Source organism: Vibrio aerogenes (assembly GCF_024346755.1).
Lineage (GTDB): Bacteria > Pseudomonadota > Gammaproteobacteria > Enterobacterales > Vibrionaceae > Vibrio > Vibrio aerogenes.
Map to the genome: position 1 here is coordinate 519,044 of NZ_AP024861.1, position 57,671 is coordinate 576,714.

General features: G+C 43.5%; 49 protein-coding genes and 1 riboswitch (2 of these 50 running past the window's edge). Of the genes, 34 read left to right on the forward strand and 15 right to left on the reverse strand.

From position 1 onward, the window contains the following. Positions 1 to 708: the 3' portion of an IS110 family RNA-guided transposase gene (locus OCV29_RS02350; RefSeq protein WP_073606176.1), read on the forward strand. It extends 321 nt beyond the left edge of the window; the window shows 708 of its 1,029 coding nt (coding positions 322–1,029); its start codon lies beyond the left edge, outside the window; it ends in the stop codon at positions 706 to 708. 335 nt (positions 709 to 1,043) lie between these two features. Here OCV29_RS02350 and OCV29_RS02355 read toward each other — a convergent pair whose 3' ends face one another. Beyond that, on the reverse strand, positions 1,044 to 2,330 hold the full coding sequence (locus OCV29_RS02355) for a cation:proton antiporter (protein ID WP_073603572.1): 1,287 nt from the start codon (positions 2,328 to 2,330) through the stop codon (positions 1,044 to 1,046). A 183-nt stretch (positions 2,331 to 2,513) separates the two neighbouring features. Here OCV29_RS02355 and metH point away from each other — a divergent pair, with 183 nt between their 5' ends. Continuing rightward, positions 2,514 to 6,194, forward strand: a complete 3,681-nt coding sequence (gene metH, locus OCV29_RS02360; protein WP_073603571.1) for a methionine synthase — start codon at positions 2,514 to 2,516, stop codon at positions 6,192 to 6,194. Positions 6,195 to 6,272: 78 nt separating this feature from the next. Here metH and lysC read toward each other — a convergent pair whose 3' ends face one another. The 5 genes from lysC to OCV29_RS02385 form a co-directional block, all read right to left on the reverse strand. Next, the gene (gene lysC, locus OCV29_RS02365) at positions 6,273 to 7,625 is read right to left on the reverse strand and encodes a lysine-sensitive aspartokinase 3 (protein WP_073603570.1); all 1,353 of its coding nucleotides are present in this window, start codon (positions 7,623 to 7,625) and stop codon (positions 6,273 to 6,275) included. Between the two features lie 111 nt (positions 7,626 to 7,736). After that, positions 7,737 to 7,914: riboswitch (Lysine riboswitch) on the reverse strand. A 68-nt stretch (positions 7,915 to 7,982) separates the two neighbouring features. Continuing rightward, positions 7,983 to 9,023 carry a PglL family O-oligosaccharyltransferase gene (locus OCV29_RS02370; protein ID WP_175561532.1) on the reverse strand — a complete coding sequence of 347 codons (1,041 nt, stop codon included), beginning with the start codon at positions 9,021 to 9,023 and terminating at the stop codon, positions 7,983 to 7,985. 717 nt (positions 9,024 to 9,740) lie between these two features. Then, a complete protein-coding gene (uvrA, locus tag OCV29_RS02375; protein WP_073603568.1) occupies positions 9,741 to 12,563 on the reverse strand; it encodes an excinuclease ABC subunit UvrA in 2,823 nt (940 codons plus the stop codon). Positions 12,564 to 12,705: 142 nt separating this feature from the next. Then, positions 12,706 to 13,578 carry a UTP--glucose-1-phosphate uridylyltransferase GalU gene (gene galU / locus OCV29_RS02380; RefSeq protein WP_073603567.1) on the reverse strand — a complete coding sequence of 291 codons (873 nt, stop codon included), beginning with the start codon at positions 13,576 to 13,578 and terminating at the stop codon, positions 12,706 to 12,708. A gap of 119 nt (positions 13,579 to 13,697) precedes the next feature. Continuing rightward, positions 13,698 to 14,345, reverse strand: a complete 648-nt coding sequence (locus tag OCV29_RS02385) for a LuxR C-terminal-related transcriptional regulator (protein WP_073603566.1) — start codon at positions 14,343 to 14,345, stop codon at positions 13,698 to 13,700. 262 nt (positions 14,346 to 14,607) lie between these two features. Between OCV29_RS02385 and OCV29_RS02390 the strand changes: the two genes are divergently transcribed. The 25 genes from OCV29_RS02390 (at position 14,608) to OCV29_RS02510 (ending at position 43,034) form a co-directional block, all read left to right on the forward strand. Further along, entirely contained in the window at positions 14,608 to 15,141 is a 534-nt protein-coding gene (locus tag OCV29_RS02390) for a single-stranded DNA-binding protein (RefSeq protein ID WP_073603565.1), read from the forward strand. 481 nt (positions 15,142 to 15,622) lie between these two features. Then, positions 15,623 to 16,171 (forward strand): 4Fe-4S dicluster domain-containing protein, encoded by a 549-nt coding sequence (locus tag OCV29_RS02395; RefSeq protein ID WP_073603563.1) that lies wholly within the window; start codon positions 15,623 to 15,625, stop codon positions 16,169 to 16,171. A 26-nt stretch (positions 16,172 to 16,197) separates the two neighbouring features. Then, positions 16,198 to 18,342, forward strand: coding sequence for a formate dehydrogenase subunit alpha (gene fdhF, locus OCV29_RS02400; RefSeq protein WP_073603562.1), 2,145 nt, complete (start codon positions 16,198 to 16,200; stop codon positions 18,340 to 18,342). A 103-nt stretch (positions 18,343 to 18,445) separates the two neighbouring features. Further along, positions 18,446 to 20,101, forward strand: coding sequence for a sigma 54-interacting transcriptional regulator (locus tag OCV29_RS02405; RefSeq protein WP_261887360.1), 1,656 nt, complete (start codon positions 18,446 to 18,448; stop codon positions 20,099 to 20,101). Beyond that, positions 20,074 to 20,481, forward strand: coding sequence for a hypothetical protein (locus OCV29_RS02410; protein ID WP_449364084.1), 408 nt, complete (start codon positions 20,074 to 20,076; stop codon positions 20,479 to 20,481). Before OCV29_RS02405 ends, OCV29_RS02410 begins: the two co-directional genes overlap by 28 nt. Positions 20,482 to 20,504: 23 nt before the next feature. Then, complete coding sequence (gene fdhD, locus OCV29_RS02415) at positions 20,505 to 21,341, forward strand: formate dehydrogenase accessory sulfurtransferase FdhD (protein ID WP_073603560.1); 837 nt, start codon at positions 20,505 to 20,507, stop codon at positions 21,339 to 21,341. 201 nt (positions 21,342 to 21,542) lie between these two features. Then, positions 21,543 to 22,124 carry a HupE/UreJ family protein gene (locus OCV29_RS02420; RefSeq protein WP_245796817.1) on the forward strand — a complete coding sequence of 194 codons (582 nt, stop codon included), beginning with the start codon at positions 21,543 to 21,545 and terminating at the stop codon, positions 22,122 to 22,124. Between the two features lie 19 nt (positions 22,125 to 22,143). Next, positions 22,144 to 24,426 carry a carbamoyltransferase HypF gene (hypF, locus tag OCV29_RS02425; RefSeq protein ID WP_073603559.1) on the forward strand — a complete coding sequence of 761 codons (2,283 nt, stop codon included), beginning with the start codon at positions 22,144 to 22,146 and terminating at the stop codon, positions 24,424 to 24,426. A 129-nt stretch (positions 24,427 to 24,555) separates the two neighbouring features. Next, positions 24,556 to 24,807: a HypC/HybG/HupF family hydrogenase formation chaperone gene (locus tag OCV29_RS02430; RefSeq protein ID WP_073603558.1), complete on the forward strand. Its 252-nt coding sequence runs from the start codon at positions 24,556 to 24,558 to the stop codon at positions 24,805 to 24,807. 6 nt (positions 24,808 to 24,813) lie between these two features. Beyond that, entirely contained in the window at positions 24,814 to 25,953 is a 1,140-nt protein-coding gene (gene hypD, locus OCV29_RS02435) for a hydrogenase formation protein HypD (RefSeq protein ID WP_073603557.1), read from the forward strand. After that, on the forward strand, positions 25,946 to 26,947 hold the full coding sequence (hypE, locus tag OCV29_RS02440) for a hydrogenase expression/formation protein HypE (RefSeq protein WP_073603556.1): 1,002 nt from the start codon (positions 25,946 to 25,948) through the stop codon (positions 26,945 to 26,947). The genes hypD and hypE overlap by 8 nt, the downstream gene beginning before the upstream one ends. Positions 26,948 to 26,959: 12 nt before the next feature. Further along, positions 26,960 to 27,301, forward strand: coding sequence for a hydrogenase maturation nickel metallochaperone HypA (gene hypA / locus OCV29_RS02445; protein WP_073603555.1), 342 nt, complete (start codon positions 26,960 to 26,962; stop codon positions 27,299 to 27,301). A gap of 2 nt (positions 27,302 to 27,303) precedes the next feature. Beyond that, the gene (hypB, locus tag OCV29_RS02450) at positions 27,304 to 28,284 is read left to right on the forward strand and encodes a hydrogenase nickel incorporation protein HypB (protein ID WP_073603554.1); all 981 of its coding nucleotides are present in this window, start codon (positions 27,304 to 27,306) and stop codon (positions 28,282 to 28,284) included. Positions 28,285 to 28,470: 186 nt separating this feature from the next. Beyond that, on the forward strand, positions 28,471 to 30,480 hold the full coding sequence (gene csrD, locus OCV29_RS02455) for an RNase E specificity factor CsrD (protein WP_073603553.1): 2,010 nt from the start codon (positions 28,471 to 28,473) through the stop codon (positions 30,478 to 30,480). Between the two features lie 189 nt (positions 30,481 to 30,669). Continuing rightward, entirely contained in the window at positions 30,670 to 31,713 is a 1,044-nt protein-coding gene (locus OCV29_RS02460) for a rod shape-determining protein (protein ID WP_038185732.1), read from the forward strand. A gap of 48 nt (positions 31,714 to 31,761) precedes the next feature. Continuing rightward, the gene (mreC, locus tag OCV29_RS02465; RefSeq protein ID WP_073603552.1) at positions 31,762 to 32,649 is read left to right on the forward strand and encodes a rod shape-determining protein MreC; all 888 of its coding nucleotides are present in this window, start codon (positions 31,762 to 31,764) and stop codon (positions 32,647 to 32,649) included. Further along, positions 32,639 to 33,127 carry a rod shape-determining protein MreD gene (gene mreD / locus OCV29_RS02470; RefSeq protein ID WP_073603551.1) on the forward strand — a complete coding sequence of 163 codons (489 nt, stop codon included), beginning with the start codon at positions 32,639 to 32,641 and terminating at the stop codon, positions 33,125 to 33,127. The genes mreC and mreD overlap by 11 nt, the downstream gene beginning before the upstream one ends. Continuing rightward, a complete protein-coding gene (locus OCV29_RS02475; protein ID WP_073603550.1) occupies positions 33,124 to 33,702 on the forward strand; it encodes a Maf family protein in 579 nt (192 codons plus the stop codon). The genes mreD and OCV29_RS02475 overlap by 4 nt, the downstream gene beginning before the upstream one ends. An 18-nt stretch (positions 33,703 to 33,720) precedes the next feature. Beyond that, on the forward strand, positions 33,721 to 35,190 hold the full coding sequence (rng, locus tag OCV29_RS02480) for a ribonuclease G (RefSeq protein WP_073603549.1): 1,470 nt from the start codon (positions 33,721 to 33,723) through the stop codon (positions 35,188 to 35,190). A gap of 20 nt (positions 35,191 to 35,210) precedes the next feature. After that, positions 35,211 to 39,140, forward strand: coding sequence for a YhdP family protein (locus OCV29_RS02485; protein WP_139281564.1), 3,930 nt, complete (start codon positions 35,211 to 35,213; stop codon positions 39,138 to 39,140). Continuing rightward, complete coding sequence (locus OCV29_RS02490) at positions 39,137 to 39,970, forward strand: carbon-nitrogen hydrolase family protein (protein WP_073603548.1); 834 nt, start codon at positions 39,137 to 39,139, stop codon at positions 39,968 to 39,970. Before OCV29_RS02485 ends, OCV29_RS02490 begins: the two co-directional genes overlap by 4 nt. Next, a complete protein-coding gene (tldD, locus tag OCV29_RS02495; RefSeq protein ID WP_073603547.1) occupies positions 39,967 to 41,412 on the forward strand; it encodes a metalloprotease TldD in 1,446 nt (481 codons plus the stop codon). The genes OCV29_RS02490 and tldD overlap by 4 nt, the downstream gene beginning before the upstream one ends. 118 nt (positions 41,413 to 41,530) lie before the next feature. Next, positions 41,531 to 41,947, forward strand: a complete 417-nt coding sequence (rraB, locus tag OCV29_RS02500; protein ID WP_073603546.1) for a ribonuclease E inhibitor RraB — start codon at positions 41,531 to 41,533, stop codon at positions 41,945 to 41,947. Positions 41,948 to 42,071: 124 nt separating this feature from the next. Beyond that, positions 42,072 to 42,878, forward strand: a complete 807-nt coding sequence (locus OCV29_RS02505; protein ID WP_073603545.1) for a glycosyl hydrolase 2 galactose-binding domain-containing protein — start codon at positions 42,072 to 42,074, stop codon at positions 42,876 to 42,878. A gap of 3 nt (positions 42,879 to 42,881) precedes the next feature. Continuing rightward, positions 42,882 to 43,034, forward strand: coding sequence for a hypothetical protein (locus tag OCV29_RS02510; RefSeq protein ID WP_261887362.1), 153 nt, complete (start codon positions 42,882 to 42,884; stop codon positions 43,032 to 43,034). On the opposite strand, the gene OCV29_RS02515 is transcribed toward OCV29_RS02510, so the two are convergent. The 4 genes from OCV29_RS02515 to argR all read right to left on the reverse strand — a co-directional run bounded on the left by OCV29_RS02515 (position 43,025) and on the right by argR (position 48,039). Then, on the reverse strand, positions 43,025 to 43,462 hold the full coding sequence (locus OCV29_RS02515; protein WP_073603544.1) for a universal stress protein: 438 nt from the start codon (positions 43,460 to 43,462) through the stop codon (positions 43,025 to 43,027). The genes OCV29_RS02510 and OCV29_RS02515 overlap by 10 nt on opposite strands. A 74-nt stretch (positions 43,463 to 43,536) precedes the next feature. Next, positions 43,537 to 46,104 (reverse strand): TRAP transporter permease, encoded by a 2,568-nt coding sequence (locus OCV29_RS02520; RefSeq protein ID WP_073603543.1) that lies wholly within the window; start codon positions 46,102 to 46,104, stop codon positions 43,537 to 43,539. A gap of 155 nt (positions 46,105 to 46,259) precedes the next feature. Next, complete coding sequence (locus OCV29_RS02525) at positions 46,260 to 47,231, reverse strand: TAXI family TRAP transporter solute-binding subunit (protein WP_073603542.1); 972 nt, start codon at positions 47,229 to 47,231, stop codon at positions 46,260 to 46,262. A gap of 337 nt (positions 47,232 to 47,568) precedes the next feature. Continuing rightward, entirely contained in the window at positions 47,569 to 48,039 is a 471-nt protein-coding gene (argR, locus tag OCV29_RS02530; RefSeq protein WP_073603540.1) for a transcriptional regulator ArgR, read from the reverse strand. Between the two features lie 414 nt (positions 48,040 to 48,453). Here argR and mdh point away from each other — a divergent pair, with 414 nt between their 5' ends. Continuing rightward, a complete protein-coding gene (gene mdh, locus OCV29_RS02535) occupies positions 48,454 to 49,386 on the forward strand; it encodes a malate dehydrogenase (protein WP_073603539.1) in 933 nt (310 codons plus the stop codon). 133 nt (positions 49,387 to 49,519) lie between these two features. Here the strand turns inward: mdh and ispB are convergent, their stop codons facing one another. Further along, positions 49,520 to 50,491: an octaprenyl diphosphate synthase gene (gene ispB / locus OCV29_RS02540; protein WP_073603538.1), complete on the reverse strand. Its 972-nt coding sequence runs from the start codon at positions 50,489 to 50,491 to the stop codon at positions 49,520 to 49,522. Positions 50,492 to 50,772: 281 nt separating this feature from the next. On the opposite strand from ispB, the gene rplU reads away from it, so the two are divergent. The 6 genes from rplU (at position 50,773) to folA (ending at position 54,696) form a co-directional block, all read left to right on the forward strand. Continuing rightward, positions 50,773 to 51,084 carry a 50S ribosomal protein L21 gene (rplU, locus tag OCV29_RS02545; protein ID WP_073580811.1) on the forward strand — a complete coding sequence of 104 codons (312 nt, stop codon included), beginning with the start codon at positions 50,773 to 50,775 and terminating at the stop codon, positions 51,082 to 51,084. Between the two features lie 20 nt (positions 51,085 to 51,104). Next, complete coding sequence (gene rpmA / locus OCV29_RS02550) at positions 51,105 to 51,362, forward strand: 50S ribosomal protein L27 (protein WP_014205843.1); 258 nt, start codon at positions 51,105 to 51,107, stop codon at positions 51,360 to 51,362. Between the two features lie 240 nt (positions 51,363 to 51,602). Further along, positions 51,603 to 52,778, forward strand: a complete 1,176-nt coding sequence (cgtA, locus tag OCV29_RS02555) for an Obg family GTPase CgtA (RefSeq protein ID WP_073603537.1) — start codon at positions 51,603 to 51,605, stop codon at positions 52,776 to 52,778. A 133-nt stretch (positions 52,779 to 52,911) separates the two neighbouring features. After that, the gene (locus tag OCV29_RS02560; RefSeq protein ID WP_073603536.1) at positions 52,912 to 53,676 is read left to right on the forward strand and encodes a threonine/serine exporter family protein; all 765 of its coding nucleotides are present in this window, start codon (positions 52,912 to 52,914) and stop codon (positions 53,674 to 53,676) included. Then, complete coding sequence (locus OCV29_RS02565) at positions 53,667 to 54,146, forward strand: threonine/serine exporter family protein (protein WP_073603535.1); 480 nt, start codon at positions 53,667 to 53,669, stop codon at positions 54,144 to 54,146. The genes OCV29_RS02560 and OCV29_RS02565 overlap by 10 nt, the downstream gene beginning before the upstream one ends. A gap of 61 nt (positions 54,147 to 54,207) precedes the next feature. After that, positions 54,208 to 54,696, forward strand: a complete 489-nt coding sequence (folA, locus tag OCV29_RS02570; protein WP_073603534.1) for a type 3 dihydrofolate reductase — start codon at positions 54,208 to 54,210, stop codon at positions 54,694 to 54,696. A gap of 89 nt (positions 54,697 to 54,785) precedes the next feature. On the opposite strand, the gene apaH is transcribed toward folA, so the two are convergent. The 4 genes in view from apaH to pdxA are tightly spaced (at most 51 nt apart) and all read right to left on the reverse strand, a layout consistent with a single transcriptional unit that may run on beyond the window. Beyond that, positions 54,786 to 55,589, reverse strand: coding sequence for a bis(5'-nucleosyl)-tetraphosphatase (symmetrical) ApaH (apaH, locus tag OCV29_RS02575; RefSeq protein ID WP_073603533.1), 804 nt, complete (start codon positions 55,587 to 55,589; stop codon positions 54,786 to 54,788). A gap of 28 nt (positions 55,590 to 55,617) precedes the next feature. Then, a complete protein-coding gene (apaG, locus tag OCV29_RS02580) occupies positions 55,618 to 55,998 on the reverse strand; it encodes a Co2+/Mg2+ efflux protein ApaG (protein WP_073603532.1) in 381 nt (126 codons plus the stop codon). Positions 55,999 to 56,049: 51 nt separating this feature from the next. Further along, complete coding sequence (rsmA, locus tag OCV29_RS02585; protein WP_073603601.1) at positions 56,050 to 56,859, reverse strand: 16S rRNA (adenine(1518)-N(6)/adenine(1519)-N(6))-dimethyltransferase RsmA; 810 nt, start codon at positions 56,857 to 56,859, stop codon at positions 56,050 to 56,052. Between the two features lie 12 nt (positions 56,860 to 56,871). Beyond that, positions 56,872 to 57,671: the 3' portion of a 4-hydroxythreonine-4-phosphate dehydrogenase PdxA gene (pdxA, locus tag OCV29_RS02590; RefSeq protein WP_073603531.1), read on the reverse strand. Its footprint extends 190 nt past the window's final position; 800 of the gene's 990 nt are visible here — the last part of the coding sequence; its start codon lies beyond the right edge, outside the window; its stop codon occupies positions 56,872 to 56,874.

Consider the following 57,671-nt stretch of genomic DNA (forward strand, 5'->3'; position numbering starts at 1 on the left):
GTACGAACTAAAAGCCAAGAGCAGTTAGATATCAAAGCGCTGCATGTTCTTCGTAAAAAATGTGAACGTGACAGAACAGCTAATTGCAATGGTATTCGCGGGATTCTGGCTGAGCAGGGGATTGTCATACCTCTGGGGGTTAGTCATGTTTACAAGCGGTTACCTGAGTTATTTGATAGTCAAATAGACAATGGTTTAAGTAAACTGTTCAAAGAGTTACTGAAGCATCACTATCAGAAGTTAGTCGAGCTTAAAAATCATTTAGATTTTTATACACAAAAAATTAAACAGCTTAGCCAGTGTGAAGAATGCCAGCGGCTACAGAGTGTTCCGGGAATCGGCCCGATAGTGGCAAGCGCTGTTTATGAGTATATTGGTGACGGTAGCGGCTTTAAGAATGGTAGAGCTGTTTCAGCTTCAATAGGTTTAGTCCCCAGACAACATAGTTCTGGAGGAAAACATAATCTATTAGGTATCAGTAAGCGTGGCGATGGCTATTTAAGGACTTTGCTTATTCACGGAGCAAGAGCTGTGATTAGAGTGAGTGCAGGGAAAGACACTCCGCTGGCAAAATGGATTGAACGCCTGATACTCACTCGGGGAAGAAATAAAGCTGCAGTAGCTTTGGCTAATAAACTTGCACGAGTGAGCTGGGCCATACTTAAGAATGGCAGCTGTTACGACGAAGAGTATTTAGTAGCAGCTTAGTAAAAATAAATTGTCGTTCTCTTCCGAGGATTGCTGGATAAGTAGAAGTGATGACAGAGAGGTAAAACCTGCATATCGAAAACCTGATAGGGCGTTTGGATTAAAATCCGTGTCAACGATAAGGACGATATGTGCGAAGTTCATCGAGGCTCGAAGTATGAATACTTCAAATAGAAGCCGGATATACGAACGCAAACCTATTTACTGTCAAAATGACTAATTATCCTTGCAATGATGGAGGAGACCATATACAGCCTCTAGGGGAGTCCAGGAAATTTAGTACCAGGAAAGTTATGCTGTACTTTCCCGGTGACAGAAAGAAAAGTTACTGAGTATTACTCTTGGTCAGGTTTGGTTTCAAGTTTTTTAGCTTTCTCGATCATTGGTGTGATGGTTGACCCCTGGACCAGTATTGAAAAGACGACCACAGCGTATGTCATGACAAGGATAAGCTCTTTTACGTCTATCAGCTTGTCAGGGATGACCAGAATCCCAGAAGGGATAGATAGTGCCATCGCCAAAGCCAGTCCTCCTCTGAGTCCACCCCAGGTTAAAATATTTATTGACCAGGGGTTATATTCGCGATAACGCTTAAAACCGATATAAGCTATAAACACGCTAATATATCGGCCTGCCAAAACAAGAGGAATAGCAATAGCCATTAAAATCCAGTCTTCTTCGTGAAACTTGAACAGCAGCATCGACATCCCGATTAACAGAAACAGAACACCATTCAGAAATTCATCCACTAATTCCCAAAAGTGATCTAAGTGTTCTTCACTTTCTTTAGAGAAACCAATAAATCGAGTCCAGTTTCCTATCATAATACCGGAAACAACCATTGCCAGCGGCCCTGATACGTGGATGACCTCTGCGAAAGCATACCCTGCGGTTGGGACCCCGATGGTGAGCAGGAGTTCCATGGAGTGATCATTTGTTGAACTGATCAGATAGTGGAAGAGAACGCCCAAGGCAAAACCATAGATAACCCCTCCAATTGCTTCCTGAATAAATAATAAAGTGACACTACCGACTGTCGGAGTTGTTGAACCAAAGGCAATAGAAAACAGCGTGACGAAGATAACTAAGCCAAATCCGTCATTAAAAAGTGATTCACCTTCAATCTGTGTTGATATTCTCCGTGGTGCATTCAGTTTTTTTACAATTGCAAGAACAGCGATAGGATCCGTTGGAGAAATTAATGCGCCAAACAGCAGGCAATAAATCAAATCTAAGTTAATGCCAATAACAAGACAAATACCATAAAGCACAAAACCAATGAAGAAAGTTGAGACCAGTGTCGCTCCTAAGGCTAAGATTGTAATCTCCCACTTTTGGCCTTTCAGATTGGGGAGTTTGATTCCTAACCCGCCAGCAAAGAGCAGGAATCCTAATATTCCTTTCAGCAGAAAGTTCTCAAAATTAATATCTGTAACCGTTTCAGTTGCAATTTGGGTCAGATGAAACCAATTGTTTTGCCCGGCTACGAGTATAATCAATGAAAGAATCATTGATCCTGCCGTAATAGCAATTGTTGTTTGCATACGGCTGATTTTGCTGTTGACAAACGCGATGAGCATAGCGGCTGCAGCAAGAAAGCATAAAGTGTGATAGACCGACATTACTTATTCTTCTTGTTAATAATAAGATCTGAAATTTTCCTTTGATGATGGGTAAATATCAATCATTTTTTCCTGTAAAGATTACCTGTAGCAACTATTTTTCTTATATCCATATAGACGTCTAGATTTCTGTATTGGGTGTGATAGGATTGATACAGTCAAGGAATTTAACAGGAAAGACACATGGCGAGTGAAGTGAAGCATCCAATAACTGAACAGTTAGAGAAGCGTATTCTTCTGATCGATGGTGGTATGGGAACCATGATTCAGGCGCATAAACCTAGTGAAGAAGAATACCGTGGTCAACGGTTTGCTGATTGGCACTGTGATTTAAAAGGAAATAATGATTTATTGGTTTTAACTCAGCCAGAGTTGCTCCGGGATATCCATGCCGCTTATCTTGAAGCGGGTGCTGATATTCTGGAAACCAACACATTTAATTCAACATCAATCGCAATGGCTGACTATGATATGCAGTCACTGAGTGCTGAAATTAATTATGCAGCCGCAACTCTCGCAAAATCTGTCGCAGATGAATGGACTCTGAAAAATCCCGATCACCCCCGTTTTGTGGCAGGAGTCTTGGGTCCGACAAACCGAACCTGTTCTATTTCTCCTGATGTGAATGATCCCGGCTATCGCAATATAAGCTTTGATGATTTGGTCGAAGCCTATTCTGAGTCAACCCGGGCTTTAATCAACGGTGGTGTTGATTTAATTCTCGTTGAAACGATTTTTGATACCTTAAATGCCAAAGCATGTCTTTTTGCCGTGGAATCGGTCTTTGATGAGCTTAAGGTTGAATTACCCATCCTGATCTCCGGAACTATTACCGATGCATCCGGCAGAACACTGTCTGGGCAAACCACGGAAGCATTCTACAATTCATTACGCCATGTGAATCCACTTTCTTTTGGGTTGAATTGTGCGCTTGGTCCTGATGAACTTCGCCAGTATGTTGAAGAAATGTCCAGGATTTCTTCAACATATGTTTCGGCTCACCCAAATGCTGGATTACCGAATGCTTTCGGAGAATATGATCTTTCACCAGAAGATATGGCTGCGCATATTGAGGAATGGGCCAAGAGTGGTTTCCTTAATCTTGTGGGCGGATGTTGCGGAACAACACCGGAACATATCCGTCAGATGGCGCGAGCGGTTGCTGGTGTATCTCCACGCCGGTTGCCTAAACTACCGGTTGCTTGTCGTCTCGCTGGTTTAGAGCCATTGACAATAGAAAAAGAGACCCTATTCGTTAATGTCGGGGAAAGAACAAATGTGACTGGCTCCGCTCGTTTTAAACGGTTGATCAAAGAAGAACTGTATGATGAAGCCTTAGAAGTTGCCCGACAACAGGTTGAGAATGGTGCACAAATTATTGATATCAACATGGATGAAGGGATGCTGGATGCACAAGCATGCATGGTTCGATTCTTAAATCTGTGTGCTTCAGAGCCTGATATCGCGAAAGTACCTATTATGGTGGACTCATCTAAATGGGAAGTCATTGAAGCCGGCTTGAAATGTATTCAGGGAAAGGGAATTGTCAATTCAATATCTTTGAAAGAAGGAAAAGAAAAGTTTGTTGCGCAGGCTCGCCTGATTCGTCGCTATGGTGCTGCCATAATTGTCATGGCTTTTGATGAAGTCGGGCAGGCTGATACCAGAGAAAGAAAGCTGGAAATATGTACAAAGGCATACCGTATACTTGTTGATGAAGTTGGGTTTCCGCCTGAGGACATTATTTTTGACCCAAATATTTTTGCCATCGCAACAGGGATTGAAGAGCACAACAATTATGCCGTTGATTTTATAAATGCGGTTGCTGATATCAAGCGAGATCTGCCTCATGCTATGATTTCTGGCGGTGTCTCGAATGTGTCTTTTTCATTCCGGGGTAATAACTACGTTCGTGAAGCGATTCATGCTGTTTTCCTGTACCACTGTTTCAAAAATGGTATGGATATGGGGATTGTGAATGCGGGACAGCTTGAGATTTACGACAATGTTCCTGAAAAACTACGTCATGCTGTTGAAGATGTGGTTATGAACCGCCGTTCGGATGCCACAGAAAGACTTCTCGATTTGGCGGACGAGTACAGAGAAAATGCCGTTGGAAAGCATGAAGATGCCTCTGCACATGAATGGCGCTCATGGGATGTGGCAAAACGACTTGAATATGCATTGGTGAAAGGTATTACAGAATTCATCACTGAAGATACTGAAGAAGCCCGACAGCAGGCCGTGAAAACATTAGATGTGATCGAAGGTCCGTTGATGGATGGTATGAACGTTGTTGGTGATTTGTTTGGGGAAGGTAAAATGTTCCTCCCACAGGTTGTGAAGTCTGCACGGGTGATGAAGCAGGCCGTTGCTTATCTTGAACCCTTTATTAATGCCGAAAAAGCCGAAGGTACTTCTAATGGAAAGATCCTGATGGCAACAGTCAAAGGTGATGTTCATGATATCGGTAAGAATATCGTCGGAGTCGTTTTGCAGTGTAACAACTATGAGATTATTGACCTTGGTGTGATGGTGCCTTGTGAAAAAATATTAAAAGTCGCCAGGGAAGAGAATGTCGACATTATAGGACTGTCTGGCTTGATCACGCCTTCTCTGGATGAAATGGTACATGTGGCGAAAGAGATGGAGCGCCAGGGATTTACCATTCCATTAATGATTGGAGGTGCAACGACCTCGAAGGCGCATACAGCAGTAAAAATTGAACAAAACTATAAACACCCGGTTGTATATGTGAGTAATGCATCAAGAGCTGTTGGTGTTTGTTCATCACTGTTATCGGATGAGCATCGTCCGGCATTCATTGAAAAGCTCGATCTGGATTATCAAAGAGTTCGCGAACAACATGCCCGTAAGACTCCCAGAACAAAACCTGTGACTTTAACTGAAGCCAGAGCAAATTCAGTGAAAATCGACTGGGATAACTATACTCCGCCTGTCCCTGCCAATAGCCAGATTCAGATCTTTGATGATTTTGATGTTGCCGTGCTACGCCAGTACATTGACTGGACACCATTTTTCATGACGTGGTCTCTTTCAGGGAAGTATCCTGCGATTTTAGAACATGAAGAAGTCGGTGAAGAAGCGCAGAGGTTGTTTAAAGATGCAAATGATTTTTTAGATCGTATCGAAAAAGAGGGTTTAATCAAGGCCAGAGGCATTTGTGCATTGTTTCCTGCATCCAGCCTGGGAGATGATATTCAGGTGTTTACTGATAATAGCAGAACAGAAATTGCCTGTACTCTGCATCATCTGCGTCAACAGACAGAAAAACCGAAAGGGGCTAATTATTGTCTTTCGGATTACATCGCCCCTTTATCTTCTGGTAAGGAAGACTGGATTGGCGCATTTGCAGTGACTGCCGGCATTGGGGAAAGGGAGCTATCTGATGCTTATAAAGCTGCCGGAGATGATTATAATGCGATTATGATCCAGGCTGTTGCCGATCGTTTGGCTGAAGCGTTTGCTGAATATTTACATGAACGGATAAGAAAAGATATCTGGGGATATGCGACTGATGAGCATTTGTCTCAGGATGAATTAATCCGGGAAAAGTATCAGGGAATTCGTCCTGCACCCGGTTATCCTGCTTGCCCTGAACATACTGAGAAAGAAGCAATCTGGCAGCTACTTGATGTTGAAAAAAATATTGGCATGTCTCTGACAACGAGTTATGCCATGTGGCCGGGGGCTTCAGTATCTGGTTGGTACTTTTCTCATCCTGATTCCAGATATTTTGCTGTTGCAAAGATTCAGGAGGATCAGGTTGATGATTATGCGGTACGAAAAGGCTGGAGCCGGGAAGAAGCAGAAAAATGGCTGGCGCCAAATATGACTGATTAATTATGATGGATTAAAAAAATGGAGGCGGGTTTTCAGCCTGCCTCCCAAAGATACATTCATCGTTATTGTTATCTTTTATTATTCAGCTTCGAATAGTTCCTGATGCAGTTTTTGGATCACATGATTCGCTTCATCTGCATCGACAAGAAAACAGAGATTATGGTCACTGGCACCATAACAAATCATACGTAAATTATAGTCACCTAATGTACTGAATACTTTTTTAGCATAGCCTTGTGTTTCCATCTGATTACCAATCAAAGCAATTAAACTAAGATTTCGTTCAACTTCAACATGTGCCAGCTCTTCCAGTTCAGCACGAACAGCCAGAGGTAATTCAGGAGAACCTCCGGATGTGTCTGTTTTATCCAGTGTAATAGAGACGCTAATTTCAGAGGTTGTCACCAGGTCGACAGAAATTTTGTGCTTTGCCAGAATCTCAAATACTTTTGCAAGAAAACCGTATGCATGAAACATCTTCGCACTGCGGATTGTGACCATTGTTTGATTTGCCCTGAGTGCCAGAGCCCGGAAAAGAGGAGAGCTTGTTACACGTTTGCGAATCCAGGTACCACCGTTCGCAGGTTCACGGGAGGAGCCGACAAAAACAGGAATGCCATGACGAAGAGCCGGGAGCAGGGTTGATGGATGAAGAATCTTCGCACCAAAATTGGCCATTTCTGAAGCTTCGCTGAAGCTTATTTCCGGAATTGGCATGGCTTTTGGCGCAATTCGGGGATCGGTTGTATAAATACCCGGGACATCTGTCCATATTTCCAGCCCGGAAGCCTGAACTGCTTCTGCAATCAAGGCCGCTGAATAGTCACTGCCACCGCGTCCAAGAGTTGTTGTATTTCCTTCTTCATCTGAGCCGATGAACCCCTGAGTAATGACGATATGATCATGACATAATGGTGTTAGCTTTTCTTTGGCTAAGGCTGCAGTTGATTCGACCTGAGGTTCAGCTCTGCCATAGTTATCATCAGTGCGTAAGACTTCCCGTATATCAAACCTGACAGTATCAAGTCCTCTTTCTCTCATCAATTGCGTCAAAATATGGGTGGACATGAGTTCACCACAGGCAACCAGATGATCTGTCAGTTTACTTGTTGACTGGACAGAAGCCGCTTCTGAAAAACTGTTTACCTTGTCGAGAATGAACAAAAGATCATCCTTAACCTGAGATTGTTCTTTGAGTTGGTCCACAATTGAGAAATGAGTTTGATGCAATTGTTCAATTAAAGCGGCTCTTCTGTCGGTATCCTGAACACCATTGGCCAGTTCAACTAATATATTTGTTACCCCTGAACAGGCACTGCTCACAACGAGTCTGGTCTTAGGGTTATTTTCAACAATGGCTGCACAACGACTCATTGCTTCAAAGTCGGCGACGCTTGTTCCGCCAAATTTGGCGACATTAAATGCACTCACGGCATGGTTCTCCCACGATATCTTAGAATAGTAAAACAGTAACTGATCATCACGACCAGAATTCGAAGAGAGTATTTCCCAGAGCAAGTATAGAGGTGATACACGGCAGGTGACCTCAGAAGCTCTTCATTAGTGTGATACTAATGACAGTTGAAGGGATTCAGCCCATTCAACCGACAAGCCAAATCCACAATTTTGACTCATCTCGGCACTGCTCCCCCTGAATGTTTTGTATTAGAGTTGAGGCTCTACAAAACATCTGCCTGGGCAGTGCTCCTCTTCCGCTGGATAGCATCGCTATTGAACGTGTTTGTTCGATAGATGTCAATGAAAAATTATGTATAAATAATGAATAATTTATTTATCAGAAGCGCTTGTATTTTTTGGTACACGCTGGTGCTCAAAATCAGGGAACAGGTACAGCGCCTCCAGCCGGGTCTGCTCCGCATGGTTTACATCTCCCATTTTCCGGTAGAGCTCGATAAGGGAGCGATAATGTTCTGGTCTTGGTTCTTTTCTGATGAGATTAAGCAGCCAGGGCTTGAATGAACTCAGTTGATCTGTCCCGGCTTTTTTAAGGGCATCACTAAGCCGGGCTTGCATCAGTTTATCCTTCCAGATAAAAGGGTAATGAATGGTGTTTAACCAACGTGTATCATGTGTATCCTGATACAAGCTGAATACATATTGAGTTGTAAGAATTCCGCCCATATAGCAACATGTTGTGGCTGGGAGTATGTAGATGAAAAGATATATTAACCGGAGCGCAACCGGTTTGAGATCAATATTTTTATATTTAGCAACACGTTGATCAGTCCAGAACAATAAAATGACAAAAGTTATCCAGTGGATACTCGAAAGTGCAAAAACATTATCCAACTGGCTATGCAGTGCGACAGGAAACAATAAGGATAACGTTGCCAGGCGGGTTTTAGATTTTGCGTAATAAATTCTGAGCAATATAAATAATACTGCCAGCATCATTGCCAGTACAGGAATAACACCCCCTTCTGTTCCCCAGTATAATATTTCATTATGAGGGTGACTCAGGGCCGGATACGGTGGTGGATAGTCTGGATTCAGTTGATGTTGACGGGCGCTATACAAAACATACTCTTCTTCGAAGTGACCATATCCATATCCGGTAAATGGTTTTTCAATGAACATGTCAGACGTTTGTTCAAGCGTTTTTTTTAAAGGTTCTATACCTTTAAAACTATCCGGATAAAAAGATTGAGGGTGAAACAGATTCAGGAGAATGCAGCCCAGAATAATTCCCGTAACCGTTGATGCGGTCCATCCCCATAATCGTTTTCTGCTGGCAAATCTGTATAAATAAGGAAATATGATACAAACACCTAATAGCGCTGAACTCCAGCCAATAAGAGAGTATGTCATTATTATCGGCGGTATACAGACTAATGGTGTCAAATATAACAGACTGACGATGCTGACCTGCTTTTGATATTTTTTTAAATGTCTGCAGAGTAAATAACCTGATGCAAGAAGCCCGGTAGACAAAAATGTAGCAAATGTATTTGCTGTAGGAAAAATACCCCAGGCTATGCCATAAGTCATTGTTTGGTAGTAAGCAACCAGGCCCTCAATTAAACAAGCTAAAACGATGAACCAAATGAGTCTGTTCTTTTGTTTATTCGAAAAGATGAATTGTTGAATGGATAAGAAGAGCAGGAACCCTCCCCAAAGTGCAAGAATCCTGTGAATACTCCCTTCAACGGAAGACTGACTGTACACAACAGGCAGGGTCATCAGCAGGCAGCAAAGGCACAATCCTATTGATAGTTTGGAGTATCTTACTTGTTTTGTCCGGATACATTGGAATAAACCAATTGATATACAGAAGCTTACAGATATCCAGCTTATGACATTTCCGGGAATCTCCAGTCCGCTTCCCGGAAAATGGCGCAGCGGAAAATGAAAAGCAATCAGATATATAAACCCTAAAGCATATATAAAAGAACGATTCAGAGGTAGTTTCTTGGGGGACGGTGCAAGATTCGTCCCCCGGACAAGTACTATCGCCATTTTCTGCTGACTTTATTTATGTATGTTCATATTTGAGAAACTGAACATTCAACATGTGTATGAATTTATCTATCTTAACATAGGTTGCAGAAATCTTGCGGTGTGAGAGCCAGCAATTTCAGAGACCTGCTCCGGGGTTCCCTGAGCTATAATTTCTCCGCCCCCTTGTCCTCCTTCCGGACCCAAATCGACAATCCAGTCTGCGGTCTTAATTACATCAAGGTTATGCTCAATGACAATGACAGTATTCCCATGATTTCTTAACCGGTGAAGCACGCTCAGTAGTTGCTGTATATCATGAAAATGCAGACCAGTTGTTGGTTCATCTAAGATATATAACGTTTTTCCCGTATCACGCTTAGAAAGCTCACGGGCGAGCTTAATTCTCTGGGCCTCACCACCGGAGAGGGTTGTGGCTGCTTGCCCAAGTCGTATGTAAGATAAACCGACATCAATAAGCGTTTGTAATTTTCTTGCGATGACAGGAACAGGATCAAAAAATACTCTCGCATCCTCGACAGTCATACTTAACACTTCGTCGATTGTTTTTCCTTTGTATTTAACTTCAAGGGTTTCCCTGTTATAGCGTTTTCCTTTACAAATATCACAAGGCACATAAACATCCGGTAAAAAGTGCATTTCTACTTTGATGACACCATCACCCTGACAAGCTTCACAGCGCCCACCTCTGACATTAAAGCTGAAACGCCCGGGCTTATATCCGCGGGAGCGGGATTCTTGAGTGCCGGCAAACAGCTCGCGGATCGGAGTAAATATGCCGGTGTATGTCGCTGGATTAGAGCGTGGAGTACGACCTATCGGACTTTGATCAATATCGATAACTTTATCAAAGTGTTCAAGTCCTTTAATCTTTTTATAAGCTGCGGGTTCAGCTGTTGTTGCTCCGTTTAGAGCGGTATGTGCGATCTTGAAAAGCGTGTCATTGATCAGTGTTGATTTACCCGAGCCCGACACACCAGTAATACAAGTAAATAGTCCTACCGGGACAGACAGATTCACCTGTTTCAGGTTATTTCCGCTTGCCCCCATTAATTCAAGTACTTTGTCCGGGTTTTTAGGGGTTCTTTCTGCCGGAATCTCAATTTTTTTGCTTCCGTTCAGATAACATCCGGTCAGGGATTCTGGCTGATTAATAATGTCTTCTAATTTACCTTCAGCAACGACATGACCACCGTGTACACCTGCACCAGGACCAATATCAATAATATGATCTGCTGAACGAATGGCATCTTCATCGTGTTCAACGACAATCACCGTATTACCTAAATCTCTGAGATGAGTCAGTGTTTTCAGGAGTCTCTCATTGTCTCGCTGGTGCAGACCAATTGAAGGTTCATCTAAAACATACATCACACCAACCAGACCGGCACCTATTTGGCTGGCCAGACGGATGCGCTGCGCTTCACCGCCTGAAAGAGTCTCTGCACTTCGGGATAAATTGAGATAATTCAGTCCTACATTGACCAGAAATTGCAAACGATCATTGATTTCTTTCATGACTTTTTCTGCGATTCTGGCTTTTTGTCCTTCCAGATGGAGGGAATCGAAGAAATGTAGTGCATCAGAAATACTGAGTTCTACGATTTCAGGTAACGTTGTTTCACTGACAAAAACATGGCGGGCTTCTTCACGGAGGCGGGTTCCGTGACAGGTCGCACAGGGTTTGGTGGATATGAATTTAACTAACTCTTCCCGAACACTATTGGATTCAGTTTCTTTATATCGTCTTTCGAGGTTATTCAGAATGCCCTCGAAAGGATGTCGTTTCACCCGAATATCTCCCCGATCATTGACATATTTAAATTCAATCGATCTGGTTCCTGAGCCTTTTAAAATAATATCCTGAATCTTTTTCGGCAGTGTTTCAAATGGACTATCGAGATCGAAACCATAGTGTTCTGCTAAAGATGTCAGCATTTGGAAATAGTAAAAATTTTTCTTATCCCATCCCCGAATCGCTCCCTGAGCCAGACTCAGGGATTTATCCTGAATTACCCTTGAAGGATCAAAATACTGCTGAACACCTAAACCATCACATGTATGGCAGGCACCCGCCGGGTTGTTAAATGAAAAGAGCCGGGGCTCTAATTCTTGCATGCTGTAGCCACAGTGAGGACAGGCAAAGTTAGATGAAAAAACAATTTCATCACCGGAGCCGTCCATCGGGCTGACAACAACCACACCACCGGAAAGTTCCAGCGCTGTTTCAAATGATTCTGCCAGACGTTGTTTCAGTTCATCGCGAACCTTAAATCTATCGACGATGACTTCAATTGTATGTTTTTTATGTAGTTCCAACGTCGGTGGATCCGATAAATCACATGTTTCCCCGTCAATTCTGGCTCTGATAAATCCTTGTGCTGCAAGGTTTGCCAGTGTTTTTACATGTTCACCTTTGCGCTCTTTAATGATTGGAGCAAGCAGCATCATTTTAGAACCTTCAGGAAGTTCTAATACTTTGTCCACCATCTGGCTGACTGTTTGTGCGGCTAAAGGGATTTTATGTGTCGGACAGCGTGGTTCGCCAATCCGGGCATAAAGAAGACGAAGATAATCGTAAACTTCGGTAATTGTGCCGACAGTAGAACGAGGGTTGTGGGACGTAGACTTTTGTTCGATAGAAATTGCAGGAGACAGCCCTTCAATATGTTCAACATCAGGCTTTTCCATCAGAGAAAGAAACTGTCTTGCATAGGCAGACAGGGATTCAACGTAGCGCCTCTGTCCTTCTGCATACAGGGTATCAAATGCAAGAGATGATTTGCCTGAACCTGACAGCCCGGTAATGACAATGAGTTTATCCCGGGGAATTGTCAGGTTGATATTCTTGAGGTTATGAGTTCGGGCACCTCTGACTTCTATACTATCCATCTTCGTCGCTCTGTATCACATGAGATGGGTTAGTATTACACAGAGTCGTAAATCTGCAAGTTATTTTACTGTATAAAATTACAGTAAATTAAATCACCGTATCATTAAAAGGCAACCGAATAACTGGCTGCCAGATGATGAATTAGTCTTCTTTCGTTGTTGAGTGTTGATCTAATGCCACTTTTTTCTGGTTTTGCTTGTATAGATGTTCGTAACAATAGTTTGTGGCTTCGATATAACCTTCGACGCTACCACAATCAAACCGTTTTCCTTTAAATTTATAAGCCAGAACACAGCCAGACTGAGCCTGTTTGAGTAATGCGTCAGTAATTTGAATTTCTCCACCTTTTCCTGGCTCGGTTTGTTCAATTAAATCGAAGATATCTGGTGTCAGAATATAGCGGCCAATAATAGCGAGGTTACTCGGTGCTGTTCCGGGTTCTGGCTTCTCAATCATGTCATCAACCCGGAAGATATCGTCTTTGATCATTTCACCCGAGATAACACCATACTTGTGGGTTTCATTTTCCGGAACTTCCTGAACGGCAACAATGGAACAGCGAAACTGTTTAAACAGTGATACCATTTGCGCCAGAACACCGTCAGTTTCATTAACGCACAGGTCATCGGCTAAGACCACAGCAAAAGGTTCATCACCAACCAGCTCTCTGCCGGTCAGTATTGCATGACCTAATCCTTTCATTTCTCTTTGGCGGATATAAGTAAAATGAGTCGTTTCAATGATCTGACGAATATCGATCAACAGATCTTCCTTATTTGTGCCTTTAATTTGATGTTCTAATTCATAATTAGTATCAAAGTGATCCATGATGGAATGCTTGCCTCGTCCGGTAACAATACACATCCCATCCATACCAGCTTGTATTGCTTCATCAACACCATATTCTATCAGTGGTTTATTTACCACTGGCATCATTTCTTTCGGCATGGATTTGGTTGCCGGAAGAAAGCGGGTTCCATAACCGGCAGCAGGAAAAAGACACTTTCTGATCATATTGCAAACGCCTTATTTATCTCTGAAATTTTTATCTGTTTAATTCTTGATTATGAGAAGTGTTACTCTATCACTTTTAGAGTAGGACACCATCATATCTATGCAAATATATGAAAAATCTAGGTCTGAAGATTTTGTCTGGCCCATGAAATTGCCTGAGCTCTGTTTTTAACCGATATCTTTTTAAATATCTGATGTAAATGAGATTTAACTGTATATTCGCTGATAAACAGGTTGTCTGCAATTTCAGTGTTACGGGCGCCGGATTGCAAACAGCGCAAAATTTCAATTTCTCTTGCAGTGAGTGAGATGATGGCTGACACATTATGGTGATGCAGTGCATAGCGATAATAATGAAGCAACTGACTGGAGATATGCCGTGGAAGCCAGTTCCTCCCTGCGATGATTTCCCGGAGTCCCATAATGATTTTTTGTACAGAATCATTTTGATAAAACAGCCCTTTCAGGTTTCCTAATGCTAATAATGCTTCGGTGTTTAATCGTTGCTCAACATTAAGTACAACGGTTTCGTAGTGTTGTTGTCTGCTATACCCGTCATGAATACAGGGAAGCAGTGATATCCGGTGATGATACGTAAAAATCAAAATTTTGTGCCGATCCTTTGTGCCACTGACCAACAGGGCTTCCGGAGTGATTCTGGGTAACGTATATCCCAGAAAGTTTTCTATCTCTTCGTATATGCCCGGAAGTTTTTCTCCCTCTGGATACAGGATGTAAAGTGTCCGGGCATAATTGTTTTTGCTCATTTTTTTCTCCGTAGTGTTGTTGAAAGGAAAATATGACAAAAACAAGAAAAACATTCTAATTCAGTTGCTTATCGCCCGTGTTTCTTCAAAGAAATAAAGGAAAACTGATGTGAGTTTCTGCTAAAATCTAAGAATCAGGTCGAAAAATTAAATATGGGAAGGCGCTTTTAAAGATAATTTACAGCGGTCTGGTTGAGACCTTTACCAAGCGTGGTATCCTATAGCGTTTATCAGACACACATGAGTAAAGACGGAGCAAAATATGGCCAGCCGTGGAGTAAACAAAGTCATCTTAGTGGGTAACCTTGGCGGGGATCCTGAAGTTCGTTATATGCCGAATGGCGGTGCCGTTGCAAACATTACGATTGCAACGTCTGAGTCATGGCGTGATAAAACAACGGGCGAACAAAGAGAAAAAACAGAGTGGCACCGGGTTGCTTTGTTTGGAAAACTGGCCGAAGTCGCTGGTGAATACCTGCGTAAAGGTTCTCAGGTGTATATTGAAGGACAACTGCAGACACGTAAGTGGCAGGATCAAAGTGGTCAGGATCGTTATACCACTGAAGTTGTGGTACAAGGGTTCAATGGTGTGATGCAAATGTTGGGAGGTCGCGCTCAGGGTGCAGGTCAACCAGGTATGCAGCCACAATCAGCACCACAACAAGGTGGATGGGGGCAACCTCAACAGCCTGCAATGCAGCAGCCTCAGCAGCAATCCGCCCCCCAAAAGCCACAACAGCAACAGCCTCAATATAATGAGCCACCAATGGATTTTGATGACGATATTCCGTTCTAGGCTTCCAGGATTAAAAAGTGTAAAGACGCTTTCTATCTAAGAATCTACAAGCCCCGCAAAGCGGGGCTTTTTTGTGTGATGGATAATATGTCCGGGTATCCCACAATTACATTTGCTTGTCGGTATTGAAATGACTGCTGCTTAAAAATATTCATTCTGTATGGTTCTGATTTTGTCCGCTTATGTTGTTTTATGTCATGACTGTCTGCCGGTTTAGAAGATACGTTATATCGCAACTTCATGATGTCTGAAGTGAGACTGTCGAGTCTAGACACTTTTGTCGATTCGACGTTGTTTATAGACATGATATGAATTCCTTTGAATTATAAACTCATTTAAAAACCTTATATTTCATAGTATTAAACGGATTTCTTTATGGTATTCAAGGTTGGCACATCTTGTGCGTAGGACTGGTTTCCATTCAGAATAAAAAAGTGAACTGGTATAAAAATTTACCAGTGATTACACATAAGGAAGCAGCATGAATCGATTTATTTTTGCTGACGCCAATAAGTGTATTGGTTGTCGAACTTGTGAGCTTGCATGCGCGATTTCTCATCAAAATGAAGACATTGGAACTCTGGCAGATCCTAAAAATTTCACACCAAGACTGAGCGTGATAAAAAATGCACAGGTGACAGTACCTGTCATGTGTCGTCAATGCGATGATGCACCTTGTGCTCAGGTTTGTCCGAACAATGCAATCGTGCATGAAGATGGTTATATCAAAGTCATTCAGTCCCGTTGTATTGGTTGTAAGACATGTGCAATTGCATGTCCTTACGGAGCAATGAACATAGAGACTACGATGGTCGAAAATCATTCAGGTTATTCGGGCCTTTTCCAAAGAAAAACACCTCAGTCACAGGCAGTTAAATGTGATTTATGTTCCCACAGTGAAGCTGGACCAGCTTGTGTGCAGGTTTGTCCGACTCAGGCGATTAAGTTGATGGTTCCTGAAGAAGTTGAGTTGAGTACTCAACAGAAACGGGAAGCTGCCGCAACCAGTGCTTCTGTCATTTCAGTGTGATCGGATAAAATTCGGAGAGGGTTAGAATGAAAAAATCTATCGTAGTTTGTCCTTACTGTGGTACGGGCTGTAAACTGAAACTATTAGTCAAAGATAACAAAATTGTTGGTGCTGAACCTGCTAATGGCCGGACCAATGAAGGCCAGCTGTGTTTAAAAGGTTACTACGGCTGGGACTTTTTGAACGATACTAAGTTGCTGACACCACGTCTGAAACAGCCAATGATTCGCCGTTCCAGAGAGAGTAAGCTTGAAGCTGTAAGCTGGGATGAAGCAATTGACTTCGCTGCTGAAAAACTCCAGTCCATCAAAGATAAATACGGTCCTGATGCAATTATGACCACAGGTTCAGCCCGTGGTCCGGGTAATGAATCAAACTATGTAATGCAAAAATTTGCCCGGGCAGTGATTGGGACAAATAATGTTGATCACTGTGCACGTGTTTGTCATGCACCGTCTGTTTCTGGTTTGGAATCGACAGTGGGCAACGGAGCGATGAGTAATTCAATTCCTGAAATTGAAGAAACTAAATGTTTATTGATTTTTGGATACAACGTTGCGGACTCACACCCTGTTATTGCGAAAAGAATTTTTAAAGCCAAGGACAATGGTGCCAAAGTCATTGTGTGTGATCCACGCAAGATTGAGTCTGTCCGGATCGCTGACCAATGGCTTCAGTTGAAAAATGGTGCCAATATGGCGCTGGTTAATGCGATTGCTTATACCCTGATCGATGAAGATCTGTATGACAAAGCTTATGTTCAGAACTTTACTGAAGGATTCGAAGAGTTCCGTAAAATTGTCATGGATTATGCGCCGGAAAAAGTTGAACATATCACCGGCTTGAAAGGTAGTGATGTTCGTCTGGCTGCGAGAACCTATGCTGCAGCATCTGAAGCTATGATTTTATGGGGAATGGGGGTCACTCAGTTTGGGCAGGCTGTTGATGTGGTTCGGGGTCTTGCTGCTCTGGCATTGATGACTGGAAACTTTGGCCGCCGTGGTGTGGGTGTGGGTCCTGTCCGTGGACAGAATAATGTGCAAGGGACATGTGATTTAGGCATGTTGCCTCACCAATATCCTGGTTACCAGTCTGTTAAAGATGATGCAATTCGTGAAAAATTCGAGAAAGCCTGGGGTGTGAAACTGTCGTCTGAACCTGGCTATCGTTTGACTGAAGTCGGTCATAAAGTGGATGAAGGTGCATGTAAGGCATTTTATATTTTCGGCGAAGACCCAGCCCAGACGGAAGCTGATTTGAGTGCGATGCGTGAAACGATGAAAAAAATGGAACTGGTCATCGTTCAGGACATCTTTATGACAAAAACGGCTGAAATGGCTGATATTGTTTTCCCTTCAACCAGTTGGGGCGAGCATGAAGGGGTTTACACTTGTGCTGACCGCGGGTTCCAACGCTTTTATAAAGCAGTCACACCACCTGAAGGTGTGAAACCTGACTGGGAAATCTTTGGTCTGATGGCAACCCGGATGGGATATCCAATGCAGTATAAAAATACTGAGGAAATCTGGGATGAAATGCGTTCTCTGGCGCCACTTTTTGCTGGGGCATCTTATGAGAAAATGGAAGGTGAAAAGTCCGTTCTTTGGCCTTGTCCAACAGAAGACCATCCTGGTACACCATTCCTGTTTGAAGATAATAAATTTGCGACTGAATCAGGTAAAGCTTTGTTCATCGGTGCTGAGTGGCGTCCACCACTGGAAAAAATTGATGAAGAATATCCTTTAATTTTGTCAACAGTGCGTGAGATTGGACACTATTCATGTCGTTCAATGACAGGCAACTGTACCGCACTTGCTACATTGGCTGACGAACCTGGATTTATTCAGATGAACCCTGAAGATGCGAAAGCGTTGGGAATTGTTGATCAACAATTAGTATGGGTTTCATCTCGTCGCGGGAAAGTCATTACCCGGGCTAACTTCTCTGAGCGTGTCAATAAAGGCGCAGTCTATATGACTTATCAGTGGTGGGTTGGTGCATGTAATGAATTAACTATCGAGCATGTTGATCCAATTTCAAGTACACCTGAATTCAAATTCTGTGCAGTCAAAGTTGAATCAATTGAAGATCAGTCATGGGCTGAGAATTATGTTCAAGTAGAATATAGTAATATGAAAGCACGTCTTAATTCTCACGTAGAATATGCCTGATTAGATCAATGCAGGCTCTTTACACTTGTGTAAAAATACGGGGTAAAGAGCCTTTGATTGATTGATTGTATTATTATTTATGAACAGAATAGCTCAGGAGTTAATGATATTTTCAAAAGCAATGCTATCAGTTCACGATACATCTGACTTATTGAAATTTATTAACGATGAAGAATGCTCATTTCTGCAAGTAGAAAGAATTAATATTATCTTGAACCGCGATCATCAGAATGAAGCGGTTCTTTATTATGTAAATAATGGCGAAGTATGTTCGGAGGTTTTTAATCGTCAGGAAACGGATTTATATAATCAGACTTATGATGACGGTATTTACGAGCTGGATGGAAAACGTTTTTGCTATTATTACCCTCAATTTTCTGATCATCCTGCCTATAAAAATCTTAGCCACTATCGTCGAATGCCGTTAAATACGGTGAGTCATCAATTAGGAGAAATTGAATTTATTAATCCTGAAATTGATGACATGGTCGATGAAGAAAAGCATTTTCGTTTGATAAATAGCATGCTGGTTTCTTTTGTTGCTCATGTGATCGAGCATGAGCTCGCGTCCAGTAAAGCTCAGCAGTTGAGTGATGAGCGGGATAATTACCATATCCTGGTGGATGTCACAAATGCTGTCATTAGTCAAAGCAGTAAAGAGAGCTTGCTTAATTCGCTGCTTCGTTGTTTGAACCAGCATTTTTCTATGTGTGATTTATCCCTGATTGAAAAGTATCAGGGTCATTACATCCAGCACTCAAGTCGTCTGGATAAAGATGAACTGGTCTACCAATGTCATTTTTTCAGCGATGATTCTGCCTTTGAACAAGCAGTTACAAGTGATGAACCTGTTTGTTTGAGTGGGCATCAACTTCGTCAGGTTTTTTTCCGGAAAAATACTATTGAGCTGGATGAAAGTGTGGATCAAGTTATCATCATTCCCATGGTATTTCGTACCTGCAAGGTCGGTTATATTGCTTATGTGATGAAGAAATGTGTAGAAGCTCAATGGTGTAATACGGAACTATTGCAACAGATTGCTGCAAGGGTTGCCATGGCAATGCATAGCCTGAGTGTTCATGAAGCACATACAAAAGCTATTCCTCAAAATGAGTATATTTCAATTGGAGTTCATGATGAAAGGCACCAGATTTTTGATGATATCATCAGTCAAAGTGAAGCAATGAATCGGGTGCTTGATCAGGTTGCGATGGTTGCTGATTGTGACAGTACCGTATTGATATTAGGAGAAACAGGCACTGGTAAAGAGCTGATAGCAAGAGCTATTCATAAAATGAGTCGCCGTAGCAAAAAACGGATGGTGAAAATGAATTGTGCGGCTGTGCCTGAAGGATTGTTTGAAAGTGAACTGTTCGGGCATGAAAGAGGGGCTTTTACCGGAGCGATTCATCAAAGGGTCGGACGCTTTGAGCAAGCGAATCAGGGAACACTGTTTTTAGATGAAATTGGTGATATGCCATTAGAACTTCAGCCCAAGTTACTGAGGGTATTGCAGGAGAATGAAATTGAGCGTGTTGGTAAGAACCAGCTCATCCCTGTGGATGTAAGAATTGTTGTTGCGACGAATGCTGATCTGGTTTCAATGGTTCAGAAGAAAACATTCAGGAACGATTTATATTACCGGCTTAATATTTTCCCGATTGAAATCCCCCCCCCCTGCGGGAGAGACCGGAAGATATCCCATTACTGGTCAAATATTTCAGCCGGGTTATTTCAAAGCAAATGGGTAAAAAAATAACAGCGATAACCAATGAAACGATGCGAGCTTTGACCGAGTTTTCGTGGCCGGGTAATGTCAGACAATTAAGAAATTTTATCGAGCGTTCGGTGATATTAACCCGTGGTGATGTATTAAATGCACCTTTAGAAGAGTTAGTTAAGTTAGGTTTACATATTTCTTTACCTGAAAGTGATAATCCTTCTCCACGCAATAACAACTCACGTGATTATCCGGCAGCGATTGATCGGGAGTCAATCATTCAGGCCTTAAGAGAAAGTAATGGTATTGTTGCGGGTGTTCGTGGTGCGGCTGCAAAGTTAGGCTTGAAAAGGACGACTCTTTTATCCCGGATGCAGAAAATGGGTATCAGTAGTAAAGATTATTTACCAGAGATGTGAGTTCATATTGATGGAGAACTTTTATGTGCAGAGCTGACGGGAAATTTGGCACAAACTCAGCCAGTAAAAAGCAAATTATTCGTTACAAGCAGGGCGCTTTTCAGAAAAACGCTGAAGATGTGGTGGTTCAGGAAGTGCCTGTTGCGCTGGAATATAACGGTATTGCTTATACCGTTATGATGTGTACACCGATTGATCTGGAGTTCTTTGCCGTTGGTTTTTCTGTCACGGAAGGCATTATCGATCATGACAGGGATATCCATAATATAGAAATTCAGGAAGATGCTGAAGGGATTACCCTGTCAGTTGAAATTGCGAATCGTTGTATCAGCAGATTAAAAGAAAAACGCCGCTCTTTAATGGGAGTAACTGGCTGTGGTATCTGTGGTGCTGAGCAGTTAAATGGTGTTCGCCGGTGTGTGACTCCTGTGGCTGATTCTACCCGGTTCGATATTGAGAAATTAGATCCTGTGTTGATACAATTGAATGAAAAGCAATCTTTAAATCAGCAAACCGGTGCCAGTCATGCCGCTGCTTACATTGATGTCGATGGTAACATTCAAGCTGTTTTTGAAGATGTTGGTCGCCATATTGCACTGGATAAACTAATTGGGTGGATACTCAGGCATCATTGCAGTCAGGGGGCTGTTTTAGTCACGAGTCGTGCCAGCTTTGAAATGGTTCAGAAAGTTGCAGTATGTGGTATTGAAATATTGTTGGCTGTCTCTGCAGCGACACATATGGCGATTGAACTTGCAGAGCGTATGAATATTACTTTATGCGGCTATTGTCGTCCGGGAAAGGCAAATATATATACTCACGGAAGCCGAATTACCGATAATCATGTGGTTAATCATTAAATTAAGATACGTTATGATTTTCATCCAGTTTGCCCAAATTTGAGTGTCAGATTTTTTAATATATACATTGACTCTGAATATAAAGACTTGGTTAATTATGCTTATTTTATATATTGATGGGCAATTAATATGAGTTTTAAATTGGCATGTGATGAATAATCTAAATTGATAAATTTAACTTGATGGAAAAAGAAGATTTGAATGATGAAAATTAAATATGTAATTTTTACTCTGTTGGCCTTAATTTCTCCATTTGCAATGGCACATTCTGGCCATATTGGTAATCATGGCTTTGAAAGTGGCTTGATGCATCCTTTAACTGGTATTGATCACCTGTCAGTCATGATTTCTGTTGGTCTTTTAGCGGCTCTGTTCGGGAAATCTTTTCGGTGGATAATGCCGGTTGCATTTGTACTTTGTATGATTGTCGGAGGTATTCTGGGAGTAACAGGCATCGTCATTCCCTATGTGGAAGCCGGAATTATTCTCAGTGTCGTTATTATGGGTATGATGTTGTTTCGCGGAAATATTATTTCTCACAAAGTTGTTATTGGTTTTGTGAGTCTTTTTGCCATATTTCATGGCATGGCTCATGGCGCTGAGATGCCGCTTGACAGCCATGCCTTGTACTATTTCAGTGGCTTTGTTTTATCAACATCTTTACTGCATTTATCCGGGATTATATTGGGTGAAATGATCTTAAGCTTTTCAGCACATGGCCGGTTCACAAAAGCAATCGGAGCAGTGATTGCTTTGTTAGGTTATTCAATGATCTTCTCTTAAAATCTGGATATCAGAAGTAATGGATCAACGCCGTCTAATTATTATTTCCGGTATTGTTCAGGGAGTTGGTTTCCGCCCTTTTATTTACCAGCTGGCTACGAAGTATGCTTTGTCCGGATGGGTTAATAATGATTCTGGTGGCGTTCAGATTGATGTTCAGGGGACACCGGATAATATTGAATCATTTTCACAGCATATCATCAGCAATCCGCCTGTTTTAGCGAGGATTGATGCATTCAATAGTTCTGATCTGAGCCCGGTTGAACGGGATGGATTTTATATCCATCATAGTCATCGTGAACAGGATATCTCAGTTTTTATTACGCCGGATCAGTCTGTATGCCACGAGTGTCTGGAGGAGTTACGTCATCCTCAGTCACGCTATTATCAATATCCGTTTACAAATTGTACAAACTGTGGTCCCAGATATACGATCATTGAGCAATTACCCTATGATCGTTGCAATACGTCAATGACACAATTTGAGATGTGCCCCGAATGTCGGCAGTCATATCAAAACCCTTTGGACCGGCGTTATCATGCTCAGCCGGTCAGTTGTGCTCAATGTGGTCCTTCGGTTAGCTTGCTTGACCCATCCATGAGAGAAATCTCATCCGGGCAGGATGCGATTTCCATAACCGCGCAATTGTTATCACAGGGAAAGATAGTCGCCATCAAAGGAATTGGTGGTTTTCATCTGGTCTGTGATGCTCTCTGTAAAGATGCGGTCATTCATTTGAGAGAGCTTAAACATCGTCACCTGAAGCCATTCGCAGTTATGGCAGAAAATATATTAGCAGCAGAAGAATATGTGACCGGGAGTCCCCCGGAATGGGCTGCATTGTCATCTTCTGTCGCACCGATTGTATTAATGAAACGGAAAAACAATGCCCGGTTAGTTTCTGAAGTTGCGCCTGTCGGGCCATATATAGGTATGATGCTGCCATATACACCGCTGCATGTTCTATTGTTCGATGCATTGAAATCAATGAATGCAACACATCTTTTAGTCATGACAAGTGCCAATCGCAGTGGCTTACCTTTAGCGATTCATCGCGATGAGATTGAAAATCAGTTTGGTCAGTCCCTTGATGGCATTCTTGACCATAATCGCCCGATCGTTCATCCGTGTGACGATAGCCTGGTTCACTTTGCCGGAGAGCATGTCCGGGTTATCCGGATGGCCAGAGGTTATGCACCATTGAGTCTTAAAACAGATTATGCAGGTCAGACTTTGTTGGGGATGGGGGCACAACAAAAAGCAACCATTGCGCTGGCAACTCAGGGACAGTGGTTTTTATCTCCTCACATTGGTGATACTGACAATCTGGATATTCAGACCAGATACCAGCAGGTTACACATGATTTCCTGTCTGTGTATCAATGTCAGCCATCGGCTTATATTCATGATAAACATCCGGGATATTTTTCATCGCAACTTGTCTCTGAAACAAAGAAACCGCATCAGGCTATTCAACATCATTATGCACATATTTTGGCTGTGATGGCTGAACATGGTCTGGAGGACAAAGTCATTGGCTTCGCTTTTGATGGCACGGGGTGGGGAGATGATGAAACAGTATGGGGCGGTGAAGTTATTTTAGCTGATACACAAGGGTTTCAAAGATGTGGACATTTACGTCCATTCCGGTTAATTGGCGGAGAAAAAGCGATTCGTGAGCCGGCAAGGTTACTGTTTGCGATGTTGCTTGAATGCTATTCCCCTGATGAAATAAAAATGCTGAAACATCCGGCTTTTGCACATTGGTCTGACGTTTATTTTCAGAACCTGTACCAGCTTTGGGCCTCAGGCAGTCATTCTCCCTATTGCACTTCTGTGGGCCGGTTATTTGATGTCTGGGCCTGCTTGCTTTTGCTCATAGAAAATGTCGATTTTGAAGGAGAAAGCGGGTTAAGGATCGAAGATGCAGCCAGCCGGGCTTCTGTATCTGATATGACTTTAAAACTCGCTTTTCCCTGGACAGAGTCACAGGTTTTAGACTGGGAACCAGCCTTGGTGACTTGCATTGAACAGCGAATCTGGGTGCAGCAATCCGGAGATGTTAGGGCTTGTCTGGGGCTAATTCAGGGGCTTGTCGCCGCTATCATTCAGATGGCAGAAAATTTTCACATGTATCCGGCTGTGTTATCTGGTGGCGTATTTCAAAACCGGTTAATCATGGATTCATTATGGCAGCAATGGCCTTCTGAAATACAACCTTTTTATAGTGGAGAATTGATTCCCGTAAATGATGGTGGTATCGCTGCCGGGCAGGTTTGGTATGGCATGCACCAGATTTGAACCGCCAATTTACTGTGATCCATATCATCTGGTGACAGGTTGTATTGCGCTATGTTACACAGAGATGATGGCTTGGGCCGACTTATTACAGCCAGGGTCAACAGACCCTAATGATTTGAGAGAGAAATTATGTGTTTATGCATTCCTTCCTGTGTTATTGAGGTCAGGCCAGACACACAAACTGCTTTAGTAGAAACTATGGGAGTTGTGAAAGAAGTAAGTACTCATCTTATTGCTGAGCCTGTTCATGTTGGTGAACACCTGTTAATTCATGTTGGCTTTGCAATTAGCAAAATCGATCAGGAAGAAGCAAGAAAAAGTCTCGAGACGTATCAGAAATTAATGGACGAAATCGATCCGGAACAAGCATGGATTGGTTAATGAGTGATGTTGAATAAATCTAAAAAATTATATCAGGACTTTCGTGCACCAAGAGCGGTAAAAACGCTGGCTGAAGAGATTAAGCGACAAGCGGAAAAGCTGACGCAGCCACTGTATATGATGGAAGTGTGTGGCGGTCATACCCACACCATCATGAAGTATGGGCTAAAGTCTTTACTGCCGGAGCATCTGAATTTTATTCATGGTCCGGGGTGTCCGGTCTGTATTATGCCGAAAGAGCGTATTGACCATGCAACAACACTGGCGATGCATGAAGGTGTGATTGTCGTGACTCTTGGCGATATGATTCGGGTGCCTGGTTCACGGGAATCATTGGGGCAATGCAGAGCACGTGGTGGTTCGGTAGAAGCGATTTATGACCCGATGGATGCACTGACTATCGCAAGAGAAAATCCCGACATGCAGGTTGTCTATTTTGCGATAGGGTTTGAAACCACCACACCAATGACAGCCGTTTTAGTTCAACTGGCAGAAAAACAGCAGATTAATAATTTATATTTTCATATTAACCATGTACTTGTGCCCCCGGCAATGCATGCTGTGATGAATACTGAGCAATCTTTGGTGAACGCTTTTATTGGCCCATCTCATGTGAGTGTGATTACCGGATCATCAATCTATCAGCCCATCGTTGACCAATATAATACACCGGTCGTTGTTTCTGGCTTTGAACCTGCGGATGTACTCGAATCTGTTTTGATGCTGGTGAGGCAGGTGGCTGACGGTCGTTCCGAATTAGAAAACCAGTATACCCGGGCCGTCTCATCATATGGAAACCTTGCTGCAAAGCGGTTAACTGACGATGTGTTTGAGGTGCGGGAATCTTTTAACTGGCGGGGGTTAGGCACGATTCCGGATTCTGCGCTCAGACTGGGTGCTGATTTTTCCGGCAGAGATGCAGAAGTTATTTTTGGGCCTGTTTTGCCAACCAAGGAAATTCCGGATCATAAGGTTTGCCGTTGTGGAGATATCCTGAGAGGACTGGCGGGTCCGGAGGACTGTAAAGTATTCGGCAAGGCATGTCGGCCTGACCGGCCGATGGGTAGCTGTATGGTCAGCTCTGAAGGTGCATGTAATGCCTACTACAGGTATGGTGGTTTAGAGGAAATCAATATTTATGAATAATCAGAATTTTATTCAGCTCAGTCATGGTGGCGGTGGCCTGGAAACAAACCAGCTGATCCAACATTTGTTTTTCAGATACTTTGGTAATGACATTTTAAACCGTAATGAGGATGCAGCAACTTTATCGTTCCAGGGGCCGGTGGCTATGACAACCGACAGTTTCACGGTTTCCCCTTTATTTTTTACGGGCGGCAATATCGGCACACTGGCTGTTGCCGGAACATGTAATGATCTGGCAATGGTCGGTGCAAAGCCGCAATATCTGAGCTGCAGTTTTATGATTGAAGAAGGGATGGCATTGAGTGAACTGGAAAGTGTGGTGGCTTCAATGTCAGATACGATGAATCAGACAGGAAGTCTGATTGTCTGTGGTGATACGAAAGTTGTTCCCAAAGGCGCTGTAGACAAATTATTCATCAATACGACAGGTGTAGGGGAAATTTTACGCGAAAACATTTCTGCACATCAGATCAAACCCGGAGATGTAATTTTAGTCTCGCGGGATATTGGTCGTCACGGCGCCTGTATCCTTGCAGCCAGAGAATCTTTGCGTTTAGAACAACCCATTGAGAGTGATTGTGCTGTGCTATGGCCAGTCGTTGAGGAATTACTGAAACAGCAGGTCGAATTACATGCCATGCGTGATGCGACCCGTGGGGGGCTTGCTGCTGTATTGAATGAGTGGTGTCAGACCTCCGGGATTCAAATGGCATTAGAAGAATCTGCAATTCCCGTCGATGATAGTGTTCGTGGTTTGTGTGAATTATTTGGTTTTGAACCCTATGACCTGGCAAATGAAGGAAGCTTTGTTTTAGCGGTTCCGGAGCGACATGCACAGAAGGCACTTGATGTGTTGCAGCAGTTTCATTCTGAGGCGGCCTTGATCGGACAGGTTTCAGCCGGCACAACAAACAGACCAGTGCTCCACTCGCCATGGGGAAGCCGTCGTTATCTGGATTTTCCGGCGGGAGAGTTATTGCCCAGAATTTGTTGAGGTATACGAAATATGCATGAGCTATCTATTAGCCTGAGAACGGTTGATATTGTCGTGGAACAGGCAAAGAAACATCATTTCCGTAAAGTTACAGCGATGACTCTGGGGATTGGTTCATTATCGTGTATTGAGCCGGAAGCGCTGAGAGTCGGTATTGAATTTGCCAGCAGAGAAACCATAGCTGAAAGTGCCAGAGTGCAACTTGATATGATTCCGGCAACAGCATGGTGTCATCAATGCCAGAAAAAAACGGAGATTCATTCCTACCTTTCAAGCTGCCCATATTGTAATAGTGAGCAGCTCAGGATTGAGACCGGCGAAGAATTAAAAATTAAGAGTATAGAGGCAGAATAAAAATGTGTAGTGTTTGCGGCTGCGGTGATAGCCATATTGAAGCACATGATCATCACGATCATGATCACCATCATCACGCTCATCATGAGCCTGTTCACCATCACGCTCAGCCACAACAAGCGAGCGTACATCATCACTATTACCACCATGGTGATGTTCACCATCATGTGCATTATCATGGTGTTGAGCAAAAGGAAAGTTCATCCCCATCCTCAGGCCATCACCACCATCATGAACCAGAAAAAACACAACAGGGTGATCTTCACTATGGTCAGGGTGCGGCCCAAACCCATGTTTCCGGGGTGTCACAACGTCAGCTCCTGACTCTGGAGCAAGATATTCTGGGGCATAATAATCATATTGCTGAACATAACAGGAGTCATTTTACACAGCATCATCAACTTGTTCTGAATCTGATGTCGAGCCCCGGTTCAGGGAAAACGACTTTGCTGGTCGATACACTAAACCGGCTAAAATCCAGCTGTCATTGTGCGGTTATTGAAGGTGATCAGCAAACCAGTCAGGATGCGGATCGTATCCGGGCAACAGATATTCCCGCGATTCAGGTGAACACAGGAAAAGGCTGTCATCTGGATGCAGATATGATTCATCAGGCATATCATGAGCTGGAGATGAAAGAATCCGGTATTTTGTTTATTGAAAATGTCGGAAATCTGGTTTGTCCTGCGAGTTTTGATTTAGGAGAACATTTCAAGGTGACGATCCTGTCTGTCACTGAGGGCGCTGATAAGCCACTGAAGTATCCGAATATGTTTGCTGCCTCTCAACTTATGATCATTAATAAAATTGATCTGTTGCCATACGTTAATTTTGATTTGGATGCATGTATTGATCATGCCAGGAGGATTAACCCCAATATTCAGATTATTCAGCTCTCTGCGACAACGGGTGAAGGGATGGATGAGTGGTTACAGTGGTTGAGTACCCGGCAGGAAATCCTTCAGGCTCAATCAGAGAATTGAAAATATCCGGAAGCTTCCCGAGATGTATCAGGTGTCCTGGATTATAATCACAGGTAATATGTGATCTATGTGATTTTAATAGCTGCTGTTCCGGCAGCTATTTTTATATCATGATACGATACTTTTCCGGTTGAAAAAGTATCGTGCCAAAAGGAATCGGGTGAATATAAAAGGAATTTGCTATTCATGAGATACACACCAACAATCAAACTGAGTACGCGTTTGGTTGCTTTTGTTACAATGATCGTGACCTGTGCGATGTTTATTTTGTTTGTTGGAGGAAGTTTATCTTTCCAGCAACTGGGACGCCAGTATCTGAACCATTACCTGAATGGCATTGTTGATGTGATTGATCAGGAAATGGAAACGGCAGATTCAACTGAGGCAATGAAGCATTGGCTTCCCAAGCTGCTACAGGCCAGTAATATCGTCGAAATGAAATTGAATTCAAAGGCCGGCACGCTATATCACTTTCAAAGTACTAAACAGCAATATATTGATGAGGAACGATTTTATCTAATCGATCTCCCGCTGAAGCGCAATCAGGGCTATACACTTCATTTTAAAATCCTTCCGCCTTATGTTGGTTTTACATACTCATTTAGTGCGATGTGGTCGACAACTCTTGCGATCGTATTAATTATTTTTTGTCTGATTCGGGGAGTCAGATGGCTTCAGGCCCAGTTACTGGGATCTGAATTACTGGAAGAGCGCGGCAGAATGATATTAGCCGGTCAGGTGGAACGTTTCGCAAAAGGTGACTCAAGGGAGTGGCCATATACGGTCAGTGAAGCTTTAGATCGGTTAATTGAAGAGTTAAGGGATGCACGTCAGGAAAGAAGTCGTTTTGATACTTTTATCCGTACTCAGACTTTTTTAGATCAACTCACCGGTACGGCAAACAGAGTTCTCTTTGATAATAAACTGGAATCATCTTTGCTCGAAGGAGGAGCAAGTGGTGGACTTTTGATGATCTGTATTGAGGATCTGGATGAAGCGACAGAAGAAAATGACAAAACAGATGTTGACGCCTTGATTGTAAATGTCGGTGAATGTATTTCCAACATTATTCAACGTTACCCGGATGGAATCTTGTCACGGTATTACGAATCTGTTTTTGTTGTGCTGATTCCTCATCAGGGGCCGAAAGAGGTGTCGTCTGTTGCTGTTCAATGTCTTAAAGCGATCAATAAAATTGTGCCTCCGGCACCAATGGATAAAAGTAATTGGTGTCATATGGGGATCAGTATGTACAGTGAAGGTGACCGGAGAGGACGAATTCTTGATGAAGCAGAAATCGCGGTAAAATCTGCACGTTTAGAAGAAGTGAATGCCTGGAGTAGTTTTCATAAAGATAAATCCGATGATAATGAACTCAGTAATGTCCGTTGGAGAACATTATTTGAAAAGTATTTGAACCCGGATAAAATACATTTGTTTGCGCAGGATTGTTATCTGACAGAAAACACCGGACAGCCCCGCTCTATCCATAAAGAGATTTTTGTCCGTATTCCTGAAAATGGTCGTTACATTAAATTTTCCCGCTTTAGTTCAGCTATTGTTAATATTGGCTTTGAATCTGTATTAGATCGCTTGGTTTGTCAGTGTATGGTCCGTTATCTGGCCCGACAAAAAGATGACTCACAAGTTTACTCAATTAATTTGTATGTCATTCCCTTTTCGAATCAACGTTACTTCAAGTGGTTCCGCTATTTACTGCTCGGCTTAACGCAAAAACAGCGCGCCCGTTTATGTTTTGAGTTTAATGAAAGTCAGCTGGTCAGGCATCTGGACTATATGCGGCCTGTGATCAGAATGATTTCTGGTTTTGGATGTAAGGTCATCGTCAGTGAAGCTGGCAGAATGATAGTAAGTACTCATTACATTAAAGACCTGAAAGTTGATTATCTGAAGTTGCACCGGAGCCTGGTGAAAAAAGTTGAGCACCGGCACGAAAATCAGCTCTTTGTGCGAAGTATGCTTGGGGTTTGCCGGGGCAGTGAAACAAAGGTGATTGCTGTTGGTGTTGAGTCGGAAGAGGAATGGGAAATTTTAAAATCTTTAGGGATTCATGGTGCTCAGGGGCGCTTGTTTGCTCAGGAAAAGCAGTTGATACCTCCGCCTCAACCTGACATCAAGGTAAAACCCGGCAAAAGGAAACGCTGGAAAACCAGCTCAGTTGCTCATCACAAGTGAGTAAATAGTATTCAACTCATTCCCCCAGGATGATAAAAAAGTGCCAAACTTGGGGGATGAGTAAGAAATATGTTAGAAATTACACGTTTCTGTCCATCTTTACGCTCCAATACCTTGCTGATATTGCAAGGCATTGGTACATTTAGTGGAATTTCCATCTTCAATTTTCTTGCAGGACGAACGAAGAATATGTTTAAGAAACTTCGTGGTATGTTTTCAAACGACCTATCCATCGATTTAGGTACAGCGAACACGCTTATTTATGTAAAGGGACAGGGCATTGTTCTTGATGAACCATCCGTTGTCGCCATTCGCCAGGATAAAGGCCGTGGTGGTCGCAGTGTAGCTGCCGTCGGTCATGCAGCGAAACAGATGCTTGGACGTACGCCGGGCAATATTTCAGCCATTCGCCCGATGAAAGACGGTGTCATTGCTGATTTTTATGTGACGGAAAAAATGTTGCAGACATTCATCAAACAGGTACATGACAACAGTTTTCTTAAACCCAGTCCCAGGGTCTTAATCTGTGTTCCGTGTGGCTCAACTCAGGTTGAGCGACGTGCGATTAAAGAATCAGCAGAAGGTGCTGGTGCCCGGGAAGTTTATCTGATTGATGAACCTATGGCTGCTGCGATTGGCGCTGGCCTGCGGGTTTCAGAACCAACCGGGTCGATGGTTGTTGACATCGGTGGCGGTACAACGGAAGTTGCTGTGATTTCTTTGAATGGCGTGGTCTATTCATCTTCAGTACGTATTGGTGGTGACCGCTTTGACGAAGCGATTATTAATTATGTACGCAGAAATTACGGGAGTTTAATTGGTGAAGCCACGGCTGAAAAAATTAAACATGAAATTGGAACGGCTTATCCAGGAGATGATGTGCGTGAAATCGAAGTTCGCGGACGGAATCTGGCTGAGGGTGTACCTCGTAGTTTTACACTCAATTCAAATGAAATTCTGGAAGCGTTGCAGGAGCCTTTAACCGGTATTGTTTCAGCCGTGATGATTGCACTTGAGCAGTGTCCTCCTGAACTGGCTTCTGATATTTCAGAAAATGGTATGGTACTGACCGGTGGTGGTGCACTGTTAAAAGATTTGGACCGCTTGCTAACTGAGGAAACAGGTATTCCGGTTGTTGTTGCTGATGACCCTTTGACTTGTGTTGCACGGGGTGGCGGAAAAGCACTGGAAATGATTGATATGCATGGCGGTGATTTATTCAGTGAAGAATAGTGTCGAGTCTGAAGTAATGAAGATTCAACACAAAACAGGATGTGCAGCATGAAGCCAATTTTTGGGCGCGGGCCGTCTCTTTCACTTCGCTTATTTTTTGCAGTTGTATTATCAGCCAGCCTCATGCTGGCTGATAACCGTTTAAATGCCTTTTCTCAGGTGCGTTATGTGCTGAACAGTGTCGTCGCTCCGATACAGTATGCAGCGAATTTACCCCGGGTTGTATTTGATGGGCTTTATGAACGTTTGAATAGTTATCAGAACTTGCTGGAAGTCAACCGGCAGTTGAAAAAAGACGTTCTGACTCTGAAGAGTGATTTAGTCTTACTGAATCAGTATGAGGAGGAGAATCAGAGGCTCAGGAAACTGTTGGGATCATCCTTTGTCCGGGACGAGAAAAAAATGGTCACGGAGGTGATGGCTGTTGATACCTCTCCATATACACATCAGGTTGTGATTGATAAAGGTAAAATCGACGGTGTTTATGAAGGCCAGCCAGTGATTAATGAGAAAGGTGTCGTTGGCCAGGTCACATTTGTTGCTGCGCATAACAGTCGGGTCTTACTGCTAATTGATGCCAACAGTGCGATTCCGGTCCAGGATTTAAGAAATGATATCCGCGTTATTGCGTCTGGAAATGGTCAGTCAGAATATATTCAACTAGAACATATTCCGGGAAGTACCGATATTGAAGAAGGGGACTTGTTGGCTTCTTCTGGTCTGGGTGGTGTTTATCCCGAAGGATATCCGGTTGCAAGGGTGACAAGAGTTGATCGGGATACCCGCAGAGAATTTGCTGTGATTGAGGCTGTACCGGTTGTGGAATTTGATCGGTTACGTTATTTGTTGTTGGTATGGCCAAACGAGGAAAGGCAGCAAAAAGCAAGGTTATCCTCTCCTGAACAATTTGGTAAAGGGGAAAAGCATGGGGACTAGTGTTTTTCGTGGCCATCTGGTGATTTGGGCCTCTTTTCTTTGTGCTCTGATTTTACAGACAATCCCCTGGCCCGGTACTTTGGATCTTCTTCGTCCGTCATGGATTTTACTGATTGTTTGTTATTGGGTACTGGCATTGCCTCACCGGGTGAATGTCGGTACGGCTCTGATTCTCGGATTACTTTGGGATTTGATTTTAGGTTCGACACTGGGAATCCGTGGCATGATGATGTCTGTTGTTGTGTATCTGGTTGCAATGAACTTTTTGATACTCAGGAATATGGCATTGTGGCAGCAGGCCGTGGTGATGGGGCTGCTGACGATATTCCTGGATTTACTCATTTTTGCCGGAGAGTTTATGGTCCGGATGGTTGAATTCAATCCCTTATCGCTATGGAGTGGGGTTATCAGCTGTGTTTTATGGCCCTGGATGTTTTTATTACTCCGCAGGGTGAGACGCTACTGGAATATCAAATGACAACATCACAACTCTTTCTTGCATCAGCCTCTCCAAGACGAAAAGAATTATTGACTCAACTGGGCTATCAGTTTGAAATCCTTGTTTCTGATATTGAAGAAAAAAGAAAAGAACATGAATCGCCCGAGGCTTATGTTTCGCGCCTGTCGGTTGAAAAAGCGGATGCTTGTCTGAAACAAACAAAGCTGCCTCAAGCTGTTATCCTGGGGGCCGATACCATTGTGGTTACAGCCGGAAAAGAAATTCTGGAAAAACCAGATAATTTTGCCCATTCACATCAAATGCTGCGATTGTTATCCGGAAGCTGCCATGAAGTGATGACAGCGATAACTGTGATGAATTCACATCATTCGGAAACCATGCTTGTAAAAACGAAAGTCTGGTTCAAAGATTTATCTGAACAGGACATTGAGCAGTACTGGTTATCCGGAGAACCATGCGACAAAGCCGGCAGTTATGGGATTCAGGGAATTGGTGGAAAATTTGTAACCAGAATTGAAGGAAGTTATCACGCAGTGGTTGGGTTACCTTTATATGAAGCAGACCTGCTTTTGCATCAGTTTTTATCCGATTAGAATAATGAAGGGGCGCTCATGAGTGCTGAGTTGTTGTTAAATGTAACGCCAAGTGAAACGCGTGTGGCGATGATAGAAGATGGTATCCTGCAGGAAATCCACATTGAGCGTGATGCGAAGCGTGGGATTGTAGGGAATATCTATAAAGGTAAAGTCAGCCGGATTTTACCTGGAATGCAGGCCGCATTTATCGACATCGGACTTGATAAAGCCGCATTTTTACACGCATCGGATATCGTGCCGCACACCGAGTGTGTTGCAGAAAATGAAAAACAACAGTTTCAGGTTCGTGATATTTCAGAATTAGTCCGGCAGGGACAGGATATTGTTGTTCAGGTGGTCAAAGATCCTTTGGGGACCAAAGGCGCTCGTCTGACGACCGATATTACTTTGCCTTCGCGGTATTTGGTTTTTATGCCGGGAGCCAGTCATGTCGGTGTTTCCCAGAGAATTGAGAGCGAGAAAGAACGGGAGCGTCTGAAAGACATCGTTTCTCATTATTGTGATGAGCTGGGTGGATTTATCATCCGGACTGCAGCCGAAAGTGCCGATGAAAAAGAGCTTTCTCAGGATGCAGCATTCCTCAAGCGTTTGTGGTCTAAAGTTCTTGAGCGTCGGTCAAGATATAAGACACGAACCAAATTGTACGGGGAACCGGGATTATCTCAGCGCATTTTAAGAGATTTTGTTGGAGCCGATCTGACCAAAGTATTAGTTGATTCCCGTCTTGAGTATGAAAATTTAAAAGATTTTACTTCTGAATATGTTCCGGAGCTTTTTGATAAGCTGGCTCTCTATGAAGGTGATAAGCCGATTTTCGATATGTACGATATTGAGAACGAAATTCAGCGTTCTCTGGATCGGAAAGTTAACCTTAAATCAGGTGGTTATCTGATTATCGATCAAACCGAAGCGATGACGACGATTGATATTAATACCGGCGCTTTTGTTGGCAGAAGAAATCTGGAAGACACTATTTTTAACACCAATATTGAAGCGACACAGGCGATTGCCCGTCAGCTCAGGTTAAGAAACCTTGGGGGGATTATTATCATTGATTTCATTGATATGTCTTCAGATGAGCATCGTCAACGTGTGCTGGCTTCACTGGAAATGGCGTTAGCTTCTGACCGGGTCAAAACGAATGTGAATGGCTTTACTCAGCTTGGTTTGGTCGAAATGACCCGAAAACGGACCCGTGAAAGTATTGAACATGTGCTTTGTTCTATATGTCCGGCCTGTGAAGGTCGTGGTTATGTGAAAACTGTTGAGACCGTCTGTTTTGAAATCCTCAGAGAAATTACCCGGGTCAACCGGGCTTATGACTCAGATAAGTTTGTGGTTTATGCTTCTCCTGCTGTTGCCGAAACCTTACAGGGTGATGAATCTCATGCTTTAGCTGAACTGGAAGTCTTTATTGGTAAGCAAGTCAGGATTCAAACTGAACCTTTGTATGTTCAGGAACAATTTGATGTTGTGATGATGTAGTTCGGGGAGCGTTGGACATTGTGCGTATCGTTATTTCCCATGTTGTACAATATCTACTGTGGTTGCTGATTAGCACTTTAGTTTTACTGGCTTTGGTGATAACGGCACTCCGGGTTGTGCTGCCACACATGAATCAGTACCAGGCTTCAATTACTGAATGGATCGAGCACCAAACAGGGATTGAGACGTCAGTCGATGAAGTTGGGGGAACGTGGAAAAATACCAGTCCGTCTTTGTCTCTTCAGGGAGTAAAGGCACATCTGCCCGATGGTTCAGATATATCGCTTCATGTTGACAGTATTGATCTTGAATTTGACTTGTTAAAGTCACTGCTCCAGTGGCAGCCGGTTATCGCTAATCTGAAAATTCATAATTTGCGTCTGGATATATCGTCAGTTGATTTAATGGCTCTCTATGATGATGAAGAGCTTGCTCCGGCCGGGACGCATAATAATGACTCCCAGCGCGAAACTATCCGGTTACTTGATAATGTATTTTTACGGCAGCTTGATGATTTTTCTGTTCTTGACTCTGCAATTCGATACCGGGCGATTTCCGGTGAAGTCCGGCAGTTAAATATTGAACGTTTGAAATGGCGTAATGACGATCATCGTCATCAGGCCCGTGGAATAGTCAGTATTGCAAACACAGGCATCAACTCTCTCTCCGTCAGTGCTGATTTCAGAGATTTTGATTCTTTCAGGGATATTTCAGGTCAGTTTTATCTGAGCTCAGACAATATAGAAATCGGGTCCTGGATTACTCAGTATTCTAAAAAAGAGACCGGAATTAAAGGCGGGCAGCTGAGCTTCAATGCATGGCTGACTTTAAAGCATAATCAGCCAGTCGATGGCTATGTTCAGCTACATCCCTCAACAATTCGGTTATCAGAAGATCAGGATGACCAGCTTCAGTTTGGCAGCGGTGTTTTTAAATTAGTTCCTGATAAAAAAGGCGTTGTTGTTCAGGCAGAAAATATACGAATTGCCTATGATAAACAGCAATGGCCCGCGCTTAGCTTTTTGCTGGAGTGGCAGCCTTCTGGCTGGAAAATTAATTTGCCGCGACTGGATATTGGCGCTATGACCCGGTTTGCCAGGCAGCTTCCTGTCTCTGCTCAGGTCAAAAAAATACTGCATAGCCTGAACCCGCAGGGGCAACTGAATGATATCCGTATTGCCGGTACCCCCTCAGACATTCGCTATTCTGCACAATTGACTGATGGTGCAATCTCTCAGTGGTATTTGTTGCCGGAAGCACATCATTTGCAGGCAAGGATTTCCGGTAACAGCCATAAAGCCGTGATTTCGGCGGATTTGATTGATGAAAAATTGCCATATGGTGATGTTTTTCAGGCACCGCTGCGTATTCATCAGGGGCATGTGAATTTAGTCTGGGAGTCTGGTCATGACGGATGGTCTTTGTGGTCGGATAAGGTTGCGGTAGAAACACCGGATTTAAAGGTACTTGGTGCATTTAAACTGGATTTTCCGGAAGGGAAAAGTCCGTTTTTGTCATTTTACACTGAAGTTGACCTGGTCAAAGCCGGAGAAGTATGGCGCTATTTACCGATCCGCGCGATCAGCGATAATTTGACTGATTATCTGTCTGCCGCATTTCAGGCCGGGCAGGCCAAAACATCAAAATTACTCTGGTATGGTGCTCTGGACGCTTTTCCTTATGCACATCATAATGGTGTATTTCAGGCGGCCGTTTCTTTAAAAAATGCCCGTTTCAGCTATGACACGGCATGGCCTCCTTTAACTAATCTTCAGGCAGATATTCTGTTCCAGAATGAGTCAATGTCTCTGGCGTCTGAACATGCAGAGCTGATGAATGTAAAAGCGCAGCATGTCACAGGCAGAATTCCCCGTCTGGTTAGTGACGGACATATTGATATTGAGGTGAAGGCGCAGGCAAAAGGGAATGATGTCCGGGATTTTATGACATCGACACCATTAGTGGACACGGTTGGTGCTGCGCTGACGGCTGTTCAGGTGAGAGGAAATGTTCAATCTGAATTTAAGCTGAAAATTCCGTTTGAAAGTCATCATGATGAGAGAGCATGGGGATGGGCCGATTTAAAAAATAATCGTGTTGAAATTCAGTCTCCTTCAATTGATTTACAATCGGTTTCCGGGCGTATTTACTTTGATAATGATGTCCTGAAAGCACCAAAGTTGCGCGGAAAGCTTCTGGGACAGAAGATCGCATTAGATTTTAATGGTGAGAGTGGTAAAAAGGGTTATAACGTTCACATCAATACCGGCGGGCTGTGGCAGGTTCGCCCACTGGAAAAGTATCTTGAGAAGAAGTGGATTCAGCCACTTAAAGGTCAGTCTTTGTGGGGGATGGGAATTGACCTCCAGCTCCATGATATCGGATTCTCTTATCAGATGAATTTGGATGCAGACCTGAAAGCTGTTTCAAGTCAATATCCATATCCTTTAAATAAACCGGCAGGTAAGGCAGGAAAGGCTATTCTGCAGGTTTCCGGAAATCAGGAAACTATCAGTGCGCGTGTTCAGGTCCCCGGTGGGAAGTTTCAGACTGAAATTGATATAACCCAAGCGAAACCTGTACTGGATGCGACCTACTGGCTGATTGGTAACGGCAGCTTTAAAGTGAGCCCGGTTGTTGGCAATTCAGTTTTGGTCCGCACAGATCGTTTCAATTTTGATCAATGGCTTGAACTAACCTCAGCTGAAAAACCTGCTTCTGAGAGACCGTCTTCTGAAAAAACTTCTGCTGATAACCCGCCTGCATCATCTTCTGCGATGCCCGACATTCCGGTGCCTGATCATGTGGACTGGAAGGTGAAGGAGCTGACACTGGCTACTCTGGAATGGCATGATGTTGAGTTTCTTGCCCGAAGAAAAGGCCTGGGATGGCGGATGGATTTATCCAGTCAGGAGGCGACAGGAAAAGCGAATTATATTGAACCCTATGATCTGAGTGTATCACTCGATCAACTGCATCTGTATATTCCTGCTTTAGAAGACAGAACAGATGAGTCCTTGTTTATTGATGAGAGCAGGAAAAACGCCTCAGAAATCACCCGTTTTGATCGTCGCTTTCATCAGTTGATGCCAAATCTGACATTGGTGATCGATGACTTTTGGTTTCAGGGTTATAAAGTTGGCCATTTAAATATGGACTTTCAACGACAGGGAAAAGTGTTGTCGTGGAAGAAAATTGATATTACCAGCGGAACGAACGAGGTTCATGCGACGGGAGAGTGGTTGCTGGACGGGAACAAGAGTCATACCAAACTGGACTTGACTCTGAAAGGCGAGAACAATAGTGATCTGATGGAGCGGTTTGGGATTACTTCAGGTATTCAGAAAGCACCATTTTCGATGACAAGTCAGGCCGAGTGGGAAGGCGCTCCATGGTCGATGCAGCTGAATACCCTGAAAGGAGAAATCAGCTCTGAATTAGGCAAAGGAACTGTATCAGATGTGAGTGGTGCGGCTCGTTTACTGGGTATTTTCAGTCTTGATTCCATTATTCGTAAAATGCAGCTGGACTTTAGTGATGTGTTTGATCAGGGAATGGCATTTGATTCCATTGAAGGCAAAGGAACCATTTCTCAGGGCGTTTTTGTCACGAATAATATCTCAATGGATGCTGTTGCTGGCGATATGCAGATTAAAGGTATTGTGGATTTGAATACCCGGATGATTGATGCAGAAGTCCATTTTGTTCCTGATATTACCTCTGGTATTCCGGTTTTGAGTGCGTTTGCTGTTACGCCGCAAACTGCATTATATGTTTTGGCGATTACAACGGTGATTTCTCCTGTTGTTGAAGTCTTTACTGAGGTTGATTACTCAGTGAAAGGGCCGATCGATAACCCTGTTGTGAAAGAAATCTCCAGGCGTAAAGGAGAATTTAAATTACCGGAGAAGTTCCGGAGTAAAGCAAAGAAACAGGAGGCCACCAAATGAGTTGTGTTGGTTTGATTCAGATGACATCCGTTCCTCAGCCAGAGATCAATATTTCATTGATTGAATCGCAGGTTTCATCCTTGGTATCTCAGGGAGCTCAGTGGATTGTGACACCTGAAAATGCAATCGTGTTTGGTACAAAACAAGATTATCATACGCATGCAGAGTATCTAAATCAGGGACCAGTTCAGAAATCATTGTCGGATATTGCGCGTCAATACTCGGTTTGGCTGGTGGTTGGCAGCTTTCCTGTCCGGACTCAGCATGGTGTGACTACCACTATGCTCGTTTATAACGACTGTGGTGAATTAGCTGCATCTTACGATAAACTACATATGTTTGATGTGGATGTTGAAGACAGTCATCGTCGCTACCGGGAGTCTGAAATATTTCATCCCGGAGATCAGATTCGGGTGGTTTCAACACCATTTGGTGAGCTTGGGTTATCAATTTGTTATGATGTTCGTTTTCCCCATTTATACTCTGCACTACGTCATGCAGGTGCACAGATAATTTTGGTCCCGGCTGCTTTTACTGCGGTTACCGGGCGGGCTCACTGGGAGGTACTGCTTCGGGCCAGAGCTATTGAGACACAATGCTGGATTGTTGCTGTCAATCAAGGTGGCATTCACCCCGGAGGCCGCGAAACCTGGGGCCACTCGATGGTCATTGATCCATGGGGAAATATTGTCGCGGGCTCAGATCAAGCGCCTGAAAGTTTCGTTACCCAAATTGATCTTGGCTTATTGAATGAAGTAAGGACATCGATGCCGGTTGTTACACATTCAAGATTTGAAAATCATTTTTTACCAAAAAAGAGCGAATTATGACCATTAAGCATATAGAGGATGCTTTGCTTCATCCCACCGGATTGACAGAACAGCATCTGGAGCAGACGTTATCAGAAATGATGACAAGACAAATTGATTATGCAGATATTTATTTCCAGTCCAGCTGGCATGAATCGTTAGTTTTGGAAGATGGTTTGATCAAAGATGGCTCTTTTAATATCGACCGGGGAGTGGGTGTCCGGGCTGTAGCCGGAGAGAAAACCGGTTTTGCTTATTCAGATCAACTGACTACAGAAGCATTATCTCAGAGTGCCAATGCAGCCCGGGGTATTGCCAGACAAGGGAAAAATGGTCAGCAAGCCGCATTCTCCCGTCAAGATCATCCGGCCGCTTATGGTGATGTCAATCCGTTAAACAGTTGGGAAAAAGAGCAAAAAACGGCGTTGTTAAAAGAATTAGATGCTTATATCCGGACAAAAGAGCCATTAGTGCAGGAAGTGAGTATTAGTCTGACTGGTGTCTATGAACAAATACTTGTCGCAGCCACTGATGGAACTTATGCCGGAGACGTTCGTCCACTGGTGCGTTTATCGATTAGTGTACTGGCTCAAAGGGGCGATCGGCGTGAACGTGGCAGCTCTGGTGGTGGTGGAAGGTTTGGATATGACTATTTTCTGTCAGATGAATCCGGAAGCAAAATCGCATACCAGTACGCAGATGAAGCTATCCGGCAGGCCATGGTGAATCTGGATGCTATCGATGCACCGGCAGGAACAATGCCTGTTGTTCTGGGTGCTGGCTGGCCTGGTGTTTTGCTTCATGAAGCGGTCGGACATGGTTTGGAAGGGGATTTTAACCGCAAAGGTTCCTCTGTTTTTTCCGGGAAAATGGGCCAGCAGGTTACATCAAAACTATGTACGATTGTCGATGATGGCACCTTAAAAGATTTAAGAGGCTCTTTAAACATTGATGATGAAGGTGTGCCCGGACAATATAATGTTTTGATTGAAAATGGACAGCTGAAAGGATACATGCAGGATAAGCTGAACGCACGCTTAATGAATGTGTCTCCGACAGGAAACGGACGGCGGGAGTCATATGCGCACCTGCCTATGCCCAGAATGACAAATACCTATATGCTGCCGGGTGAGCATTCACCGGAAGAGATCATCGCCACTGTTGAAAAAGGGGTTTATGCGCCAAACTTTGGTGGTGGTCAGGTGGACATTACTTCGGGTAAGTTTGTCTTTTCAGCTTCTGAAGCTTATTTGATTGAAAAAGGTAAAATTACCCGGCCAATCAAAGGGGCGACATTGATCGGTTCAGGTATTGAAGCGATGCAGCAAGTTTCCATGGTTGGTAATGATTTACAAATCGATCGCGGTGTTGGCGTCTGCGGTAAGTCCGGGCAGAGTCTTCCGGTTGGGGTTGGACAGCCAACGCTGAAGTTAGATGCATTAACCGTTGGCGGAACCGATTAAATACATAATGCCCAAACACCCTGTGTCGTATATCTTCAGGTCGTTTGGGTCAATCTGTATATACCTTCCGGTTGTATGGGATAGCAGGCGGATAGATTGAAAATAACTGGAGTATCTTATGTCTCAGGAAGATGAATACCTGTCGGTAGAAGCATTGATTGAATTGCAGCAGGAAGAAACACGGGGGATTATTCAGGCTTTGCTTGACGATGGAAGTGAGCCTGATGCACGCTATGAAATCGAGCATCATCTGTTTGCTGAGGATTTTGAGCAGCTGGAGAAGGCAGTCGTTGAAGCTTTCAAAATGGGATTTGAAGTTCTGGAAGCTGAGGAAGCGGAAGATGAAGACGGTCAGCTGCTTTATTGTTGTGATGCAACCATGGAGTCTGCACTGGACCCTAAAGTCATCGATGAACAGGCAGAGAAGCTAATTCGTCTGGCAGAAAAATATGACATCATCTACGATGGATGGGGCACTTACTATGAAGGTGAAGATGCCATTTATCCGGATGAAGATGACGACGAAGAGGCTTAAAACCGAATCATATAAAAAACCAGTGGTTACTCAGTATCCGCTGGTTTTTTATATACAGAGGCCTGCACACTGACCAGAATTATGTATATAATGCAAAAAATTGATCTAAAACAAGTTATGTTGCATGAAATATTCCCTGTCAGGCCTTTGGCAACTTTCTCCTCTTTCTGATCTTTCAATACCACAAGATGATATTTGTTTTCCGGCAGCACTGAGTTCCGTGTTACCTGAGACACTGTCTGAGTCTGATATTATCGCTCAGGAGTGGCATTTAATGCACGATATTGAAGTTGATGATGTGCTGCTTGGATATGCAGCAATAGATTTGATTATATCCGGCATCGAATACCATGCAGAGGTCAGACTGAATGGCGTAGCGCTCTTTGATTGTGATTCATCATCGATATGCTACAGAAAAGACATCCGGCCAATGCTGAAGCCCGGCAGGAACAGATTTGAAATATTATTTCTTGAACCCGATGATGACTGGTTGATCGATGCATCTGAGGCGCTTTCTCCTGTTTGCTATCTGGGAAAAAATCAGCAGGAAAAAATTGATTCGAGGATGGGGATCTGGCAGGAACCTTATTTACAATGTATGCGTCATGCCAGACTTACACGGTTAGCGACAGAGCAGATATGGCACCATGGTGGTGGGTGTGAATTATTGGTTCATCTGCATTTTGATATTCTGAAACCCGGACTCTTGTCTGCTTCGGTTAAATTTGACGGGATGATTTATCATATTCCACTTGATGTAAGAACCCATTGCGCCAGTGCACTTTTTCAGGTTGAAGCCCCCCGGTATTATGACCCGCAGCAACCGGATGAAAATGACTTATACCTGTTGACTGTTGAGCTTGACGGGCAGACAGAGACCTGCAGGATTGGTTTGAGTAACAGTTTGCATGTGACTCATTTCCCGGTTTAGTCTTTGTTGGTTGCGTTGGTTGCGTTGGTTGCGTTGGTTGCGTTGGTTGCGTTGGTTGTGATCTGGAATGTGGTGAGCTGGAAATTGTCTCTGCAATACCTGAGTTGGAGTGCAGAGACTTCCGGGAGGGTTAAACTGAGCGTCAACTATTCCTGAGGTTTGACGACAAGTACATGAATCGGAGAGTTTTGTACAACTTTACTGGCAACTGAGCCTAACACAACTTTATCTATTTTTGAGCGTTTATGGCTTGGCATAATGATCAGGTCTGTCCCCAGCTTTTCTGCAAAATCCAGAATGGTGACATATGGTTTCCCCTCTGCGATATGAAGATGGTAAACAATGTCATCATCTATATGTGTATCAGCAAAAGACTTCAACTGAGCTTTAACATCCGCTTTCATCTGTTTTGCTGCATCTTTGGGAAAATAAGTTGAAACCATCGACATATGAATACCCGGCAAAACGTTGAGTAAATGAATCTCAGCATGTGCTTGCCGGGCGTGCCAGACGGCCATTTCAACGGCTTTATCAGCAAAGCCTTTTTCATTTAAATCAACAGGTACAAGTATGTGTTTGTACATTTATATGACCTCACTAGCAATAATTCGTTATCATTATAGGCCCGACTATTTGCCGGGCACATTGATTAAACACGCTATTTTGGTCGTTTTTCCCGTCGTTTTTGGTTCCATCCCAATAGCAGGGTAATAAAGATTGCCGGGATAAAGACCCATTCTTTCATTGGCCGGTCAGTATCAGTGATGACAGACCTGATTTCCCAGTCAAAGTCGATACCTGCCGATTCAGCAGGACTGCCAAATTCAATCATGTCGACATACATGCCATTCTCTTTGGCTGTCAGCGTGAGTCCCATAGACTGAATCCTCTCATCCGCTGTTTTTGTGTCCTGATCGAAAGGTAACTGCACCGTTTTCGTGATCTGATCGCCATCGAGCGTTTCTCCTGAAACGATGAGTGAGATTTTCTCTCCGGGATGAAGATCCATCACATGCTTACTGATTGTCGTTCCGGGGTAAAACTCTTTCTCCGGATAAACCATATCCCACCAAAATCCAGGCCGGAAGAATGTAAATGTTAACACCAGCAGCAGAGCAGTTTCCCACCATTTGTTTTTCGTAAACCACCAGCCTTGTGTCGCAGCAGAGAACAGTAACATGGCTGTGATTGCAGAAAATATCGTTAGCATCAGATGCCACCATGTATCGATGCCCATGAGCAGTAACTGGGTATTAAATACAAACATGAATGGCAGAATTGCGGTCCGGATATCGTAGGTAAAGCCTTGAATACCGGTTCGTATTGGATCTGATTTCGCGATGGCAGCCGCAGCAAAAGCAGCCAGCCCGACGGGTGGGGTATCATCTGCAAGAATACCGAAATAGAACACGAATAAGTGAACGGCAATCAGCGGGATAATCAGCCCATGCTGTGCACCCAGGGTGACAATGACCGGAGCCATCAGTGTCGATACAACGATATAGTTTGCGGTAGTTGGCAGGCCCATGCCCAGCACCAGACTGATAACAGCAGTAAAAACCAGCATCATGATGACGCTGCCACCAGAAATAAATTCAACGAAATCCGTCATTACCAGCCCGATACCAGTCAGGGTGACAACACCGACAACGGTTCCCGCTGCTGCTGTGGCGACACCGATGCCGATCATGTTCCGGGCACCGGAAGCCAGGCTTTCAAACAGTTCAACCACGCCTGCTTTGATTTGCTGTTTAACATCTCCGGTCTTTGTCATCACTGCAATTAATGGTCTTTGAGTCAGCAAAATAAAGATCATAAACACAGTTGCCCAAAAAGCCGATAACCCCGGTGAGAAACGCTCAACGGTCAGGCACCAGACCAGAACCACGATGGGCAGCAGGAAATGTAAACCAGATTTCACTGTCGGACCTGGATCCGGAATCTCACTGATATCCTGATCAAGGTCAGTATTTCTGTCAGCGTATCCGGATGATATTTTGACCAGTCCTGTGTATGCCAGCAATAAAAGAACAGACAGGATTGGGGTTGCTGCTTCGCCAAATACATCTTTTGTCCAGCCAATCCCATAGTAAACCGCTGCGCTTAATAAGCATAAGCCCAGAATTGTGCCCACAAATGAGGTCAGGCTTTGTAATAAAGTAGAGGTTCTTTTTCTTGGTAAGCCTGTCATGCCAGCTTTGCAAGCTTCCAGGTGAACGATATAGATCAAAGCAATGTAAGAAATCAGGGCTGGCAGCAAAGCCGCTTTGATCACTTCAACATAGGAAATGCCCACATATTCGACCATCAAAAATGCAGCAGCGCCCATAATTGGCGGTGTAAGCTGACCATTAGTTGATGCGGCAACTTCCACTGCACCGGCTTTGGTTCCGGGAAAACCAACCCGTTTCATTAACGGAATGGTAAACGTGCCGGTTGTGACAACGTTGGCAATAGATGAACCTGAAACGAGCCCGGATAAACCGGATGCGACCACCGCCGCTTTTGCCGGACCGCCCCGCATATGACCCAGCAATGAAAATGCAACGCGGATAAAGTAAGCGCCAGCACCAGCTCTTTCCAGCATGGCACCAAAAAGGACAAACAAAAACACAAATGAGGTAGAGACGCCAAGCGCAACACCGAACACGCCTTCAGTGGTCAACCACAGATGAGACATAGCTTTGTTCAGGCTTGCGCCTTTGTGAGCAATTACTTCCGGCATGTATGGGCCGCCGAATGTATAAGCCAGAAATACTGCAGCGACTATCATTAATGGTGGACCTAATGCCCGCCGGGTTGCTTCTAATAACAAGAGCATACCCGTGACAGCAACAACAATATCGAGTGTTGTTGGTGCACCTGAGCGACCAGCCAGTTCATGATAAAACAGGTAAATATATGCAGCTGAAAATCCGCCAGCCAGAGCGAGTACCCAGTCTGTCAGGGGAATATAATCCCGCGGTGAGTTTTTCATTGCCGGATAAGCAGTGAAGGCAAGAAAAATTGCGAACATCAGGTGAATAGAGCGGGCCTGGGTGTCATTGAGCACCCCAAAATCAAAAATAAATGGCAGCGGTGATGCGTACCATAACTGAAACAAGGACCAGCAAACAGGAATTACCCACAGTAACCGCCCTGCAAACCCTTTGGGGTTACGTGCTCCTGTATCTGATTGTGCAACCATTTCCTGCACATCTGGAGACGGGGATTGAGCTTGAGTCATGTTCATTATCCTTATTTGAATCGTTCGGTGAACTAAAAAACGACTTTAAGAATGTAAAGCCAGAATGGTATAGGATTTTTATTGTATCAATACCAGAATGAAAATAAGGAGGCTGACTGGCCTCCTTATTTCTAACTACAGATTAATGGAGGTCACTACTTCAGTAAGCCTATTTCTTTGTAGTATTTAACCGCTCCGGGGTGCAGTGGGATAGAAATTCCCGCTTTAACCATGTCTTCTTTTTTGAGATTAGCAAATGCAGGGTGGAGCCGTTTAAACGTACTGAAGTTTTCAAAAACAGCTTTCGCGACGTTATAAGCGACTTCATCAGGAACATCCGTACTGGTGACTAAAGTTGCTGCAACACCAAAGCTTTTTACATCTTTGTCAGTACCACGGTACATACCGGCTGGTACATTTGTATAGGCGTAGTATGGATTTTTTGTAACAATTTGATCGATTTCCGGACCTGTTACAGGTACCAGCTTCGCATCACAGGATGTTGTTGCTTCTTTGATTGAGCCGTTAGGGTGGCCAACCATATAGATAAAGGCATCGATCTTGTTATCACACAGTGCTTGTGAGCGCTCTGAGCCTTTTAGCTCTGATGCAAGTTTGAAGCTATCGATATTCCATCCCAAGGCATCCATGACAACCTGCATCGTTGCGCGATCACCAGAGCCTGGGTTACCAATGTTCACTCTTTTACCTTTTAAGTCTTTTACACTGTTGATGTTTGCATCTGCCCGTGCGATGACATTGAAAGGTTCTGTATGAAGAGAAAACATGGCCCGTAGCTTCTTAAACGGACCCTGATCCTTGAATTGACTGGTGCCATTATAGCCGTGATATTGCCAGTCAGACTGAACAACACCAAAATCAAGTTCGCCTGAACGAATCGTATTCACGTTGTAGATTGACCCACCAGTCGATTCAACAGAACAGCGAATATGATGATTTTTTCGGTTTTTATTCACTAACTTACAAATTGCACCACCCGTCGGGTAATAAACTCCGGTGACAGAACCCGTACCAATCGTGATGAATTCCTGGGCGTTTACCACTGAACATACACCCAAAGCGGAGGCCGTAATGACGCCTAATTTCATAATTTTATTTAATGCCATAAATTTCCCTTCCTTTCGTTATTTTATCTCATCAGATAACAGTGATCTGATCAGAGTGTCCTCATTGAGAAACGGCAATTTTTTCATATGAGATCTGAAAAAAGTGGGCGAATAATACCAAAAATTTACCCGGCAAATGAAAATTTGTTGGAAAAAATAGCTGTTTGAAATGCAAAGAAAAGTCGTGATTATATCCAGGAAAGATTTGAATTGGCTTTTGAATCAATAAGTTAAAAGCCAATATCTTAAACATAATGAATCTTGTAATTCTGTGATTTCATTCACGAATTTTGAATGAATGTGATAATTAATTTGATGGGGTTTTATTCTGATATTTTCATCCGGAGTAGTTAAAAAGTTCAGAAATTGACTGAAATAGTTGTTCAGTAGAGATTTGAAGTGTTGGCGTGATAAAAATCGTATCATCTCCGGCAACAACCCCCAAAATGCCTTCTGATTTCCCCAGTGAATCCAGAAGTCTTGCTATCAGCTGAGCCGCTCCCGGTCCTGTATGAATCACAACAAGTGCATTGTTGTAGTCGATGTCTAATACCAGTTCTCTTAGTGGGCTGGAAACCGTGGGAACACCTAGTTCTGCAGGCAAACAGTAAACCATTTCCATCTTGGCATTTCTGGTTCTGACTGCGCCAAACTTTGTCAGCATTCTGGAAACTTTCGACTGATTGATATTTTCAAATCCCTCAGACTTCAGTGCATCGACGATATCACTTTGTGAACCAAAGCGTTCTTCTCTGAGTAATGCTTTGAATGAACGAATTAAATGTTCTTGTTTATCAATATTTTTCATAATTATTTTTGAATCCCCCTACCTCTGAATCGGTCTATTTTCTCATAGGTGTTGATATTGCTCAAAGGTATTTAAAAATTGCATCGTGTTAATACTTTGTTAACATGATAGTGATGTGACTATAAGTAATTATATAAAAAAGAGAATTACGTCTAATATAAATACTTCAGGATCACGTTTTACAGAGTTGTTGCGCCACTTCGCAAAGCTGGCGTCTCTACATTGTAATTATGGCGTAATTGCTATAATTGTTAATTGATTGCATATATACCTGAATAACCTTAAGACTCCGGTTTTGTTAAGCAGGCCGGATCCTGAGGCAAGCGCTGATTTGAAGAGATAGTGATTCTGCGTCGTAAATGTATAAATCACCCTACAAATATATTTAGAGAGGAAAACTCCAAGGAGAATGAAATGAAAGTAGCAGTCATAGGTGCCGCAGGGGGCATTGGTCAGGCCCTTGCTTTATTACTGAAGAACCACTTACCTTCTGGCTCTGATCTTGCTCTGTATGATATTGCGCCAGTGACACCCGGGGTTGCAAAAGATCTGAGTCATATACCGACACCTGTGTCGATTAATGGGTACTCCGGTGAAGATCCAACACCAGCTCTGGAGGGGGCTGATATTGTATTAATTTCTGCGGGTGTAGCCCGTAAACCCGGCATGGATCGTGCTGATCTGTTCAATGTTAATGCCGGTATTGTGAAGTCTCTTGCTGAGAAAATTGCTGTTGTATGTCCCACTGCCTGTATCGGAATTATCACTAACCCGGTCAATACAACAGTGCCTATTGCGGCAGAAGTACTCAAAAAAGCGGGTGTATATGACAAAAGAAAATTATTCGGTGTAACAACACTGGATGTCATTCGATCCGAAACTTTTATTGCTGAATTGAAAGGGAAAGATCCTCATTCTGTTCATGTTCAGGTGATTGGGGGGCACTCAGGCGTAACTATCCTGCCGTTACTGTCACAAGTTGAGGGGGTTGATTTTACGGATGAAGAAATTCCTGCATTGACTCATCGAATACAAAATGCCGGAACTGAAGTCGTTGAAGCGAAAGCGGGGGGAGGGAGTGCCACTTTATCGATGGGACAGGCTGCCTGTCGTTTCGGACTTTCTCTGGTGAAAGCGATGCAGGGGCAGTCAGACGTTGTTGAATGTGCATATATCGATAGTGGTAGTGAGCTGGCCCCATTTTTTGCTCAACCAGTCAGATTAGGCAAAGACGGCGTAGAAGAAGTGCTGAGTTTTGGTACGCTGAGCCAGTTCGAAAAACAGGCGCTGGACGATATGCTGAGTGTACTCAGAGATGATATTCAGACAGGGATAGACTTTGTTTGATAAATTCTGAAGATCAATCTTCTTGAATGAAAGAGCTGACCCTGAAAAGTCAGCTCTTTGTACATGTGTTGCTTTATTAATCAGTTTAGTTTGTAAACAGTTTGGTTTGTAAACAGGTTAGCTTGCAAACAGGTTAGCTTGTCCGGTGAACGGCAATATCAGCCAGTGCAATCAGTGCTTCTTTATAATCACTTTCGGGGATGATTTTCAAAGCATCTATGGCTTTGTTTGCTTCTTCCTCAGCTTTTTGGCGCGTATAGTTAAATGCGCCTGTTTCATTCATTGCCAGCATAATGTCATCCAGATGAGACATACCATTGCCTGTTTTTATTGCTTCACGGATAATCTCTGTCTGCTGAACTGAACCATGCTTCATTGCATAAATGAGTGGCAGTGTCGGTTTGCCTTCTGCAAGATCATCACCGACATTCTTTCCCATATCATCACCATCAGAGGTGTAATCCATCACATCGTCAACCAGTTGAAATGCAGTGCCCAGATATTTTCCGTAATTACGCAGCGCCTCTTCTGTTGCTTCAGAACTATCGGCAAGGATTGCGCCAATTTGTGCGGCTGCCTCAAATAGCCGTGCTGTTTTCGAGTAAATCACTTGCATATAACTTTCTTCAGTCGTATCCGGATCATTACAGTTCATTAATTGCTGAACTTCACCCTCTGCGATGATGTTCACAGCACTGCTCATCAGATCAAGGATCTTTAACGATCCCAGCTGGGTCATCATCTGGAAAGAGCGGGTATAGATGTAGTCTCCGACAAGGACACTTGCTGCATTTCCAAACGTGATGTTTGCGGTTGCTTTACCCCTGCGCATATCCGATTCATCAACAACATCGTCATGAAGTAATGTCGCTGTATGAATGAACTCAATAAACGCAGCAGCAGCAGTATGGGATTCTCCCTGATAGTTCAGGGCTTTTGCTGAAAGTATTGAAAGTAAAGGCCGTAAGCGCTTTCCACCGTTCCCTATAATGTAGAAACCAAGCTGATTGATTAGCGATACATCAGAATTTAATTGAGCAACTATTATTTCGTTCACTTTTGCCATATCACTGGCAGTTAATGCTTGGATAGTCTTAAAATCCATTGTTAATCCGGCTGAGGTTAGATTTTTTGGGTAATATATCCTTTGGAATCTTCAAATAATACACTAAAAAACGCAAATAAATACATGCCAGAATGCGTTACCTGAGGGAGTTTTCTCCGTTGATACAATTTTCGCCAAATTTTTCAAAATATGGCTTGTCATGATGAGTCCGTTCGCGTAGAATCTGCGCCCTATTGATGATTAGTTTAGCGCACACCCTGACTGCCTGATCATTTTGATCAATCACGTATATGGCTGTGCGGAAAAAGCGGAGTAAAATAATGTACGCTGTTTTCCAATCTGGTGGTAAACAACACCGTGTAAGCGAAGGTCAAACACTTCGTTTAGAAAAGTTAGATGTTGAAACTGGTGCAACGGTTGAGTTTGATAAAGTTCTGCTTGTTGCCAACGGCGAAGACATTAAAGTTGGTGCACCTCTTGTTGAGGGTGGTAAAGTGACTGCTGAAGTCGTACAACACGGTCGTGGCGATAAAGTTAAAATCGTTAAGTTCCGTCGTCGTAAGCACTCTCGTAAGCAGCAAGGTCACCGTCAGTGGTTCACTGAAGTGAAAATTACTGGCATCAACGCTTAATTTAACAGGAGAGTTTATCAATGGCACACAAAAAAGCTGGTGGTTCTACTCGTAACGGCCGCGATTCAGAAAGTAAACGTCTTGGTGTTAAGCGTTTCGGCGGTGAATCTGTTCTTGCAGGGAACATCATTGTTCGTCAACGTGGAACTAAGTTCCATGCCGGAACTAACGTAGGTATCGGTAAAGATCATACTTTGTTTGCTTTGTCTGACGGCAAAGTGAAATTTGAAGTGAAAGGTCCTAAAAACCGTAAATTCGTTAGTATCGAAGCTGAATAAGCTGACTTTCTGATTGAATTTAAAAGCCCTGCCATTTCATGGTAGGGTTTTTTGTTTATTTGGTTCAGAGCCATTCATGTGAAGAAAAATCCATTATATTTATACCCAGGCGATTTGTTTACCAGATTGTCTGGGTATAAATATGCATAAAATGAAATTCACAATATCTGGGTTTACGGATGCTGGAATTTCAGGTGTAGCCTTATGTTGAAGTTACAATGCGACGATTCGGAGTAGAAGATGAAATTCGTTGATGAAGCTGTAATCAAAGTTGATGCCGGGGACGGTGGAAATGGTGTCGTGAGCTTTTGGCGGGAAAAGTTTGTCGCTAAGGGCGGTCCTGATGGCGGAGATGGCGGAGACGGTGGTGACGTTTACATTCTTGCAGATGAAAACCTGAATACACTCATTGATTACCGTTTTCAGCGATTTTATGCGGCTGAACGTGGTGAGAATGGTCGCGGAGGTAATTGTACCGGGAAGCGGGGGAAGGATATTGTGCTGCGGGTACCTGTTGGAACCCGCGCTGTTGATATTCATACCAATGAAATTGTTGGAGAAGTCGCTGAGCACGGAAAAAAACTGATGGTTGCCAAAGGTGGTTATCATGGTTTGGGGAATACCCGTTTTAAGTCTTCAGTGAATCGGGCACCCCGTCAGAAGACATTAGGGACAAAAGGAGAAGTCCGGGAGTTACGGCTTGAGTTGTTATTACTTGCTGATGTAGGCATGCTTGGTTTGCCAAATGCAGGCAAGTCGACCTTTATCCGTGCAGTTTCTGCGGCGAAACCGAAGGTCGCTGATTACCCATTCACGACTTTAATTCCCAGCCTCGGCGTTGTGAGTGTTCTTCCTGAGAAGAGTTTTGTCGTTGCAGATATTCCTGGTTTAATTGAAGGCGCTTCTGATGGTGCGGGCCTTGGTATTCGCTTTCTGAAACATCTGGAACGTTGCAGAGTCTTATTGCATATGATCGATCTGCTACCGGTTGATCAAAGTGATCCTGCAGAGAATGCTAAAATTATTGTAGATGAGCTATTACAGTACAGTGATAAGCTGGCCCATAAACCTCGCTGGTTAGTTTTTAATAAAGTTGATTTGTTGTCAGAAGAAGAAGCACAGGTTGTTATTCAGCGTGTCCTCGATACTTTATCCTGGGATGGTGAGTATTATCAAATATCTGCGATTAATAAAAATGGCACCAAAGATCTATGCATGAAGTTATCCGTGTTTATGGATAACCTGCCAGCAGAAGAAGCTCAGCCATCTGATGAGGAAAAGAAAGTCGATTTTATGTGGGATGACTATCATCAGGCAACAATCAACGGTGATCATGTGATTACTGAAGATGATGATTGGGATGACGACTGGGATGATGATGAAGATGACGGACACGTCATTTACACCCGTGAATAAAAATTTAAAAGTTTTATATAATAGCCGCAATTGTTTATTGCGGCTTTTTTTGTCTGAATCATTTTTAGTTACATGTTTATCAGGCAAACTCTACATTTTATGATTGAAAGTTATAGTTGTTAGGAAGGGAATCATGACATCGAAACAGAGAGCAGTATCCCGTTTGATTGCCCAGGCTGGTCAGATGCTGTTAGCCCATGGTGCTGAAAGTACGCTGGTTGCTGATATTATGCGTCGGATGGGAATAGCAAGTGGTATGAATGAGGTTGAAGTCGCTTTAACAGCTAACTCGTTGGTTGTAACGACAGTTTCTGGCGAGCATTGTATTACGACAGCCAGACGTTGTCAGGATCGGGGGATCAACATGAAGGTTGTGACACATATTCAACGCCTCTGTATCATGATGGAAAAGGGCATTATTGATTATATTTTTGCTCAGCAGAAGCTCGATAAGATCAAACCTGAGCGTTATAACCGTTGGATCGTAGTGGTGATGATCGGCTTATCATGTGGGGCATTCAGTCATCTTGCCGGAGGGGACTGGATCATCTTTATTGCCACTTTTGTTTCTTCAGCTGCGGGAATGATCGTCAGACAAGAGATAGGACATCGTCATTTTAATCCTCTTTTGAACTTTGCTGTGACAGCTTTCGTCACCTCTATCATTTCTGCTCAAGCGGTACTTTATCAATGGGGAAATAAACCTTCACTTGTGATGGCTTGCTCTGTTTTAATGCTTGTTCCCGGTTTTCCTTTAATAAACTCAGTAGCTGATATGTTGAAAGGATATGCAAACACAGGAATTGCCAGATTTCTTATTGCATCTTTACTGACTTTATCGACTTGTCTGGGAATTATTGCTGCAATGTTTGTCACCGGAGTTGGCGCATGGACCTAAATTTATTTGAGTTATTTTCAGGGCTTTTGAACGATATGTTCTTTGCTGCAATTCCAGCTGTTGGATTTGCTTTAGTGTTTAATGTGCCTGCACCTGCTTTAAAATATTGTGCTTTGGGCGGAGCAATTGGACATGGCAGCCGTTTTCTTCTGATGCATTTTGGGATGCCTATTGAGTGGGGAACATTTTTTGCCGCAACACTTGTCGGAACAATTGGAGTTCACTGGTCTCACCGTTTTTTAGCTCATCCGAAAGTGTTTACCGTTGCTGCGTTGATTCCTATGGTGCCGGGCGTTTTTACTTATCGGGCCATGATCGCTATGGTAGAAATTAATCATGTTGGTTTCTCTCCTGAATTATTTTCTATGCTCATGGAAAACTTCCTGAAAGCGATGTTTATTATTGCTGGTCTGGCTGTAGGTCTGGCTGTTCCCGGACTGTTGTTTTACCGGAGGAAACCCGTTGTTTGAGGTTGTGCTCATAAACTATCTGTATAGAATACATGGCTTATTTTTCTGACTGGTGAGGCAAATGATGATTAGTATGATTGCCGCAATGGCAAATAACCGGGTTATAGGCAAAAAAAATCAAATGCCATGGCATTTACCTGCTGATTTTGCATGGTTTAAACAGTGCACAATGGGGAAACCCGTCGTGATGGGAAGAAAAACTTTTGAATCGATTGGTCGTCCATTACCGGGAAGAAGAAATATTGTGATTTCACGTAATGACAGCTTTGCCTCAAATGGTATCGAAGTTGCGGGTTCTCTTGAACAAGCATTATCGCTGGTTCAGGATGCTGAAGAAGTCATGATTATTGGTGGTGGCAGCTTGTACCGGGAGGCGCTTGAGCAGGCTTCCAAATTATACCTGACTTATATCCATGCCGACATTGATGGCGATACGGTATTTCCGGAAACCGGGGCGAATTGGGTCGAAACACACCGACAGGAATACGCTAAAGATGAAAAAAATGCTTACGATATGTCTTTTACCATTCAGACAAGGGTAAACCCGTAGGCTCAGTCGATCCTTCTGTCAATCAGCCTGATATACAGAAACCTGAAATATAAAGTTCAGGTTTCTTATCATCGTTGTCATAGTTTGCTTTACAAGGCGGGTTGACTGAATAGCTTTTGATCTTCCCAGCGCAGCATCGTAAGTGAGCTACCCCAGACGCAGCCGGTATCTAATCCAATGACATCGTTTTTGATACATCCTTCCAATGCGGCCCAGTGACCAAAGATGATTTTTTTCCTCAACGCTTTCCGGCCGGGAATATCAAACCACGGCACCATTTTTTGCGGATCAACTTCTGTCGGGGGAAGCTTACACTGCATGTCCAGGGATGCGTCCGGATGACAGAATCTCATTCGGGTAAACGCGTTAATAATATAACGATATCTTGCGATTCCGGATAATGTGTCATCCCATAAGGCAGGATCGTTTTCGTACATATTCTTAATCAGCCACACCCAGTCCGGACCAGACAGAACGGACTCAACTTCTCTTGCACACACTCTCGCTGTTTCCAGATCCCACTGTGGTGAGATGCCGGCATGACACAAGACAAAATCAGGATGTTCTTGCATCAGGGGCTGTCGTCTGAGCCACTCAAACAGTTCATGTTTATCAGGAGCTTCAAAGATTGGAGCGGTACGATCTTTCTTTTTGACCGGGTGAATATCCAGACTGACAGCCAGTAAATGTAAGTCATGATTGCCTAAAACTGTTTTAGCCGATGCCCCCAGATTTTTGACATACCTGAGTGTTTCCAGAGATTTGGGGCCTCTTGCGACTAAGTCTCCGGCAAGCCAGAGAGTATCTGTTTCCGGATTGAAATGAGCCGTTGTCAGTAAAGATTGTAATTCATCAAAACAGCCCTGAATATCACCGACGATGTAATTACTCAAGCCTTTCTGCTCCTTATATGAATTTTTATCAGTTGAGTATGTTGGGCATGGCGAGGCGGAATGGTTCTATTTCTGTTGTGAATTCTTTTCCTTCGCTATCCAGCATAATATAGTGTCCCTGCATGACGCCTACCGGGGTTTCTATGACTGTACCACTGGTATAAGTATATTCATCGTTCGAGCCGATTTCGGGCTGGACACCAACCACACCATCACCTTCGACCGTGATTTGTTTTTCATTTGCGTCTGTGATTAACCAGCGGCGGCTGATCAGCTGCACCATTTGCGAACTGAGATTTCTGATGGTAATGATATATGCAAACACATACCGGTTCTCTTCAGGAACTGATTGCTCAGGAATATATCTGGTGTGTACCTGAACTTTTACACAAGGGGAAGAAACTGCCATATTGACCTCCTGAAGAAATATCTGATTAAAAAGTGGGCGAACCCACTTTATTTATGACTTATGATTTTCATCGAGCCAGTTTGCCAGAGCAACAAATTGTTCAAGCGTCAGATTTTCCGGACGACTCATCGGGTTGATTCCGAGAGCTTCGAATACGGAATCATCAACCAGAGATTTATAACAATTCCGGACTGTTTTACGCCGTTGATTAAATCCTTCCCGACAGACCCGATCAAGCCATTTAAAATCGTTTGCCGGAAAGGGGAGTTCCGGATGAGGCACAAGTCTGACAACCGCCGAGTCAACTTTTGGCGGGGGGACAAATGCAGTCGGTGGTACTTCCAGAACAGGGATGACTTTACAGAAATACTGGGCCATCACCGTCAGCCGTCCATAAGCTTTCGTGCCCGGACCAGCAGCTAAACGATTCACTACCTCTTTTTGCAACATAAAGTGCATGTCCTGAACTTCGTTCCGGAATTCAAACAGATGAAACATGAGAGGCGTGGAAATGTTATAAGGCAAGTTGCCAAAAATCCTGAGCTTATTTTGTGGTGTTGACAGTTCACGGAAATCAAACTTTAAGGCATCCGCTTCATGAATTGTGAGTTTATCCTTCAATTCAGGGTGGAACCTCAGGCGTTCAGCTAAATCCCGGTCAAGCTCAACGACATGTAATTTATCAACTTCACGCCCAACAGGCTCGGTCAGTGCGCCAAGACCGGGACCTATTTCAACTAAATTTTGTCCGGGCTTCGGGTTAATCGCTGAGACGATACCATCAATGATATAAGGATCATTGAGGAAGTTTTGACCAAAACGCTTTCGTGCTTTATGTCCGAGATGGACATCATTTTTCATCATAATATTGAGTTACTTACTTTTATCGACTAAATCTATGGCATATTTTAAAGCCGTTTTAAAACTGCCGGTATCTGCCTGACCTGTACCGGCCAGATCTAATGCCGTACCGTGATCAACTGATGTTCTGATAAACGGGAGTCCAAGTGTAATGTTTACCGAATTCCCAAAGCCTTTAAATTTTAGTACAGGAAGCACCTGATCATGATACATTCCGAGAATGGTATCTGCCTGCTTCATATATTTCTCATTAAAAATAGTATCTGCCGGAAGCGGGCCGGTCAGTTTCATACCTTCCTGGTGTTGCAATTCACTCAGTGCCGGAATAATGGTATCGATTTCCTCATGGCCAAGGCAGCCATCTTCACCTGCGTGTGGATTGAGCCCACAAACATAAATCTGTGGCTCAGGCAGAGCAAATTTTGTCTTGAGATCCTGATGAAGGATACGGATGATAGATTGCAGATGCGGTTTGGTGATTGCCGCAGGAACCGCTGAAAGCGGCAGATGTGTCGTTGCCAGCGCAACTCTCAGGCCCTCAGTCGCAAGCATCATCACAACCAGAGGCGTTCCTGATTTTTCAGCAAAAAACTCAGTGTGTCCGCTAAAAGGTACACTGCCTCTGTTAATCACACCTTTATGTACCGGGCCGGTCACAACGGCATCAAATTCTCCGGTCATACATCCCTGACAGGCATATTCCAGAGTATGAAGAACGTACCGGGCATTTTGCTCATTAAGCTGACCGGAAATCACGGGTTCAGCGACGGGGATATGACGGACGATCAGCGAACCTGCTGTTTGTGCAACCG

Bases quoted from the DNA above. Each gene is read 5' to 3' on its own strand.
- rsmA (WP_073603601.1), bottom strand. From the start codon at position 56,859: ATGAAAAATGATGTCCATCTCGGACATAAAGCACGAAAGCGTTTTGGT.
- uvrA (WP_073603568.1), bottom strand. From the start codon at position 12,563: ATGGATAGTATAGAAGTCAGAGGTGCCCGAACTCATAACCTCAAGAAT.
- rng (WP_073603549.1), top strand. From the start codon at position 33,721: ATGAGTGCTGAGTTGTTGTTAAATGTAACGCCAAGTGAAACGCGTGTG.
- metH (WP_073603571.1), top strand. From the start codon at position 2,514: ATGGCGAGTGAAGTGAAGCATCCAATAACTGAACAGTTAGAGAAGCGT.
- OCV29_RS02420 (WP_245796817.1), top strand. From the start codon at position 21,543: ATGATGAAAATTAAATATGTAATTTTTACTCTGTTGGCCTTAATTTCT.
- argR (WP_073603540.1), bottom strand. From the start codon at position 48,039: ATGAAAAATATTGATAAACAAGAACATTTAATTCGTTCATTCAAAGCA.
- rplU (WP_073580811.1), top strand. From the start codon at position 50,773: ATGTACGCTGTTTTCCAATCTGGTGGTAAACAACACCGTGTAAGCGAA.
- apaG (WP_073603532.1), bottom strand. From the start codon at position 55,998: ATGGCAGTTTCTTCCCCTTGTGTAAAAGTTCAGGTACACACCAGATAT.
- mreD (WP_073603551.1), top strand. From the start codon at position 32,639: ATGGGGACTAGTGTTTTTCGTGGCCATCTGGTGATTTGGGCCTCTTTT.
- galU (WP_073603567.1), bottom strand. From the start codon at position 13,578: ATGATCAGAAAGTGTCTTTTTCCTGCTGCCGGTTATGGAACCCGCTTT.
- OCV29_RS02490 (WP_073603548.1), top strand. From the start codon at position 39,137: ATGAGTTGTGTTGGTTTGATTCAGATGACATCCGTTCCTCAGCCAGAG.
- ispB (WP_073603538.1), bottom strand. From the start codon at position 50,491: ATGGATTTTAAGACTATCCAAGCATTAACTGCCAGTGATATGGCAAAA.
- rpmA (WP_014205843.1), top strand. From the start codon at position 51,105: ATGGCACACAAAAAAGCTGGTGGTTCTACTCGTAACGGCCGCGATTCA.
- OCV29_RS02430 (WP_073603558.1), top strand. From the start codon at position 24,556: ATGTGTTTATGCATTCCTTCCTGTGTTATTGAGGTCAGGCCAGACACA.
- hypA (WP_073603555.1), top strand. From the start codon at position 26,960: ATGCATGAGCTATCTATTAGCCTGAGAACGGTTGATATTGTCGTGGAA.
- OCV29_RS02565 (WP_073603535.1), top strand. From the start codon at position 53,667: ATGGACCTAAATTTATTTGAGTTATTTTCAGGGCTTTTGAACGATATG.
- tldD (WP_073603547.1), top strand. From the start codon at position 39,967: ATGACCATTAAGCATATAGAGGATGCTTTGCTTCATCCCACCGGATTG.
- folA (WP_073603534.1), top strand. From the start codon at position 54,208: ATGATGATTAGTATGATTGCCGCAATGGCAAATAACCGGGTTATAGGC.
- OCV29_RS02355 (WP_073603572.1), bottom strand. From the start codon at position 2,330: ATGTCGGTCTATCACACTTTATGCTTTCTTGCTGCAGCCGCTATGCTC.
- OCV29_RS02395 (WP_073603563.1), top strand. From the start codon at position 15,623: ATGAATCGATTTATTTTTGCTGACGCCAATAAGTGTATTGGTTGTCGA.
- OCV29_RS02405 (WP_261887360.1), top strand. From the start codon at position 18,446: ATGATATTTTCAAAAGCAATGCTATCAGTTCACGATACATCTGACTTA.
- cgtA (WP_073603537.1), top strand. From the start codon at position 51,603: ATGAAATTCGTTGATGAAGCTGTAATCAAAGTTGATGCCGGGGACGGT.
- OCV29_RS02370 (WP_175561532.1), bottom strand. From the start codon at position 9,023: ATGACATACTCTCTTATTGGCTGGAGTTCAGCGCTATTAGGTGTTTGT.
- OCV29_RS02515 (WP_073603544.1), bottom strand. From the start codon at position 43,462: ATGTACAAACACATACTTGTACCTGTTGATTTAAATGAAAAAGGCTTT.
- OCV29_RS02460 (WP_038185732.1), top strand. From the start codon at position 30,670: ATGTTTAAGAAACTTCGTGGTATGTTTTCAAACGACCTATCCATCGAT.
- mdh (WP_073603539.1), top strand. From the start codon at position 48,454: ATGAAAGTAGCAGTCATAGGTGCCGCAGGGGGCATTGGTCAGGCCCTT.
- OCV29_RS02505 (WP_073603545.1), top strand. From the start codon at position 42,072: ATGAAATATTCCCTGTCAGGCCTTTGGCAACTTTCTCCTCTTTCTGAT.
- OCV29_RS02475 (WP_073603550.1), top strand. From the start codon at position 33,124: ATGACAACATCACAACTCTTTCTTGCATCAGCCTCTCCAAGACGAAAA.
- fdhF (WP_073603562.1), top strand. From the start codon at position 16,198: ATGAAAAAATCTATCGTAGTTTGTCCTTACTGTGGTACGGGCTGTAAA.
- hypF (WP_073603559.1), top strand. From the start codon at position 22,144: ATGGATCAACGCCGTCTAATTATTATTTCCGGTATTGTTCAGGGAGTT.
- OCV29_RS02390 (WP_073603565.1), top strand. From the start codon at position 14,608: ATGGCCAGCCGTGGAGTAAACAAAGTCATCTTAGTGGGTAACCTTGGC.
- hypD (WP_073603557.1), top strand. From the start codon at position 24,814: ATGTTGAATAAATCTAAAAAATTATATCAGGACTTTCGTGCACCAAGA.
- hypE (WP_073603556.1), top strand. From the start codon at position 25,946: ATGAATAATCAGAATTTTATTCAGCTCAGTCATGGTGGCGGTGGCCTG.
- OCV29_RS02560 (WP_073603536.1), top strand. From the start codon at position 52,912: ATGACATCGAAACAGAGAGCAGTATCCCGTTTGATTGCCCAGGCTGGT.
- OCV29_RS02520 (WP_073603543.1), bottom strand. From the start codon at position 46,104: ATGACTCAAGCTCAATCCCCGTCTCCAGATGTGCAGGAAATGGTTGCA.
- hypB (WP_073603554.1), top strand. From the start codon at position 27,304: ATGTGTAGTGTTTGCGGCTGCGGTGATAGCCATATTGAAGCACATGAT.
- csrD (WP_073603553.1), top strand. From the start codon at position 28,471: ATGAGATACACACCAACAATCAAACTGAGTACGCGTTTGGTTGCTTTT.
- rraB (WP_073603546.1), top strand. From the start codon at position 41,531: ATGTCTCAGGAAGATGAATACCTGTCGGTAGAAGCATTGATTGAATTG.
- mreC (WP_073603552.1), top strand. From the start codon at position 31,762: ATGAAGCCAATTTTTGGGCGCGGGCCGTCTCTTTCACTTCGCTTATTT.
- OCV29_RS02525 (WP_073603542.1), bottom strand. From the start codon at position 47,231: ATGGCATTAAATAAAATTATGAAATTAGGCGTCATTACGGCCTCCGCT.
- OCV29_RS02385 (WP_073603566.1), bottom strand. From the start codon at position 14,345: ATGAGCAAAAACAATTATGCCCGGACACTTTACATCCTGTATCCAGAG.
- fdhD (WP_073603560.1), top strand. From the start codon at position 20,505: ATGTGCAGAGCTGACGGGAAATTTGGCACAAACTCAGCCAGTAAAAAG.